Origin of the sequence: Treponema sp. UBA6852 (assembly GCA_002449305.1) — a bacterium.
In the GTDB taxonomy this organism is placed as follows: Bacteria; Spirochaetota; Spirochaetia; order Treponematales; family Treponemataceae; genus Treponema_D.
The window spans coordinates 1-42,279 of record DKDI01000031.1; the positions used below are offsets into that span (position 1 = coordinate 1).

34 protein-coding genes are annotated in these 42,279 nt (G+C 40.0%); 30 read left to right on the forward strand and 4 right to left on the reverse strand.

What is annotated here, in order from left to right; genetic code table 11:
• Positions 1-138: 138 nt before the first annotated feature.
• Genes B3209_RS05975 through B3209_RS05990 form a run of 4 tightly spaced genes read left to right on the forward strand, consistent with a single transcriptional unit; the run spans position 139 to position 4,434 of the window.
• Positions 139-1,092: an ATP-binding cassette domain-containing protein gene (locus tag B3209_RS05975; RefSeq protein WP_296664194.1), complete on the forward strand. Its 954-nt coding sequence runs from the start codon at positions 139-141 to the stop codon at positions 1,090-1,092.
• Positions 1,073-1,804, forward strand: a complete 732-nt coding sequence (locus tag B3209_RS05980; protein WP_296664193.1) for an ABC transporter permease subunit — start codon at positions 1,073-1,075, stop codon at positions 1,802-1,804. The genes B3209_RS05975 and B3209_RS05980 overlap by 20 nt, the downstream gene beginning before the upstream one ends.
• A gap of 3 nt (positions 1,805-1,807) precedes the next feature.
• Positions 1,808-3,871 (forward strand): GldG family protein, encoded by a 2,064-nt coding sequence (locus tag B3209_RS05985; RefSeq protein WP_296664192.1) that lies wholly within the window; start codon positions 1,808-1,810, stop codon positions 3,869-3,871.
• Positions 3,872-3,891: 20 nt separating this feature from the next.
• Positions 3,892-4,434: a DUF4340 domain-containing protein gene (locus B3209_RS05990; RefSeq protein ID WP_296664191.1), complete on the forward strand. Its 543-nt coding sequence runs from the start codon at positions 3,892-3,894 to the stop codon at positions 4,432-4,434.
• A 7-nt stretch (positions 4,435-4,441) separates the two neighbouring features.
• On the opposite strand, the gene B3209_RS05995 is transcribed toward B3209_RS05990, so the two are convergent.
• Positions 4,442-5,209: a pseudouridine synthase gene (locus B3209_RS05995; RefSeq protein ID WP_296664190.1), complete on the reverse strand. Its 768-nt coding sequence runs from the start codon at positions 5,207-5,209 to the stop codon at positions 4,442-4,444.
• A 417-nt stretch (positions 5,210-5,626) separates the two neighbouring features.
• Here B3209_RS05995 and polA point away from each other — a divergent pair, with 417 nt between their 5' ends.
• The 20 genes from polA to B3209_RS06095 all read left to right on the forward strand — a co-directional run bounded on the left by polA (position 5,627) and on the right by B3209_RS06095 (position 26,207).
• A complete protein-coding gene (gene polA / locus B3209_RS06000) occupies positions 5,627-8,419 on the forward strand; it encodes a DNA polymerase I (protein WP_296664189.1) in 2,793 nt (930 codons plus the stop codon).
• Positions 8,419-9,018, forward strand: coding sequence for a dephospho-CoA kinase (gene coaE, locus B3209_RS06005; protein WP_296664188.1), 600 nt, complete (start codon positions 8,419-8,421; stop codon positions 9,016-9,018). The genes polA and coaE overlap by 1 nt, the downstream gene beginning before the upstream one ends.
• 110 nt (positions 9,019-9,128) lie before the next feature.
• Positions 9,129-10,067 carry an SPOR domain-containing protein gene (locus tag B3209_RS06010; RefSeq protein WP_296664187.1) on the forward strand — a complete coding sequence of 313 codons (939 nt, stop codon included), beginning with the start codon at positions 9,129-9,131 and terminating at the stop codon, positions 10,065-10,067.
• Positions 10,068-10,072: 5 nt separating this feature from the next.
• Positions 10,073-10,555, forward strand: coding sequence for a Cys-tRNA(Pro) deacylase (gene ybaK, locus B3209_RS06015; RefSeq protein WP_296664186.1), 483 nt, complete (start codon positions 10,073-10,075; stop codon positions 10,553-10,555).
• A gap of 99 nt (positions 10,556-10,654) precedes the next feature.
• A complete protein-coding gene (gene rsxC / locus B3209_RS06020) occupies positions 10,655-12,004 on the forward strand; it encodes an electron transport complex subunit RsxC (protein WP_296664185.1) in 1,350 nt (449 codons plus the stop codon).
• Positions 12,001-13,032 (forward strand): RnfABCDGE type electron transport complex subunit D, encoded by a 1,032-nt coding sequence (locus B3209_RS06025; protein WP_296690165.1) that lies wholly within the window; start codon positions 12,001-12,003, stop codon positions 13,030-13,032. Before rsxC ends, B3209_RS06025 begins: the two co-directional genes overlap by 4 nt.
• The gene (locus B3209_RS06030; RefSeq protein ID WP_296664184.1) at positions 13,029-13,631 is read left to right on the forward strand and encodes an FMN-binding protein; all 603 of its coding nucleotides are present in this window, start codon (positions 13,029-13,031) and stop codon (positions 13,629-13,631) included. The genes B3209_RS06025 and B3209_RS06030 overlap by 4 nt, the downstream gene beginning before the upstream one ends.
• 1 nt (position 13,632) lies before the next feature.
• Positions 13,633-14,250 (forward strand): electron transport complex subunit RsxE, encoded by a 618-nt coding sequence (rsxE, locus tag B3209_RS06035; protein ID WP_296664183.1) that lies wholly within the window; start codon positions 13,633-13,635, stop codon positions 14,248-14,250.
• Positions 14,247-14,825, forward strand: coding sequence for an electron transport complex protein RnfA (locus B3209_RS06040; protein ID WP_295796228.1), 579 nt, complete (start codon positions 14,247-14,249; stop codon positions 14,823-14,825). Before rsxE ends, B3209_RS06040 begins: the two co-directional genes overlap by 4 nt.
• A 17-nt stretch (positions 14,826-14,842) precedes the next feature.
• On the forward strand, positions 14,843-15,664 hold the full coding sequence (locus tag B3209_RS06045; protein ID WP_295796230.1) for an RnfABCDGE type electron transport complex subunit B: 822 nt from the start codon (positions 14,843-14,845) through the stop codon (positions 15,662-15,664).
• A gap of 27 nt (positions 15,665-15,691) precedes the next feature.
• Positions 15,692-15,856, forward strand: a complete 165-nt coding sequence (locus B3209_RS06050) for a hypothetical protein (RefSeq protein ID WP_273352940.1) — start codon at positions 15,692-15,694, stop codon at positions 15,854-15,856.
• Positions 15,853-17,346: a Na+/H+ antiporter NhaC family protein gene (locus B3209_RS06055; RefSeq protein WP_296664182.1), complete on the forward strand. Its 1,494-nt coding sequence runs from the start codon at positions 15,853-15,855 to the stop codon at positions 17,344-17,346. Before B3209_RS06050 ends, B3209_RS06055 begins: the two co-directional genes overlap by 4 nt.
• A 14-nt stretch (positions 17,347-17,360) precedes the next feature.
• The gene (locus B3209_RS06060; RefSeq protein ID WP_295796242.1) at positions 17,361-18,656 is read left to right on the forward strand and encodes a uracil-xanthine permease family protein; all 1,296 of its coding nucleotides are present in this window, start codon (positions 17,361-17,363) and stop codon (positions 18,654-18,656) included.
• 3 nt (positions 18,657-18,659) lie between these two features.
• Entirely contained in the window at positions 18,660-19,295 is a 636-nt protein-coding gene (gene upp, locus B3209_RS06065) for a uracil phosphoribosyltransferase (RefSeq protein WP_295796245.1), read from the forward strand.
• A 98-nt stretch (positions 19,296-19,393) separates the two neighbouring features.
• Entirely contained in the window at positions 19,394-21,211 is a 1,818-nt protein-coding gene (locus B3209_RS06070) for an alanine--tRNA ligase (protein WP_296664181.1), read from the forward strand.
• 62 nt (positions 21,212-21,273) lie between these two features.
• A complete protein-coding gene (locus B3209_RS06075) occupies positions 21,274-22,353 on the forward strand; it encodes a SurA N-terminal domain-containing protein (RefSeq protein WP_295796253.1) in 1,080 nt (359 codons plus the stop codon).
• 9 nt (positions 22,354-22,362) lie between these two features.
• Positions 22,363-22,848 carry a transcription antitermination factor NusB gene (nusB, locus tag B3209_RS06080; protein ID WP_296664180.1) on the forward strand — a complete coding sequence of 162 codons (486 nt, stop codon included), beginning with the start codon at positions 22,363-22,365 and terminating at the stop codon, positions 22,846-22,848.
• Positions 22,845-24,707 (forward strand): tetratricopeptide repeat protein, encoded by a 1,863-nt coding sequence (locus B3209_RS06085; RefSeq protein ID WP_296664179.1) that lies wholly within the window; start codon positions 22,845-22,847, stop codon positions 24,705-24,707. Before nusB ends, B3209_RS06085 begins: the two co-directional genes overlap by 4 nt.
• Before the next feature lie 133 nt (positions 24,708-24,840).
• Positions 24,841-25,113, forward strand: coding sequence for a co-chaperone GroES (locus tag B3209_RS06090; protein WP_013700724.1), 273 nt, complete (start codon positions 24,841-24,843; stop codon positions 25,111-25,113).
• 242 nt (positions 25,114-25,355) lie between these two features.
• Complete coding sequence (locus B3209_RS06095) at positions 25,356-26,207, forward strand: sigma-70 family RNA polymerase sigma factor (RefSeq protein WP_296664178.1); 852 nt, start codon at positions 25,356-25,358, stop codon at positions 26,205-26,207.
• On the opposite strand, the gene recG is transcribed toward B3209_RS06095, so the two are convergent.
• The 3 genes from recG to dnaE are packed head-to-tail and all read right to left on the reverse strand — an operon-like array spanning position 26,188 to position 32,620.
• Positions 26,188-28,374 carry an ATP-dependent DNA helicase RecG gene (recG, locus tag B3209_RS06100; RefSeq protein ID WP_296690168.1) on the reverse strand — a complete coding sequence of 729 codons (2,187 nt, stop codon included), beginning with the start codon at positions 28,372-28,374 and terminating at the stop codon, positions 26,188-26,190. The two genes, B3209_RS06095 and recG, sit on opposite strands and share 20 nt — an antisense overlap.
• Positions 28,375-28,956: a YggT family protein gene (locus B3209_RS06105; RefSeq protein ID WP_296664176.1), complete on the reverse strand. Its 582-nt coding sequence runs from the start codon at positions 28,954-28,956 to the stop codon at positions 28,375-28,377.
• 22 nt (positions 28,957-28,978) lie between these two features.
• Positions 28,979-32,620 carry a DNA polymerase III subunit alpha gene (gene dnaE, locus B3209_RS06110; protein WP_296690170.1) on the reverse strand — a complete coding sequence of 1,214 codons (3,642 nt, stop codon included), beginning with the start codon at positions 32,618-32,620 and terminating at the stop codon, positions 28,979-28,981.
• A 433-nt stretch (positions 32,621-33,053) separates the two neighbouring features.
• Here dnaE and B3209_RS06115 point away from each other — a divergent pair, with 433 nt between their 5' ends.
• The 6 genes from B3209_RS06115 to B3209_RS06140 form a co-directional block, all read left to right on the forward strand.
• On the forward strand, positions 33,054-34,214 hold the full coding sequence (locus tag B3209_RS06115) for a formylglycine-generating enzyme family protein (RefSeq protein ID WP_296690174.1): 1,161 nt from the start codon (positions 33,054-33,056) through the stop codon (positions 34,212-34,214).
• A gap of 55 nt (positions 34,215-34,269) precedes the next feature.
• A complete protein-coding gene (locus B3209_RS06120) occupies positions 34,270-36,216 on the forward strand; it encodes an S-layer homology domain-containing protein (RefSeq protein ID WP_296690176.1) in 1,947 nt (648 codons plus the stop codon).
• Between the two features lie 63 nt (positions 36,217-36,279).
• Positions 36,280-37,986: a Mur ligase family protein gene (locus tag B3209_RS06125; protein ID WP_296663572.1), complete on the forward strand. Its 1,707-nt coding sequence runs from the start codon at positions 36,280-36,282 to the stop codon at positions 37,984-37,986.
• On the forward strand, positions 37,983-39,113 hold the full coding sequence (locus tag B3209_RS06130) for a D-alanine--D-alanine ligase family protein (protein ID WP_296663575.1): 1,131 nt from the start codon (positions 37,983-37,985) through the stop codon (positions 39,111-39,113). Before B3209_RS06125 ends, B3209_RS06130 begins: the two co-directional genes overlap by 4 nt.
• 24 nt (positions 39,114-39,137) lie before the next feature.
• Positions 39,138-40,739, forward strand: a complete 1,602-nt coding sequence (gene murD, locus B3209_RS06135; protein ID WP_296663578.1) for a UDP-N-acetylmuramoyl-L-alanine--D-glutamate ligase — start codon at positions 39,138-39,140, stop codon at positions 40,737-40,739.
• A 478-nt stretch (positions 40,740-41,217) separates the two neighbouring features.
• Positions 41,218-42,279, forward strand: a 1,062-nt coding sequence (locus B3209_RS06140) for an IS110 family transposase (RefSeq protein WP_296690178.1), incomplete at its 3' end; no start/stop codon positions are given.

Genomic DNA, 42,279 nt, shown 5'->3' on the forward strand with positions numbered 1-42,279 from the left:
TCAAAACTCGACATTCGGGCTAATTATATACCAATTTTTCATTATTTCAAATTTATTTTTTACTTTGACTGGCGGCGGAATATAACCTTGTGAAGTTTAGTTTGTTTTATTATATTAGTAAAAATTAATGAGGTGGTTATGATTGAAGTTGAAAATGTGTCGAAACTGTTCGGAAATTTTCGGGCGGTGGACGGCATAAGTTTTTCTATTCAGACTGGAGAAATTGTAGGACTGCTTGGTCCGAACGGAGCTGGAAAAACAACAACGATGCGAATGATTTCTGGTTTTCTTGAGCCTGATTCTGGAACTGTAAAGATTGACGGACTTGATGTTCTAAAAAATCCGGTTGAGACAAAAAGAAAAATTGGATATATGCCGGAAAGTGCGCCGATGTATTCCGACATGATTGTTGCCGACTATTTAAAATATATTGCTGAAATTGAAAATCAGAATCCTGAGGAAAAATGCCGGGAACTTGCCGAAATCTGCGGACTAAAAGAAGTCATGCACAAAAATATTGGAGAGCTTAGCCGCGGAAACAGACAGCGCGTTGGTCTTGCTCATGCTCTTATGGGAAATCCTGAAATTCTTATTCTTGATGAGCCGACAAGCGGACTTGATCCAAATCAGGTTTTAGAAGTGCGCAGTTTGATTAAGCAGATTGGAAAAACTCATACTGTAATTATTTCGACTCATATTCTTAGCGAAGTTGAAATGCTTTGCGGCAGAGTTATTATTATTTCAGGCGGAAAAAAAGTTGCCGACAGTCCTACAGAAGAACTTCGCGAGCATTTTGGAAATTCATCTGAAGTTCAGATTTGTGTTTCTGGGGCTTCCGCAGAAGATGCTGAAAAAATATTCCGCGGCATAAATGGTGTTTCAAAAATTCATTCAAGTTTCCATGATGGAAAAATTGAATTTAGAATTTCCGTTGAAAAAAATATTGAAACCAGACCGGAACTTGCAAAGGCTTGTGTTCAAAACGGCTTGGAACTTTTTGAAATGCAGCAGAAAAAGAACAGTCTTGAAGATGTGTTTAGAAGTTTGACTTCTGCACACGATGGAGTAGAAAATGAAAATGAAGAAAAATAAATCTTGGGCAGTCATTATGAAACGGGAACTTTGTTCATATTTTACAAGTCCTGTTGCTTATATTGTTGGCTCTCTGTTTCTTTTGTTCAGTGGATTTTTATTTTTTTCCACTTTCTTTTTAGTGAACCGTCCTGAACTTAGAAATTTCTTTGAGCTGCTTCCTATGTTGTTCAGTTTTTTTATTCCGGCGATGACGATGAGAATTTTCAGCGAGGAAAAAAAGAGCGGAACAATGGAAACTTTGGTTACTCTTCCTGTTACAAATTTTGATATTGTTGCAGGAAAATATCTTGCAAGTTTTGTGTCTAGCATTGCGCTTTTGATTCCGACTTTTTTTTATGCTATATCTTGCGCAATTTTTGCTTCTTCCAGAATTGATTTTGGTCCTGTTGTTGGCGGATATTTGGGAGCTGTGCTTTTAGCTTCGGCTTTTTGTGCGATTGGAATTTTTGCGTCGTCTGTTACAAAAAATCAAATTATCGCATTTTTCCTTGCGTTTGCAATTTGCATTTTCCTCACGATGATTACAGTTTTTTCTGTTTTGCTTCCGGGAATTTTTGTTGGATTCGCTTCATTCATTTCTTCCACGAACCACTTTATGTCGATTTCGAGAGGCATAATTGATTCGCGCGATATTTTGTATTTTGTTTCTTTGACATCAGTTTTTGTTTCTCTGACAGTCTGCGTAATTTCAAATCAAAGGAAAGGTTGAAAAATGAAAAAGGAAAATAAATTTGTTTCATGGATAAAAAATCCTTCCGCGGACATCTGGCTTTTTATAGTTGCCGTTGTTCTTTTAAATCTTGTTGCTTCTCGCGCTTTTTTTAGAATCGACTTGACGGAATCAAAATCGTATTCACTTTCATCTTCGAGCAAGGAAGTTGTAAAAAATCTTGAGGAACCGCTGAACGTAAAAGTTTTCTTTTCAGCAAACCTTCCGGCTCCTTATTCAAATGTTGAGCAGTATGTAAAAGATATTCTGGCCGAATACGGAAATTCCGCGAATAAAAATTTCAGCTGTGAATTTTTTGATATGGAAGATTACGATAATCAGAGAATTGCAAGAGGCTACGGGCTGAATCAAATTCAAATCCGCGAGCTAAAGAATAATGAAGTCGGTTTAAAAAATGCGTTCATGGGAATTGTTCTTTCTTATGCGGATCAAATTGAAAAGATTGACGGCATTTCTTCAAGCGATGGATTGGAATATAAAATCACTTCTGCGATTGGAAAAATTATTTCTAGCACAAATATTCTTGCGGGACTTTCTGACAATGTAAAAATTTCGCTTTATAAATCTGAATCGCTTGAGCAGTTTAATATTGCTGACTTTGAAAAAATTGATGATGAAGTTGACAAAGCTTTTTCTGCGGCGAACAAAAAATTTAAAGGACGGCTTGATTTTAATTCTGAAAATCCTGATTCTGAAGCTTCCCTTGCGCTCGGAAAAAAATATGGAATTCAGTCAGTGTCTTGGAAAAATTCAGATGGAAAAATTGAATATGGAACAATTGGCCTTGTTGTTGAATATGGTCCGAAAGTTCAGCTTGTTCCGCTTAGACTTACGAACGCGATTTTTCAGTATGTAGTTTCGGGGCTTGATGAGTTGGAAGAAAATATTGAAGAGTGCGTGAAAACTGTTGTTTCAAAAACTGATGTGATTGCTTATGTTACGGGACACGGTGAACATTCTCTTGAGGATAAAAATGACTCAATGTATTTGAAAACTCTTCTTGCCGATACTTATGATTTGCAAGAAGTAAATCTTTTGGAAAATGAAATTCCGATTTCTGCGCAGTCGGTGATTGTAAACGGTCCGAAAGAAAAATTTTCAGATGCGGAACTTTATAAAATTGATCAGTTTGTTTTGCGCGGTGGAAATGTGATTTTCTTTGTTGATTCAATTGACGAGACTATGCCTTATGGCGAGATGGCTTATTACAGTCAGCCTGAATATGTTCCAGTTGAAAACGGACTTGAAAAACTTTTTGATAACTACGGAATAAAAATTGGCAAAGAATATGTTATGGATGAAAAATGTTTTTCACAGCTCACACAGCAGTATGGAAAACTTGATTTTTATTATACGCCGCTGATTCAGAAAAACTGCCTTGATCAAAAAAATCTTATATCAAAAAATCTTGGCAACGTTTTCTTTCCGCAGACTTTTGAAATTGATGTTTCCAATGTAAAAGAAAACAAGGACGCAAAAGTTTCTGTCATTGCAAGGACTTCTGAAAAATCCTGGACGGTTCCTGTTGCAGAAAATTTTGTTTTAAGCCCTATGTCAATTTTTCCGCCTAAAGAAGAAGACAAGTTCAGTTCTAAAAACGTTGCAGTTTTAATTGAAGGAAAATTTAAAAGCGCATTTGAAAAGTCTCCTTTTGAAAGCGACTCTGAAAATGTTCTGGAAGCAAAAAGCCATTTGGATTCAAGTATTCAGAATTCAAAAATTTTCATTGCTTCCACATCTTGTATTGCAACTGCGAAATTCGGACTGCTTCAGGAAGATTCACAAACTGCGAACTCTTGTTTTGTCCGCAATGCAGTTGACTACATGAACGGCAAAGAAGACTTCTGCTCAATGCGCACAAAAAATCTTTCGCTTAACACACTTAAAATGTCTTCTGGAAAATTTGCGCTTGCAGTGAAATATTTTAATCAGGTTGGGCTTGCAGTTCTTGTTGCTTTAGGCGGACTTTGCGTGTTTATTCTGCGCCGCCATCACCGGGAAAAAATTCGAATGGCTTATGACCCGGAAGATCCTAGGCAAAAATAATATTTTAAATGGAGCTAGAAATGAAAAATATTTATACAAGAAAAATAGTTCTTCTTTCATCGATTGCAGTTCTTCTTGTGATTTACATTCTACAGATTTCTTTTTTGGGCAGATCGAAAGTAAAGACTGTTTACACAAAAGAAGAAATTGATTCTGTTGAAGTAACAAAAAACGGAGAGCATATTCTTTCACTTAAAAAGGAAAATGAAAAATGGCTCGTTGAAAATTTTCCTGCCATGGAAAACCGCGCTAACAGAATTGTAAATTCGGTCAATGAAATAAAAATACTTTCGACTGTATCTTATGACTTAGATGACTTGGAACGCTACGGCTTGTCTAGCGAGAACGCTGTAAAAGTTGTGGCTTGTTCCGGCAGAAAAGTTGAGCGCACTTTGTATGTAGGAAAAGATTCTGTTGCTGGAAGCCAGTGCTATGTGCGCCTTGATGACGAAAATAAAATCTGTCTTGCGCAAGGTTCGCTTAAATCTACATTTGAAGTTTCCGCAGATGAAATAAAGGAAAAGCCCAAGACTGAAAATTCACAGAACACAGAGGCTGAATAAAATTTTGTCATTTGAACAGCAGGGAAAGTTCTTCGCTTGAAAGTTCTCTGCTGTCTCCCGCTTCAAGTTTTTCATCTAGCGCAAGGCTTCCGATTGAAATTCTTTTTAAGAAGACAACTCTGTTTCCTTGCGCGCAGAACATCCGCTTTACCTGATGAAATTTTCCTTCTGTTATTGTGAGGCGACAGGAACTTGCTCTGTTCCATTCAAGAATTGCCGGCCTTGAAATAAATTCCTTTTCGTTTTTTTCAGCCGGAATAAAAAATCCTTCGCTGAATTTTTCTTTAAGAAGTTTTCTTTTCTCTTCTGATTCACTTTTTTCAAGTTCAACGTAGTAAGTTTTTTTTACATGGAAAAGCGGATTTGCGAGGCTATGCGAAAAATCTCCATTTGTTGTAAAAATCAAAAGTCCTTCCGTGTCTGTGTCCAGCCGTCCAACTGTATGAATCTTTTGCAATGAATTTTCATTTGTATAGTCAAAATACTTTTGCGGAATAAAACTGTAGACCGTTTTGTAAAGTCCGTCATCTTTTGTGGAGCAGATAGTGCCCGCCTTTTTGTTCATCATAATATATATGTCTGGCGCAAGATTTTTTTTGATTCCATCTATAGAAATTGCATCTGATGCAAGGTTCACCCTAAATCCGCTTTCAAGAATCCTTGAGCCGTTTACGCATACATTGTGCTTCTGCAAAAGTCTTCGGACTCTTCTGTGTGTGCTGATTCCCCGGCGGATAAAAACAGTGTCCAGCCGCTCTTTAAAAATGCCTTCCATTTGAAAAAGTATATATGCGTGCTTCCAAAAAATCAATTTTGCATTTTTATAAAAATCAAAAAACATTTTTGCTTATGAAATTTCTGCATTGCCTGGTAAAACGTGTTTTTCTGTTATGAAATAATTTCACGGTTTGCCCAAGTCATTTTCTGTTCGTGCAAAAATTTCACGAACCGTCCAATGCATTTTTTTGTTTATGAAATTTCTGCATTGTTTGACAAAACACATTTTCTTTGAATGAAATAATTTCATATCTTGCCCAGTGCGTTTTCTTAGAACGAAATGATTTCACAAGCTGGAAAAATTCGTTTTCTTAAAACGCAAGGATTTCATTCTTTGCCCAAGCCATTTCCGATTTAATTTTAAAGCTATGCCGACTCTCTTTTTTTTAGTTTCAAGCTGTGGTAAAATCATTTCATGGCAGAACAAAAAACTGAAGATAAGACTGTATATATTCTTGATTCCTACGGTTTGATTTACAGGGCGTACTTTGCTCTTTTGAATCATCCTCTTACAAATCCCGGCGGAGACAATATAAGTGCGCTGGTTATTTTCTTTAAGAATCTTAAGGCGCTCATTTCAAAATACAATCCGTGCTATCTTGCGGCGGCGTTTGATTCGCGTGTCAAGACATTCCGGCATGAACTTTATGCTGACTACAAGGCTAACCGGGTCAAGACTCCAGAAGATTTGCATGCGCAGGTTCCCTGGATAGAAGAAATTCTTGAGGCGTTGGAAATTCCTGTTCTTCGCTACGACGGATTTGAAGCTGACGATATTATTGCGACTGTTGCAAAAAAATGCGCTCAGGAAAAACGTCCGTGCAGAATTCTTAGCGGTGACAAGGACTTGCTTCAGCTTGTTACGGATTCTTGCTTGGAAATGCAGCCGGACCGAGCCAATGGCGGCTGGGAAGTTATTGGCGTGCATGAAGTTCTTGAAAAGTGGGGGATTCCACCTGAAAAAATTCTGGACTACCTTTCGCTTGTGGGCGATGCTTCTGACAATGTTCCTGGTGTAAAGGGCGTTGGCGACAAGACTGCGGTAAAACTTTTGAGCCAGTATGGAACTCTCGATGAAATTTATGCTCACGCTTCTGAAATAAAAGGCGCGCTTGGAGAAAAAATCAGGAACGACAAAGATAACGCTTATTTTTCAAAGCAACTTATAACTTTAAGGTGCGATGTTCCTGTTGAAATTAATTTTGAATCTTTCTGCACAAAAAATATAAATTTTAAATCCGGCGCGGAAGTTCTTGAAAAATACGGAGCTTATGCGATTGCAAAAAGTTTTGCTTCGGAAACTGCGGCGGAAATTCAGTCTGAAGAAAAATCAGTTTTGCCTGAAAAAGAAGTGGAAGAGAAAATTGCGTTGCCTGTAAAACAAAACGAAGGCGACTACAAGCCTTGTACAAACCTTGCTGAACTGAAAAATTTTGTGCAAAACATTTTAGATTCCGCAGAAAAAGTTGTGGCGTTCGATACAGAAACTGACAGCTTGAACACACATGAGGCGAATCTTGTAGGCTTTAGTTTGAGTTTTGAAAAAGGGAAAGGAATTTATGTTCCTGTTATTTTGAGCGGCGGAATGTTTGCTCCGGAAACGATTTCTAAAAAAGATTGCATTGATGTTCTTGAAAAACTTTTTGCAGAAAAAGAACTCACTCTTGTAATGCACAACGGAAAATTTGATCTTGAAGTTCTTTATGCAAATGGAATGCACTCAAAAACTGAATGTAAGATTTTTGACACGATGATTGCCGCCTGGCTTTTGAATCCTGCTGCTTCTGGAAAATCTCCTTACGGCCTTGAATATCTTGCGGAAAGAAAACTGGGGCTTAAAGGAATTGAGTTCAAGGACATTGTTCAGAAAAACCAGACTTTTGCAGATGTTCCTTTGGAGAAGGCTTTTAAATACGGCGCGGAAGATTCTGATTTTACATTGCAGCTTTATTATCTTTTAAAAGATGAAATTAAAAAATCAAATCTTGAAAAACTTTTTTATGAAATGGAAATGAAAGTTCTTCCGATTCTTGTTTCCATGGAAATTCAAGGAATTCATTTGGACAAGAAAAAACTGAACGAGTATAAAGATGAACTTGCAGTTTTGATTTCAGAAAAAGAAAAAGAAATTTACAAAGAGGCAGACTGCGAATTTAACATTGCGTCTCCAAAACAGCTTCAGGAAATTTTGTTTGAAAAACGCAATCTTCCTCATGGCAAAAAAACAAAAACTGGTTACAGTACAGACACTGCTGTTCTTGAAGAACTTGTGTTTTCTACAAACGACCCTCTTCCAAAAATGATTCTTGATTACAGGTCGTACACAAAACTTCAAAGCACTTATGTGGAGGCACTGCCTTTGCTTGCAGATAAGAATGGAAGAATCCATACTTCTTTTTTGCAGACGGGAACTGCCACAGGCCGCCTTTCAAGTCGAGATCCAAATTTGCAGAACATTCCTGTGCGTGATGAATCTGGAAGAAGAATTCGTTCTGCGTTTACTGCTGTACCGGGAACAGTTCTTATTTCTGCAGACTACTCTCAAATTGAACTTGTTGTGCTTGCGCATTTGAGCGGCGATAAAAATCTTTGCTCTGCCTTTATAAATGGAATTGATGTTCATAAATCCACAGCCGCTTTGATTTACGGAATTTCTCCAGAGCAGGTGAAGCCAGAACAGCGTCGCTTTGCAAAGACTGTGAACTTTGGAGTTATGTACGGAATGAGCGCGTTTCGACTTGCAAATGAATTGAACATAAGCCGGACAGAAGCAAAAAATTTTATTGACCAATATTTTTCAACGTATTCCGATGTTAAAAAATTTCTTGATGAAACAAAACGTATGGCAAGAGAAACCGGTTATGTTGAAACAATTACTGGACGCAGACGTTATATTCCAGAAATAAAAAGCTCAAGCAAGATTGTGCTTCAGGGCGCTGAAAGAATTGCAATAAACACTCCGATTCAAGGTAGCGCGGCTGATATTGTAAAAACTGCGATGATAAAAGTTCAGTCTGCCTTGGAAAAATCCAGTACAGGCGCAAAGATGCTTTTGCAGGTTCATGACGAATTGATTTTTGAATGCCCGGAAGACAATGCGGAAAATGCAATTTCAATTATTCAGCGCGAAATGGAAAATGCTGTTCAATTGAAAATTCCTCTGCGGGTGAGTATTGAGCGCGGAAAAAACTGGGGAGAGTTCCACTGATGGTTTTGTGTGTTACAGGTCCGATGGCGGCAGGAAAAAATGCGGCAAGTTCAATTCTTGAAAAAATGGGATTTGTTTCGATTGACGCAGATTTAATCGGCCATGACGCAGTTGAAAATTGCAAGGAAAAAATTCTTGAGGAATTTTCTTCTTTGGCGCAGAAAAATAAAATTCATCTTTTAAGTCAAGATGGAAAAATCAACAGGAAAAATCTTGGTCAGCTTATATTTAAAGACAAAGCGCTTGTGAAAAAACAGGAGGATATTGTTTTTCCGTATATAAATTCAGTTTTGGAAAATTTCATAGATGAAAATTCTAAAAAAAATGTTGTGGTCAATGCGACAGTTTTGTACAAAGTGAATGCAATGAAAAAAGTTGAAAAAATTTTTTTTATTGATTGTCCTGCTTTTATCAGATTTTTTCGTGCCAAAAAACGAGACAGGCTGAAGTCGCTTCAGATTATTGAAAGATTTTTTTCTCAAAGATTTTTGTTCAGCCAATATAAAAAAACTGGAATTGAAATTTTTAGAATCGTAAACTGCGGAAATATTTCTTCACTCCAAAAAAAAATTGAACGTGTGATTTTTAAGTGTCAGTAGGCTTTTTAAACTTAAATTTTCTTCTAAATATCTTTTTTTTAATGCCGATATTCTTTGTATGGAATACCGGCTTTTTGTTTTATTTTTGAAAGCTGGCAGGGGATAAAATTATGGAACAGAAAAGAACTATTTGGATTGTACTTGCGGCTGGAATTTTTTTATCAGTTGTGCTTGGTGCCGCTGTAATTCTTTATGCGTCTGAAGCTAAAAAAAATACAACTGCTCTTTATCAGCGTTCTGCGGGCTCAGTTTGGATGTCTCCAGAAACTGCACAGCAAAAACACGCTGAATCGTTTTCAAATGAAATTGATTTTCCGAGCGAGCCTCCTGCTATAGAAAGCAGTATAAATCCTGCGGAAGTAAATAACTCTTCTGTAACTTCAAATATTGAAACTCCTGCGGAAGGAAAAACTTCCATTGAAAATTCTGATTCAAAAATTGCGCAGACAGACAATGTTACTGTTATTTCTACAGGCAACACAAGCGTTTACAATGTTGGAGATTCTTCAACTACAACAATTGACTTGAATGCATTGAAGAACACTGCTTCTGCATCTAGCAATGTTACAGCCCAGAATAAGGCTGCTGAAACTGCAATTAGAGAAACAAATGCTGTTCACCGCAATGTTGAAAAAACTTCTCCTGTAGTTGAAAAGCAAGTTTCTTCAACAAAAGCTTCTGCATCTAGCAATAAAAAATCAGCTTCTTCAAAAAGTTCTTCGCAAGTTTCTTCAGCTCCAAAAAAATCAGCTCAAGTTTCTGCTTCAAAATCTGCTTTGGCAAAAAAAGTTTCAGACAGATTTTGGGTTCAGGCTGGTTCTTACACGACAACAAAAAATGCTGATGAAGCCAGAGGAATTCTTGAGTCAAATAAAATTCCATGCGAAGTGTTCACTTTTACAGATGCAAAAGGCGTTCTTCATTACCGTGTAAGAGTCGGACCTTATACAACAAAAAGTGAAGCTGAATATTGGAAGCAAAGAATCGATACAATTTCTTTGTTTGCAAAAAACGGAACTTATGTAACAAATACTAGCGCGCCAAAATAACTAAAATGAAAAAAACAAATGCAATGCGCATTTTGGACAGTTTAAAAATTCCTTATGAAACAAAAGAGTACGACGATGACGGAGAACATTTGCTTCATAAGGGAGCGGCCATGGAACTTTCTGAAAAACTCGGAATAAATCCTGAATGCGTTTTTAAAACAATAGTCATGCGCACTGATTCAAAAGAGACTGTTGTTTTTTGCCAGAGCGCGGTTTATGAAATCAATTTAAAAAAAGCCAGAGCAGCTTGTGGCGCAAAAGAAGTTCATCCTGTTAAGCCGGAGGAACTTTTGTCGCTTACAGGATATATCCGTGGCGGATGTTCTCCTATTGGAATGAAACGAAAATACAGAACTTTTATTGACGAAACTGTTTTGCTTTATGACAAAGTTTATGTGAGCGCAGGAATCCGAGGACTTCAGCTTGCGCTTTCTCCTTCAGACTTAATAAAAGCCAGTGATGCTCAGACTGTTGATTTGATTCTTTAGCTAAAATTTTTGCTGTATAGATTTTCAGCGGATTTCAAAATTGGAATTCGTTGTTTGAAATTATCGACTTTTTGCGATTTCTATAGTAAAATTGTTTCCATGAAAACACACACTTTTAAAGGCGGAATCTTTCCGTTGGAAATGAAGGAGCTTACAAATAAATGTCCGATAAAAGAGGCGTTTCCTTCTTCTAAAACGGTTACGATTCCAATCACCATGGGCGGCGCTCCAAACACTCCGCTCGTAAAAGTTGGAGATTCTGTTGCAAAAGGACAGAAAATTGCTTCGGGTGAAAAATTCATGTCAGTGCCCGTTCATTCTTCTATTTCAGGAAAAGTAAAGAAGATTCAGAATTTTACTGTTACTGGCGGAATGACTGCGCCTTGCATTGTTATCGAGGCTGACGGTTCGGATAATGTTGAATTTATGGATCCGCTAGATCCGTTTACATGCGGAAAAGAAAAAGTTCTTGAGCGGATAAAAGAAGCCGGAATTGTAGGAATGGGCGGCGCGTCTTTTCCTGCGCACGTAAAACTAAATCCTCCGGAAGACAAAGAAATTGATTATGTTTTGGTCAACGCTGCAGAATGCGAGCCTTATCTTACTTGCGATGAGCGGACGATGATTGAAACTCCGGAAAAACTTATAGATGGACTTGCGATAATTTTGAATCTTGTTGGCGCGGCGGGAATAATTGCGCTTGAAGACAACAAGGCTTACATAAAACCTTCCCTTGAAAAAATTATAGTTGAAAAAGGCTACGCTGACGATATTTGTGTTATGCTTGTCAAAACGAAATATCCGCAGGGTTCTGAAAAATTTATAGTTTCTTCTTGCCTTGGCGTTGAAATTCCTTCTGGAAAACTCCCTGCCGATGCTGGCGTGATTATTTCAAATGTTGGAACTGTCTGCGCGATAAGCGATGCTTTCAGGCTTGGAAAACCTTTGATTGAACGCAGCCTTACAATTTCCGGCGGCGCAGTAGAAAATCCATGCAACTTAAAAGTTCCAGTTGGAACAGTGATTTCAGATTTGTCTCCTGAATATTTTTCTTTAAAAGAAAATTCGGCTGTAAAAATTATTTCCGGCGGTCCGATGATGGGCTTTGCTATGCCTGATATGAATTTTCCAGTTGCAAAAGGAACAAGCGGAATTACTTTCCTCACAAAAGATGAAACTTATCTTGTTGATGAAGAGCAGTGCATTGGATGCGGAATGTGTGTGTCTGTCTGCGCAATGCATTTAAGCCCGGTTCTTATGGTTCGTGAACTTAAGGCTGAAAATATTTCAAATGCTAAAAAACTTGGCCTTATGGACTGCATTGAATGCGGATGTTGCGCTTATGCTTGTCCTGCAAATGTCAGACTTGTTCAGCGTTTCAGAATTGGAAAGTCCATTGTAAGAGAACAGATTGCGGCGGCAAAAGCAAAGGAGGCTGTAAAAAAATGAACTCTGAAAATAAAATGTTTCTTTCTTCTAGTCCGCATTTCACAGCCGGACTTTCAACTCAAAAAATAATGCTTGCGGTTTTGATTTCGCTGCTTCCTGAATGTGTTTATGGCGTTATTGTTTTTGGACTTCCTGCTTTGGCGACAATTCTTGTTTCTGTTGCTTCTTGTTTTGTTTTTGAATTTTTGTTTCAGAAAATTACACGTCAAAAAATTGTTGTTTCAAATTTGTCTTGCTGCGTAACGGGAGTTTTGCTTGCTCTTGTAATTCCGTCTACAACGCCTTTGTGGATGACAGTTCTTGGCGCGTTGGTTGCCATTGTTATTGCGAAAGGACTTTTTGGAGGAATCGGAAGCAACGTTTTTAACCCGGCTCTTACTGGACGAGCTTTTATGTTCATAAGTTTTCCAGTTGCTTTGGGTGCGTCTTGGTTTAATCCGGCAACAGATGCAATTTCAAGCGCGACAATTTTGAGTCAAGTTAAGGCTGGTTCATTCGTTGCAGACAGTTCTGTTTATCTTCAATACTTTTTTGGAAACCGGGCTGGCTGTATTGGCGAAACTTCAATTCTTTTGATTTTGCTTTCATTTGCTTTCCTTGCTTTTACAAAAATAATCGACTGGAGAGCTCCTGTTGCTATGATTGGAACTGTTGCTGTCTGCACATTTGTTTCCGGAGGAGATGTTCTTTTTGCGCTTTTGAGTGGAGGACTTTTGTTCGGAGCGACTTTTATGGTTACGGATTATTCAACTGCTCCTGTTACAAAAAAAGGCCGGCTTGTATTTGGCTTTGGCTGCGGACTTATAACTTTCTTGATAAGAAAATTTGGTGGATACCCAGAAGGTGTAATGTTTAGCATTTTGATTATGAATGCTGTTGCGCCTTTCTTGAATAATCTTTCTGCAAGAAAATATGGCTACGGAAAAAAGGGAAACAGAAAGTCTGCTCCAAAAAAAATAATACAGGACTTTGATATTTCAAATGCAGTTCCTTTAGAACAGAAAAAAAACGCGGAGGCTGAAAAATGAGCCAGAAAAATTCAGTCTTGGAAATGCTTGGACTTGGAATTGTCCTTGCGGTTTATGCAATGGCGGCTTGCACAGTTCTTGCCATTGTAAATAATTTTACTTACGGGCGGATTGCGCAGAATAAACTTAACAAAGCGAATGCCGCAATGAAAGCTGTTGTAAAAGATGCTGATTCTTTTGAAGCCGTTGATTCATTTCCTCCAGCTTCAAATTCTTCTATTACAATACAAAATATTTTTATTGCAAAACAAGGTGAAAATGTAATTGGCGGAGTTGCCCAAGTTACAGGTCCGACTTATGACAAAGGCACAATCATGGTTGGAATGAAATCCGACGGAACTGTTACAGGCTTGCAGTTTTTGGAACTTACGGATTCTCCTGGATTCGGCTTAAAGGCAAATGATTCGACTTTTACGCTTGCAAACGGAAAAACATTTTATGGACAATTTGAAGGAAAAAATGCTAAAGACGGATTTGTTGCCGGTCAGACTTTTGATTCTATTTCTGGAGCAACAATAACTAGCGTTGGCATTGGCAATCTTATTTCCGCAGGAACAGAATGTCTTTTGAAAGTTCTTGATGGTCAGGAGTTTAATTAATATGAACAAGCAGCTTCAAATTTTTACAAACGGTTTCTTAAAGGAAAATCCGCTTTTGGTTTTAAATATTGGCTTGTGTTCTTCTCTTGGAGTTACAACAAGTATTTTTAACGGACTTGGCATGGGAATGAGCATGACGTTTGTTCTTCTTATGAGCGAACTTGTAATCAGCATTTTTAGAAAATGTATTCCTAACGCAATCCGCCTTCCAATTTTTATAATTATTATTGCGGCGTTTACAACTATTGTTCAGTTTGTGCTTCAAGCTTATGTTGAATCTTTGTACGATGCGCTGGGAGTTTTTCTTCCGCTGATTGTTGTAAACTGCATTATCATGGGACGCGTTGAATCTTTTGCTTCAAAGAACAATGTCGGAAATTCTATTCTTGATGCGCTCGGAATGGGAATTGGCTATACTTGTGTTCTTGTTGTGATTTCTCTTGTGCGTGAATTTTTTGGCGGCGGAACTTTGATGGCTGGAACTTCTGTAAAACTTGAGCTTATTCCTGAAGCATACAGAATTGGAATTTTAAACAGTGCGCCTGGCGGCTTCATTGTTTTTGGACTTCTTGGAGCGGCAGTTCAGGCTTTAAAAAATAGAAAGGAGGCTGCAAAATGACTGATATGATTCAGCTTTTTATAAAGTCAGCAATTGTTGACAACGTTGTTTTTATTCAGTATTTGGCAATCTGCCCTTTTATCGGAATGACTGCTGAAACTGGCAAGGCTTCTGGAATGGGACTTGCTACGACTTTTGTTATTATTCTTGCAACTGTTGTTACTTGGCCTTTGTATAAATTTGTGATGATTCCGCTTGGACTGGAATTTTTGCAAACGTTGTTTTTTATTCTTGTAATTGCTTCTCTTGTTCAGCTTGTTGAATTTTATCTGAAAAAATCCGCGCCTGGACTTTATTCTTCAATGGGCGTTTATCTTGCGCTGATTACAACAAACTGTGCGGTTCTTGGTGTTACAATAAACTGCATAAGCAAAGACTACAATTATTTACAGAGCATTGTTTATGCTTTTGGAACAGCCTGCGGATTTCTTTTGAGCATGGTGGTTATGTCGGGGGTAAGAAGCAGAATTAAAATTGCAAAAATTCCTGAAGCTTTCAAAGGGACTCCAATTCTTTATGTTGCTGCCGGACTTTTGAGTCTTGCGTTTTTAGGCTTTAAAGGTCTTATAAAATAATTCAGTGGAGGAACTTTATGAATACGATTATTTTAACAGTTGTTATTGCTCTGCTGATTGGTTTTATTCTTGGCACGCTTCTAGGGCTTTTTAAAAAAATATTTTCAGTTGAAGTTGATCCAAAAGTTTCCCAGGCAAGAGAAGCTCTTCCCGGCGCTAACTGCGGAGGCTGCGGATATGCTGGCTGCGATTCGTTTGCTGTTGCTGTTGTAAAAGGCGAAGCTCCTGCAAATGGATGTGTTGCAGGCGGACCGTCTGTTTCAGCGGCATTAAATAAAATTTTAGGCTTGTCAGGAGATGAATCTGATTCTGCAAAAAAGGCTGCTGTTCTTGCTTGCCATGGAACAAATGAATGCGCTGGAACAAAAGGAATTTACAATGGCGTTCAAACTTGCAAAGCCGCCCAGCTTTCTATAAATGGAACAAAGTTGTGTGCTTTTGGATGCATTGGCCTTGGAGACTGCGTTTCTTCTTGTCCGTTTGGCGCATTGTCAATGGGAAATGACGGGCTTCCTCATGTTGATTATTCAAAATGTGTTGGTTGCGGAAAATGTGCAAAGGCTTGTCCTAAAAAACTTTTCAGCATTACAAATATCGAAGTAAAAGGTCCTGTTGCGCTTTGTTCTTGTCATAACGACAATAAGCCTCAGATTAGAAAAGACTGTTCTGCCGGATGCTTTAAATGCGGAATCTGCGCAAAAAAATGTCCTGAGCAGTGCATTGATCTTTCCTCTGGAATTCCTGCGATTGATTATTCAAAATGTACAAGTTGTGGAACCTGCGTTTCCTCTTGCCCTGATAAAGTTTTGAAATTCATGCAGGAACTTACTGCTGTATAAAATTTGTTTTATAGATAGGAGGTTTCTATGACAAATGTTCAGGTAATAAAAGAACTGACAAATTTAAAAACTTATTGTTCTGCAACTTCTTTGGATGTAGTTGAGTATGCAATAAAAGTTTTTCAGAAACTTGAAAACTGCGGAATTTCAGAACCGCTTGAAACTGAATTTAAGAAAGAGGAAGAAAAATGATAGGAACATTTTGGTCTTTAGTTCCGCCAGTCGTGGCAATTTGTCTGGCGCTTATAACAAAGGAAGTTTATTCTTCTTTATTCATCGGAATTTTAATTGGCGGTCTTTTTTATTCAGGATTCAGTTTTGCAGGAACAATAAATCACGTTTTTAAAGACGGATTCGTAGGTTCTCTGTCTGATTCTTATAATGTTGGAATTTTGATTTTCCTTGTTATTCTTGGAATAATGGTTGCGCTTATGAACAAGGCAGGCGGTTCTGCTGCTTTTGGTGAATGGGCAAAAAAACGCATAAAGTCAAAAAAGAATGCGCAGATTGCAACTATTTTTCTTGGGATAATTGTTTTCATTGACGACTATTTTAACTGCCTCACAGTTGGAAGCGTAATGCGCCCGATTACAGATAGATACAAAGTTTCAAAAGAAAAACTTGCTTATCTTATTGATTCAACTGCGGCTCCGGTTTGTATTATTGCGCCTATCAGTTCTTGGGCTGCGGCAGTAACAGGATTTGTTGAAGGCGAGGACGGATTTCAGCTTTTTATAAAAGCGATTCCTTATAATTTTTACGCGCTTCTTACAATCTTTGCTCTTTTTGCAATTGTTATTTCCGGAGTTGACTTTGGTCCTATGAAAGGTTTTGAAGCTGCGGTATCTTCATCTTCTTCTGATGAACTTGAAGAGAAAAAACTTCCGGCTGCAAAAGGAAAAGTTTTGGATCTTGTGTTCCCGATTATTTCGCTTATCGTTTTCTGTGTAATCGGAATGATTTATACCGGCGGATTTTTTGCTTCAGGCGAAGATCACCGCGGATTTGTTGCGGCTTTTTCTGGCTGCGATGCTTCCGTTGGACTTATGTACGGTTCTTTTGGCGCGCTGATTTTGACTTTGATTGTTTTTGTTTTGCGCCGCGTTTTGAGCTTTAAAGACTGTATGTCTTGTATTCCAGACGGATTTAAAGCCATGGTTCCTGCCATTTTGATTTTGACACTTGCCTGGACTTTGAAATCCATGACAGATAGTCTTGGCTCAAAAGAATTTGTTTCATCATTTGTTCAAACTTATGCTTCTGGAATGCTGAATTTCCTTCCTGCAATTATATTTGTAATCGGAGCTTTTCTTGCCTTTGCAACTGGAACTTCCTGGGGAACATTTGGAATTCTTATTCCGATTGTAGTCGCTGTTTTCAATGGAAGTGATTACAATCTTATGATTATTTCAATTTCAGCGTGCATGGCAGGAGCTGTTTGCGGTGATCACTGCTCTCCAATTTCTGATACAACTATAATGGCAAGTGCTGGTGCGGAATGTGTTCACGTGAACCATGTTAATTCTCAGCTTCCTTACGCGCTTTCTGTTGCAAGTGTTTCTTTTGTCTGCTATTTGATTGCCGGACTTGTAAAAAATCCGATTCTTCCTATTTTGTTCGGAATGGCAGTAATTGCTGGATTTTTGTTTTTTCTTAGAAAACATAAGAAAGCAGAAGCTTAATCTCAGGAGTAAAAATGTCTAATGATAATTTAAATGCGGTTTATGATGCGCGCACTTTGGGAAAGCCTAGAATGCTTGCACTTGGTGTTCAGCACATGTTTGCAATGTTCGGCGCAACAGTTCTTGTTCCGCAGCTTACGGGGCTTAGCGTTTCTTCTACGCTTTTGTTTGCTGGAATCGGAACTCTTATATTTCACTTTTTTACAAAAGGAAAAGTTCCGGCTTTCTTAGGCTCGTCATTTGCATTCCTTGCAGGCTACATGACAATTGCCCCGAACGGTGAAAAACATCTTTTGCCTTATGCGTGTCTTGGCGTTGCTTGTTCTGCGGCTTTGTATTTTCTGCTTGCTGTTCTTGTAAAAGTTTTCGGTGTAAAAAAAGTAATGCGCTTCTTTCCGCCGGTTGTTACAGGTCCAATTATAATTTCGATTGGACTTACACTTTCACAGTCGGCAGTAGACAATTGCTCGAGGAACTGGCTTGTTGCTTTTTCAGCGGTTCTTGTAATTGTTGCTTGCGTTATCTGGGGAAAGGGAATGATAAAAATTATTCCGATTCTTCTTGCGGCTGTTGTTTCTTATGTTTTTGCAGGAATACTTGGCGAAGTTGATTTTACTTCTGTAAAAAACGCGGCTTGGATTGGACTTCCAGTTTTAAAAGAAAACACAGTTTTTGCAATTTTTGAAAATCCCGACACTTCATTAATTATAACTTCTATAGTTACGATTGTTCCGATTGCGATTGCAACTATGATGGAGCACATCGGAGACATTGCCGCAATTTCATCAACTGTAAACAGAAATTATTTTGAAAATCCCGGACTTCACAGAACACTTTTGGGGGACGGACTTGCAACTCTTGTAGCTTCACTTTTCGGCGCGCCTGCGAACACAACTTACGGCGAAAACACCGGCGTTCTTACTTTGTCAAGAGTTTACGATCCTCGTGTAATCAGAATTGCGGCAGTGATTGCAATTTTGTTTTCGTTCTCTCCAAAGTTTGCAGCGTTAATAAGCGCGATGCCAGCTGCAACTTGCGGCGGAATTTCAATTGTGCTTTACGGAATGATTTCCGCAGTCGGTGTAAGAAACATTGTTGAAAGCCAAGTTGATTTTAAAAATTCACGCAACGTAATTATCGCAGCGTTAATTCTGGTTCTTTCAATCGGAATAAAATACAGTTCCGCAGGAGCTGTGAATATTCACATCGGCGGACTAACTCTCGGACTTTCCGGCTTGGCAACTGGAGCTTTGGTTGGAATAATTTTGAATATGCTTTTGCCTGAAAAGAAGGCTTCGGAAAAAGAGTAATTTATGGAAAATAAAAATGTAGTTTTTTTAAATCATCCGCTGATTCAGCATAAAATTTCAATGCTCCGTGATGAAAAAACTGGAACAAATGAGTTCAGAAAACTTGTTGAAGAAATTGCAGTTTTAATGGGCTACGAAGCTTTGCGAGATCTTCCTGTAGAAGATGTTGAAGTAAAAACCCCAATTGAAATTTGCAAAACACCGATGCTTTCTGGAAAAAAACTTGTTGTTGTTCCGATTCTTCGCGCTGGTCTTGGAATGATGAATGGAATGCTGACTCTTGTTCCTTCCGCAAAAGTCGGACATATCGGTTTGAGCCGCAATGAAAAAACTCATCAAGCTGAAGAATATTACTGCAAAATGCCGGATTCTCTTGAGCAGCGTCAAATTGTAATTGTTGATCCAATGCTTGCAACTGGAGGTTCTGCTGTTTCCGCAGTTGATTTTATAAAAAAGCGTGGCGGAAAAAACATAAAATTTATGTGCATAATTGCAGCCCCAGAAGGTGTTGAAGTTTTAACAAAAGCGCATCCCGATGTAAAACTTTACATTGGGCATCTTGACCGTTGCCTGAACGAAAACGCATATATTTGTCCAGGTCTCGGAGATGCTGGCGACAGAATTTTTGGAACAAACTGATTCCTGTTAAAAAATGAAAAATTCATGCTTCGTTGATTTTTAGCGGAGCATGAATCCACAATTGACTATTTAAGTATTTAGTTTTACTATTGATTGCTATGACTGCAAACGAGTTACGTTCAAAATACATTGAATTTTTTAAATCAAAGAACCATGTTGAAATTTCAGGCCAGTCTTTGATTCCAGAAAATGATCCTTCCGTACTTTTTACAACTGCCGGAATGCATCCGCTTGTTCCGTATCTTTTGGGAGAAAAACATCCGGCCGGAACACGCCTTACAGATTATCAGAAATGCATCCGCACAGGTGATATAGATGAAGTTGGCGATCCAAGCCATCTTACTTGTTTTGAAATGCTTGGAAACTGGTCTTTGGGCGATTATTTTAAGAAAGAATCAATCGGATTTTCCTACGAATTTCTTACAAGTCCAGAATGGCTCGGTCTTGATCCGCGGAAAATTTCTGTTACAGTTTTTGCCGGTGATGAAAATGCTCCGCGCGACGAAGAAGCTGCAACTTACTGGAAAGAAAACGGAATGCCACAAGACAAAATCGCATATCTTCCTGCAAGCGACAACTGGTGGGCAGCAGGTCCGACAGGTCCGTGCGGTCCTGATACTGAAATTTTCTACTGGGTTGGAGAAGGACTTCCGCCTGCCGGCTCAAACAAAGGAACTGACAGCGAAAACTGGATGGAAATCTGGAACAATGTTTTTATGCAGTATAACCGCATTGACGAAAAGACTCTTGTTCCACTTCCAAAGAAAAATGTTGACACAGGAATGGGGCTTGAGCGCACAAACTGTATCTTGCAGGGAAAAACCTCTGTTTATCTTACAGAAGTTTTCCAGCCAATCATTGCAAAAATCGAGGAACTTTCTTCCTATAAATACGGCACGGATGAGGAAAAGGACAGAAGTGTCCGCATTATCGCAGACCATTCACGCTCGGCGGTTTTTATTCTTGGCGACCAGAAAGGCGTTTCTCCTTCAAATGTCGGTGCGGGCTACGTTCTTCGCCGCCTGATCCGCCGTGCAGTCCGCCACGGAATGAAGCTTGGAATCGAAAAAAATTTCCTTGCGGAAATCGCGCAGGCAGTAATCGAGAATTTCAAGTGCGCATATCCGGAGCTTGAGCAGAACAAGGAAAAAATCTTTACGGAGCTTTCCGCGGAAGAAAACAAATTCCGCGACACATTGCGCAAGGGCGAGGCGGAATTCCAGAAGCTTCTTCCGAATCTGATGAAAAATCCCAAGAAGGAAATTTCAGGTAAAATCGCATTCAGGCTTTACGACACATTCGGTTTTCCGCTTGAACTTACACAGGAACTCGGAGCTGAAAATGGATTCACCGTTGATGTAGAGGGATTCAAGGAAGCGGAGCGCAAGCATCAGGAGGCTTCAAAAACTCAGGATGCTGGAGCAGCAAAAGGCGGACTTGCCGAACAGTCGGACACAACCACAAAATATCACACGGCAACCCACCTGCTTCAGCAGGCGCTTGTCAATGTTCTTGGAGACAAAGTCGCGCAGAAAGGTTCGAACATCACGAATGAGCGTATGAGATTTGACTTCACGTTCGACCGTCCGATGACAAAAGAGGAAATCCAGAAGGTCGAGGACATTGTGAACGAGCAGATTAAAAAAGATTTGCCTGTTACAATGGAAGTTATGCCTCTTGAAAAGGCGAAGGCTGAAGGTGCGCGCGCCCTGTTTACGAACAAATATGGTGAAGATGTAAAAGTCTACACAATCGGCGAAAAGAACAACTGGTTCAGCAAGGAAGTTTGTGGCGGGCCGCACGTCCAGCACACGGCACAGATCGGCGAATTCAAAATCCAGAAGGAACAGTCATCTTCCGCAGGAGTGCGCAGAATCAGGGCTGTAATTTCCGGTGGTCTTCCGCTGGAAAAATAACTGTGTAACCGAACTGAATAATAACTGTTTATTAATAAATGAATTATAAAGGATGAATTTTCATGAAAAAATTTTCTATTGGATTATTGATTTTTTTTGCTGCATTCGGAGCTTTTGCTCAAAGTGACTTGCAGCCTCTTGCAGTTGTAAAACTTAATAAATCAGAAACAATTACTGTAAAGCAGTTAAAGACACGCGCAAGTTTCATTCAGAAGCAGTACGGAATGGAATCTCTTCCTATTGAGCAAAAGCAGGCTCTTTTGGAAAATCTTATTGCTGAAAAACTGATAACTCAGGCAGCGGCAAAAGAAGGTCTTTCTGTTACAGACAGCCAGGTTGACGATGCATTCTTGAATACATTTAGCCAGCAGCTTGGAACTCGTGTTTCAGAAGCTCAGCTTGAAGATTTGATAAAAAAACAGACTGGAAAATCTTTGGATGACTATATAAAAGAATATAGCGGAATGTCAAAGTCAGAATACAAGGCTTACTTGAAAAATCAGCTTATTATTCAGCAGTATGTATTTTCAAAAAAACAGTCTGAGATTCAAGCGGTGGCAGCAACTGATGAAGAAATCCGCAACGCTTATGAAATGAACAAGTCAACTTTTGTTTGGAACGATATGATGAAACTTTTCCTTGTTATGGTTCCAAAGGGAAGCAATGATATGGCGGCCCGTGCTTTGGCAACAGACTTAAGAAACAAATATAAAGGCGATTCAAAAAAATCTGAAGAAATTAAAAATTCAAACGAAAACGGAACTAATTATAGAGCTGGCGACATTACAGTTGCAAAAACAGCTCAGCAGGCTCAGCAGCTTGGATGGTCAATTGACAAACTTAACGAGCTTTTTGGAAAATCCGCAGGCTATCTTTCTGAAGTTACAGAAACTGCTTCCGATTTTCAGTTTTATGCAGTTCTAAAAAAGTATGATGCAAAAATGCTTTCAATTAGCGATGTTGTTCAGCCAGAAACAACTGTTACTGTCTATGATTATCTAAAGCGCAACATTACTTCTCAAAAGCAAAGCCAGTATTTTACAGAAGCCGCACAGGAAATTTCAAAATCGCTTGACATTCCTTCAAATGTTGACCGCAAAAAAACTGGCGATGCTCTTAAAAAGCTCCTTAATTGGCAATAGGAGTTTGTTGTGTCCAGAAGAAACGGTCGTATTTTTGCGGTTCAGGCTCTTTATTCCTATGATGTCGGCAAGGCATCTCTTGAAGATTTACTGAAGCTTGAATGGCTTAAAGAAGATTCTGAAAATAATTCAAGCGGAAAATTTGTTCTGCCCGAAACTTTAACGGAAAATTCTGAAACTGAAGACTTTTCTCAGTCGAGGGCGGAGTCTTATGATTTTGCCCGTTTGCTGATTTCAGGAACAATAAATCATATTCAGGAAATTGATGAAAAAATAAAGGCGCATTTGACTGCGAATTGGAATTTTGACCGCTTGAACAGAGTTACACTTTCCATTTTGCGTATCAGCGTTTTTGCATTGCTTTATCAAAAGGAATTAAAGCCCACAATAATTATTGATGAGGCTATTGCAATTTCAAAAGAATTCGGAACAGACGATTCTTTTAAATTTATAAATGCAATTCTTGATACAATCAGCAAAGAAGAGGTAGCGTGAGCAAAAAATCAATCTGCGTTGCGGCTTTGTGCTGCTTGGCTGCAGTTTTAGTTTGTTCATGCTCTTCTCATTCTGAAGGTTCATCTTTTATTTCTGTGCTGGATTCTGTTGATGCCGCTGTTTCTCAGAATTCCGCGGAAGATGCTTTAAAATCCTTAAAAAAACTTGAAAAAAAAGCCTATGCTTCCTATGAATATCTTGGAATTGTAAAGAGGTATTTTTTTCTTGGTGAAACAAAATCAGCAGAACGTGTTTTAAAAAAAAGTCTTAAAAGAAATCCTAAGAATCCTGAGCTTTCCGCCGTGTATGCGAATTTTCTTTTGAGAGAAAATCGTCTTGAGGAAGCATTTCAAATTTCACTTTGCTTAAAAGATTCCAAATATTCTTCAATTTATGCGGAATGCGTTTTAAAGAAAGCCTTGCTTGCTATAGAAAATGGCGAGCCTGTTTTAAAATCGGCATTCAATTCTGTTTCCAAAAAAAAGAAAAATAAATCTGTGGAAACAAAAAGTTCGGAAGAAATAAAAGAAATTTTTTGCAGTCCTGATTTTATTTCTGTGTATAAAAATGCTTTTGACGGTTCGGATGAAAGCTTGTGGATTTTTAATGCCGCTTCAATTTTTATGCGTGGCGGTGAATTTAAAAACGCTGTGGCTTTGTACCCAAATAAAATTTCAAGCAGCAGGGAAAGCCTTTTCTGGGGCTGCATTTTTTTTGATTCAGGACTTTATGCGGAAAGCATTGCAGCTTTGGAAGCTAGCTCAAAACTTACCTCGTTTGCAGAAAAAACTGATTTGTCCACAAAGACTGAAATTCTTTCTCTTGAATCGGACGGATTTTATATTGAAGGCGAGGAAAATTCTTCTGAGAAAATTCGACAACGTCTTATTCAGAACTTCACTGAAATTCCGCCGCAAATATACATGAACAGCGCGATGTTTGCTAAGCGTAAAAGCGACTTTGAAAGTGAGCAAAAGCTTCTTGATTTTCTTTCTGTTAATTTTCCTGATTATTTGCCGGGGCTTGCGGCTCTTGGCGAATTTTCACTTGATCAGATAAAAAATCAGCATGAAGATTTTCTTTCGCAAAAAATCAGAAACGCCGGGCTAAAAACTTTGAGCATGGAAAAAAAAGACAAAGTTCCGGTTGTGCCGTTTGATTCCGTTCTTGAAAAACTTGATTCTCTTATTGCCTCCAAAAATTCCGAAGCCTTAGTTTTAAAGGATGCGCTCGTTACTCAAAAAAATAAGTTTGATAAAATTGAAAAGCCAGTTTCTGATATTTGGCTTATGCTTGAAAAAAATGTTTCTGCGGAAAATATTTATCCTGAATCTGTTTTGAAACATTGTGTTTTTTCTCTTTTGAATGAAAATTCTGAGCCGGATGCGGAAGCTCTTTTTGATTCGTATTACAAATCGAAGTATGATTTTTTACCTGAGGATTCACCGGAAAATCTTGAGCTTTGGGAATGTGAACTTTGCGCATGGTTTGCCTGCAAAAAGGGAAACTTTAAATCTGGAATTTCTCTTTACAATTTTATAGCGGAAAATTACGGAAACCGAATTGCCGCATTAAATTCATCTTCAAAAAATTCTTCAATTATAAATGCGTTTGTCAATCTTGGCGTTTTATATGCTAGCGTTGACCGTTTGCCAGAAGCTTTAAATTCGCTTAACATTGCTTCTGCAAAATCATCTGAAGGAAAAGAAAAATCTGAAATTTTGTTCAGGATTGCGCAACTTGAATGGAAGCAGGGAAATTTATATGGAGCTTCAAGAGCTTTAAAATACGCGCTTTCATTGGATTCTGAAAATAACAAAGTCCGTTTGCTTCAGAAAAAAATTCAGGCGGAAAAATGAAACTTATTTTCCATAGAATTTGACTTTAAGGTAAAAAATTTGTATTTTTATAGTATAAAAAAAGAGCGCAATTAATTTATGTTGACCGCTCAGAGTTTTAAAAAATTTTCAAATATAGATTTGGAGGATTTAAATGAAAGTAAAGCCATTGGCAGACAGAGTTTTGGTAAAGCAGGTTGCCGCAGAAACAAAAACAGCTGGCGGACTTATTATTCCAGACACAGCACAGGAAAAAACTCAGCAGGCTGTTGTTGAGGCTGTTGGACCTGGAACTGAAAAAGAAAAAATTACTGTAAAGCCTGGTGAAAAAATTTTGTATGATAAGTATGCTGGAACAGGAATTAAGATTGATGGTGAAGACTATCTCATTCTTAAAAACTGCGACATTATTGCTGTTGTAGAGTAATTTTTTATTTTTTATGGGTCATTTTGGCTCGTTTTGAAGAAACACTTTATGGGCTGTATCATTTTGATGCAGCCTTATTTGTTTTAAATGCCTTTTGGAAGCTAGAAAACCGCATTAAAATCAGATTTTTTTGCTATTGAAATCTAAAAACTTTTTTATTTTGTTTTTTTTCTTGTTTTTATATAACTTGGCACGTTTTATGCTATTTATTAAGTAAATAAAAGCATACTGGAGGCAAGAAAATGGCTAATGTTTCATCAAAAGATTTAGACGTTGTTAGGATTCATCTTAATGAAATAAAAGGAATTCCTCTTCTTACAAATGACGAAGAAACTCAGCTTGCTACAAAAGCTGCTGCTGGAGACAAAGCTGCAAGAGATAAACTTTTAACTTCCAATATGCGCTTTGTTATAAAAATTGCTTCACAGTATTTGAACAAAGGTCTTGAATACGAAGATTTGATAAGTGAAGGCTATCTTGGACTTATGAAGGCGCTCGATCATTTTGATGTAAGCAAAGGCTACCATTTTATATCTTATGCTGTCTGGTGGATTCGTCAGAGCATAATGAAAGCTATTGTTGATTTTGGCCGTCCGATTCGTCTTCCTGTAAATAAAGATGCTGAGCTTACTGAAATAAAAAGAGCGTGCCACAGCGTAAATCCGCATGGAAAAAAATCAGAGGAAGAAGAACTTGAAGAAGTTGCGCTCAAACTTGGAATGACAAAGCATCACATAAGAGAGATGCTTAATATTTCACAGGAAATGATAAGCTTGGATTCTCCTGTTGGAGGCGACTCTGATACTGCGCTTGTTGATACTGTTGCTGCTGGAACTTTTACGCCGGAAGATGCAGCCATCAATGCTTCTTTGAAAACAGAAATTGACAAAGCTTTCGTTGGTTTGGATAAAAAATCAGTTGAAGTTCTTAATATGCGCTATGGGCTTAATGGTCAGGGCGAAAGAACATTAAAAGAAGTCGGTGAAAAAATGAATCTTTCAAGAGAACGTGTCCGCCAGATTGAAAAACACGCGATTGCAAAAATTCGTGCAAACAAAATCTGCGATATTTCTCTTAAGGATTATGTTGCTTAAGCTGGCATAAAGCGTCGTATCGTGCGGTCTTAAGAATTTCTTTATCACGGCTTAAGTCAGCTATGTTCAATGCAAAATATCCTGACTGGGCTGTTCCAAAGACTTCTCCAGGACCGCGCAATTTTAAATCTTCTTCTGCAATGAAAAATCCATCGTTGCTTTGATGCAGTGCCTTTAACCGTGAGATTCCAGTTTCCGTGATGTTCTTGCTGTAAGTTAAAAAACAATATGACTGGAATTTTCCGCGCCCGACTCTTCCGCGCAACTGATGAAGCTCCGCAAGCCCAAAACGTTCAGCGTGTTCAATTGCGATGCAGGTTGCGTTTGGAACATCGACTCCGACTTCTACAACTGTTGTTGCAACAAGAACTTGAATGTTTCCTCTTGAAAAATTTTTTAGTATTTCGGCTTGCTGTTCATCGTCAGTTTTTCCGTGGATAAGCGCGCATTTGAAATTCGGATAAACTTCTTTTGAAAGAAAATCGAACATTTCTTCTGCGGATTTTAATGAGGCTTTGTCAGTTTGCTCTGCCTGCGGATTTTCTGCGATTCTTGGGTAAACAAAATATGCCTGATGCCCTGCGTTCAGTTCCTTTCTTATGGCTTCGTAGACGTTGCGTTCATTTCCGAAAACTGTAAGATAAGTTTTTACAGGAAGCCTTCCTTTTGGCATGGTTTTTATTACGCTTATGTCAAGGTCGCCGAATGCAGTTAGCGCCAATGTCTGCGGAATCGGTGTTGCGCTCATCATTAAAAGGTCTGGTGAATGCGCCATGTGCTTGAATGAAATTCTTCCTTTTGAAATTATCGATTCTCTTTGTGTTACTCCGAATTTATGTTGCTCGTCTATTACCGCAAGCTGAAGATTTTTATATTGTGTGTTTCTGCTGAAAAGCGCGTGAGTTCCAATTACAATGTCAATGTTTCCGTCTCTAAGAGCATTTAAAAGAGGCTGCCTGCCAGAAGCTTTTAAATTTCCGGTGAGAAACGCTGTTCTTATTCCGGCTGGCTCTAAAAGTCTTGCGGCGTTTTCTGCGTGCTGGCGGGCAAGAAGTTCTGTGGGAGCAAGAATTGCGCATTGTCCGCCGTAGTCAATTGTACGTGCGCAGACAAAAAAAGACACAAGGGTTTTTCCAGAGCCCACATCTCCTTGCAAAAGCCGCTGCATGGAAAATGGAGGCTTTGAAAGTTTGTGCGGAGTGTTCAGCATTGTGTTGCATTCCGTCTGGCTTTTATCAATATCGCGGTTCATTTCTAAAATTGAATTCATCTGGTCCAATGTAAGCTCAAAATTCAGGCTGCTGAAAATTTGCTTTTGGCGCGGCGAAAGGCTTTTTTGAAATTCACCTTCTATCTGCTCAAGCCCTGTTTCTGAATCTGGCGTAGAAAAATATGGATATGCTTCTGGAATAAAATCTTGCGAAGGCAAAATTCCGCGGTGCATAAGAGCGCGTTCGAGCATTTTGTATTCAAAAAGATAAAGCTCTTCGTAAATTAAAGTTTTTCTAGCTTCCTGCACCTGAATTAAATTTTGCGGCTTGTGAACAAAAAGAATCGCTTCGCTTTTATTTAAAAGATTCCGCTCTTTTATGATTTGCTCTGGAATCTCGTTGCTTATGTTTTTTGCGTATTGCTTTAATGCCTGCGCCACGGTTTTTCTGTAGACTTTTTGAGTGAGACCTTCTGTAAGCGGATAAATTGGAATTACTGCGCTGTCTGGAACAGGAACGCTTTCAAAATCCTCTAAATTTCCGTTGAATGAAATTCTTGTCGCCTCAAAAGATGAAGACTGAAGCTCGTTGTATTTTGTTTCAAATTTTCCAGTTACGGCGATGATGCTTCCTTCTGGCAGTGATTTTGCAAGAAAGTCTCGGTTGAATGCAACAAGCCAAGCGTTTGCGCTTCCATCGGTTATTGCAATTTTCAAGGTTTTCATTTTTCCATAGCCAAACCACTGGTGAGCCGTTACTTTGCATATTGTGTGGACTTTTGGAAAATTTGCATAATCTCTTAGCTGAATCCGTTTTGTTCTGTCTTCGTAGTCGCGTGGAAAAACAGAAAGTAAATCGGCTACTGTGAAAATATTCAGATTGGCGAATTTTTTTGCCGCTGCAGGACCTACGCCGGAAAGTGTTTCTACAGCGGCTCCAAGTTCAGAAAGAATCATTTACAAAATTATTGATAAAATAAACGCAAGAAAAATTCTTAATGCAAACTGCAAAACTAAAAGAGCGATTATTGAAATTATTAATGCAGCTTTGTAAGTTATGCGCCTGCCCATCGCGAATGTTCTTGCGATTCTATAGACAATCGGCGAAATTGAACTGTCAATTTGATTTGCCATGAATCCGCTTGTGTTGTAAAAATCCTTGTTTATCATTATCAGAATGAGCCTTATTGCAAAAAGAATTATAATAAAGAAAATAAGCGATGACAGAATTGAAAAAAATATTCCAAGAATCATTGCCAATATCATCTGTAGGTTAATGTAGCCTCCGTTTGCAAGACTGGAAAAAAGCTGCGAGCCTGCGCCTAGAATGCACAACGCAAGCGCAGGGCTAAAGTCAAAACTTCCGAACTTAAGCCATTTTATTCCGCGGAAAAGATTCATGTATGGATCGCATATTTGAGCCAGAATGTCTGCCGGTTTGCTGTATGAATAGTTTGGAATCCAAGTGATTATTATGCGCAAAAGGCATAAAAGAGAATATAGCGATAAAAAAGCTGAAATTATTCTTAAAATAAACATGGCGTAAAAACCTCCTGTGCCATTATTCAGTCCAGACTTCCTGAACTCCGGAAATGTCTTTTAGGCTGTCTATATATTCCTTTGTGTTTGGAACTGTCAGCTGAGTGTTTGCCTTTACGACATAAGTTTTTCCGTCTATTTCTATATGAAAATATACTAACAAAGTTCCCGTTCCGCCAAACAAAATATCTCTAAGCTGCGCAATTTCTTTTACGGAAGAAAAACCTTGCTCAAGCTGAATGTGGACGCTTGAAATTGCCTTTTGCTGCAATGTTGCAATGTCTTCAATTGTTTCTACAAGAAAACTTGGAACTTCCCGTGAGCCGTCAACTTTACCCTTAAACGCATAAACTTTTTCGGCTTCAATCTGGCTTGAATATTTTTCCCAAACAGTAGGAAAGAATGTTACGTCAATAATTCCTTTGTAGTCGGCAAGTTTTGCAAACGCCATCTGCTTGCCTTTTTTAGTCATTATGATTTTCAAATCCTGAAGCATTCCAATTGCAATGTATGTTTTGCCGGAATTTCTTGACTGCCAAGATGATCTTCCGCTTGCTTCCAAAGACGCTTTTTCCGCCTTGTCTATTTTTGCCCAGCGTTCGATATTTTCGCTGTTGCAGGTTGCGCAGGTTTCTATTGCAGTTTTATAGTCGTCCAAAGGATGCCCGGAAACAAAGCAGCCTATGAGTTCTTTTTCCATACTAAGACGTTCCATTTTGGGAAGGTCTTCGCATTCTTCAAACTTAAAGTCTTCAAATTCTTTTATTCCGGCATCTTCAAAAAGGCTTGCCTGTCCGTATTCCTTGGAAGCATTTTTTTTGTCTTCGTATTCAATTACGCGTTCAAAGTTCATGGTAAGAGTTGCGCGGTTTTGCCCCAAGTTGTCAAATGCGCCAGTTTTTATAAGAACTTCTATGGCTTTTTTGTTTACGTCCTTGTTGCTTAGCCGTTCAATGAAATCCACAAAAGACTTGTAAGGTCCGTTTTCCTCGCGCTCTTCAACAATAGCTCTTGCAGCTCCTTCGCCCATTCCTTTTATTCCCTTGAGACCGAACACAATATGACCGTCGATAACATCAAAGATTGAGTCGGAGCGGTTTACGTCCGGCGGATCAACTGGAATTCCCATTTTGCGCGCTTCTTCAATGTATTCTGGCAGCGTGTCTGTGGAAGTGATTTCGTTGGTTAAGTTTGCCGCCATAAATTCAGCTTTTTTGTGGGTTTTAAGCCAGCCTGTTCTGTATGCAAGAACTGTGTAAGCCGCCGCATGGGACTTGTTGAATCCGTAGCCAGCAAACGGCACCATAATGTCAAAAATTTCATCGGCATGCTCTTTTGTGTAGCCTTGTTTTATTGCGCCTTCTTCAAATTCAACTTTTTTGCCCATGAGGACTTCAAGTTTCTTTTTTCCCATGGCACGTCTAAGCATATCTGCGCCGCCAAGAGAAAAGCCTGCAATCTTCTGCGCAACCTGCATAACTTGTTCCTGATAAACCATAACGCCGTAAGTTTCCTTTAGAATTCCTTCAAGGCATGGATCTGGATAGTGAACGGTTTCAGGCTTCCATTTGCCTTCAATGTATTGCGGAATGTAGTCAAGCGGACCTGGGCGGTAAAGCGCGTTCAAGGCTACAAGTTCTTCTACGCATCTTGGCTGGCACTGGCGCAATATTTTCTGCATTCCCGGGGATTCAAACTGGAAGATAGCAACAGAGTCTCCGCGGCAGAATAAGTCGAATGTCTCGGAATCTGTTTCGCTTACGTTTTCTGTCTTGAATTCCGGCTCGTCTGGCTTTTTATGCTTGTTGATTATGTTTTCGGCATAGCGGATTAAAGAAAGCGTCTTAAGTCCAAGGTAGTCGAATTTTACAAGTCCGCACGGCTCGATTATGTCCATTGTGTACTGAACCGCAACTTCGCCTGTCTTTGGATCTTTGAAAACTGGCGCCCAGTCGGGAAGGGCTGTAAGTCCGATTACCATTCCAGAAGCGTGAAGTCCTGTGTTTCTGATTAAGCCTTCAAGTTTTTTGCAAAGAGCAATCCAGCGGTCAAAAGTTTTTTTATCAAGTCCGATTGTCGCCTCTGGATTTTCGCTGACTGGAATAAGCTGTCCGCCGTCTGGAAATTTGTCTGTGGGCGGCTCAAGCGCGTTTTTCAGTTTTGCCTTTGGATTGTCTGGAATGCAGGCTTTTACTTTTGTAACAATCGAAAGCGGAATGTTCAGGATTCGTCCAACGTCAGCAAGGCAGTTTTTAGGCTTTAATGTTCCAAACGTTACAATGTGGCCGACCTGCGGCTCTCCGTAAGTTTCTCTTGTATGCTGAATGATGTTCTGCCTAAAATCGAAGTCCATGTCTATATCAAAATCCGGCATGGAAACGCGCTCTGGATTTAAGAAACGCTCAAAAATCAACTTGAACCTGAACGGATCAATGTCTGTTATAGTCATGCAGTACGCGACAAGAGAACCTGCTCCTGAACCGCGTCCCGGACCAATCGGAATGCCGTGTTCTTTTGCCCAGTTTATAAATTCCCAAACAATCAGAAAGTAGCCAGAAAATCCCATCTTAAAGATAATTCCAAGCTCGTATTCGCACCGCCGCCTAATTGCCTGAGTAATTTCCGGGTAGCGCACTCTAAGACCTTTTTCTACAAGGCATCTCACATAGTCGTCCTGATTTTCCGTGTAGTCTTCGTGCTTTTGAAATTCGATTGGAAGAGAAAACCGCGGAAGACAGCCTTTTAGTTCAGGGGTTGTGTACTGATGAATTGTAAGGTTGCACATATTGGCGATTTTTATAGTGTTCGCCATTGCTTCCGGGTAGTTCGGAAAAAGAATTGACATTTCCTGTTCTGTCTTTAAATACCATTCTTTTCTTCCGCCGCCCATTGTCTGATGTGGCTCGTCCAAAAGCTTCTTGAATCCAATGCACCTTAAAGCGTCCTGGGCTTCTGCGTCGTCCTTGTTGCAGTAATGAACATCGTTTGTAAGAACAAGCGGAATGTCTAGGTCTTTGGAAAGTTTTATGAGCTTGACAGCAACTTCTTTTTGCTCGTCTAGCCCGTGGTCTTGAATTTCTATGTAGTAGCGGTCTGGTCCGAAAAGCTCCTTGTATTTTTTTGCAACCCGGTATGCGTCTTCATCTCTTCCGTTTAAAAGAAGCTGCGGAAGTTCTCCCTGAATGCACGCGCTTAGGCAGATAAGTCCTTCGTGGTATTTTTTTAGAAGTTCAAAGTCTATTCTTGGTTTTCCGTAGTAAAGCCCTTCTGTGTATGCGATTGAAGAAAGCCATGACATATTTTTGTAGCCAGTCTGATTTTCGCACAAAAGAATAAGATGAAAGTAGTGGCTGTTTTTTCCGTTGCGCCCGAACGGAACATCATTGTGCTCTGTGTGGCTTCCCCAGGCAACATAAAATTCTTCACCTACAATCGGATTTATTCCGTTTACGTGGCAGAGCTTTTCAAAGTTGAGCGAGCCGAACATATTTCCGTGGTCAGTAAGAGCCAGCGCCGGCATATTAAGTTCTTTCGCCCTTGCAACAAGAGTGTCAATCTTGCTTGCACCGTCCAGAATTGAATAGTCTGAGTGGACGTGAAGGTGAACAAAATTGCTAACCGGAGTTCCTTCCGGGGCGTCAGGAAATTTATGATAGTCAGCCAAGCCAAGCTCCTTGCAACGAATAGTTTTTTAGATGAAGTCATTCTAATGGAAAAACCCTCTTTTTGCTAGGTGAAGTTTTGCGATGGCAAGAATATGACTGTTTGACGGAAGCGTTTTTCTGTAGTATATTGAAACAAAGGAAATGCCCGATTTCCATCGGTCGTCTCCACTAAATAGTTGCTATAAAGCCGCTGCAAGTGATTCGGACTTGGCGGCTTTACTTTTTAACTCTTCTTATATATGTAAAGTTTAAAAAGTTGGTGTCATTATCCGGCTTGATTGGATAATCTCCTGCACAGGTAATATGAAAAGTACGTTAATAGCACTGCCTTTTGATGGTCGAAAGGGATGCATATTGGAATTCAATACAGTGTGCTTCGTAAAAATGGCTTTTCATTGTGCATTTCGTTTTTAGGTGGTAAAATGATGCATTATGAAAGCAGTAATAAAACAATTAAAACTTTTTGCCGTGTTTGCGGTAATGTCGCTTGCACTCTCAAGCAATGGGCATTCACAAAACATTGGTTCTGACTTTGTGAGAATACAGGCTGTTACCCTTACAAGGGATTTCTATATGTGCGACCACGAGGTAACGCAAAAAGAATATCAAGACATAATGGGAACAAACCCAAGCAAATTCAAAACTAATCCGGACAAAGGCGAAATTCAGGAAAATCGCCCTGTAGAGCGGGTAAGCTGGTTTGACGCAATTGAATACTGCAACAAGCGTTCTATAAAAGAAGGACTTACGCCTTGCTACAAAGCCAACGACAGCACAGACACAAGCAAATGGGGCATAGAGCCTACAGCAGACACGAGTAAATGGGGTATAAAACCCACAATGACAATCAGAAAAGAAGGTTACATTTTTAACCAATCAACCTGGTTTGAAGTTGAGTGCGACTGGAACGCGAACGGATACCGCCTGCCAACGAATCTGGAGTGGGAATATGCCGCAAGTGCAGGAAACAGTTTAGATAAAGATGTTTACAGCGGAACAGATGATGAGTCAAAACTTGGTGATTACGCCTGGTACATCCGCAACAGCCGCAACAAGACTCACGAAGTAAAAAAGAAGAAGCCGAATGCTTTTGGTCTTTATGACATGAGTGGCAATGTGGAGGAATGGTGCTGGGGAAACGAGGGTGGTGATTATGTTAGCGGCCTTCATGGCGGGTACTGGGGCGTTAAGAATGGAAGATACTGGCATGTTGGGAATGGAAAGGACGGTATTATAACTTGGCAAAGCACGAATCCTAGCTGGACAGTTCCTGAACAGTTTTATGTTCTATCTGTAGACTATTGCTTGCCATATAAATACGCGACCGCCTGCTTTGGCTTCCGTGTAGTGCGTACAGACACAACAACTGTTACAGAGGCGCATAAGAGGCAGGTGGCAAATCAAAAAGAAGCAGAGAAAAAAGTTCACGAGGAAGAACAGATGCCGCAATCTAGGACAGTTTCTATGGACGAAATAAGATTGAATACGGCAAAAAGTTATCTCTTAAACGGAATTCCTCCGAAAAAAGTCGCAAAGATAATGGGGATGGAGCTTTCTCAAGTTAAAGAGCTTCAAAAATCTATTAAAAAATAGCTGCTTAATTGTCATTCCCGTGCTGCGACACGGAAATCTATACAAGGAGATTTCGATGAAAAAGACTTTTAAAATTGCCGCTCTCTCAACTTTGATTATGGGCTTTTTTGCGAGCCGGTTGCCGGCAAAAGATATTAGTACATATATAAATAACGCATATAAAGAGATTGTAGAAAATCAGATTTACACTGAAAAGCAGGCGGATTCCTTATGGTGGAAAACGAACCAGAGGGAAATGATTTTGATTCCTATCGAGGAATACGATGATCTTGGCGACAGCTTTTATGAATCAAAACTGTGGAAAGATGATTCCCTTTATATTACAAGATTGCTTGTTGATTATCCTTCAGCCACTGCTAGCTATCTGCATCAAATACATATGCGGAGAGATGAGTGCCTTAGAAATGTCAGGGAGGTTTGGCTTAGTCCACAAGTTGACGCTTGGGCTTTTATAGATGAATTGCAGGACGAATTCGTTGAAGAGGAATATAAAGCAGGAAATAAGGACGACTTTATAAAATACAAAGATAAATTATGGTTTAGCGGTGGCATGATGAATGGTTCCTGCACTATCTACGTGCCTGAAAGCGAATTGCCTAAAGGTCTTTTAAGCTACAGTTCAAAGCCTTTGTCGCCTGTATATTTTGTGAAAGTCTATTCCGGCGATGTGTACGAGGCGTTCAAGAAAGGGGATTCCGTCGCAAGGGAGTGGTGTCCCGGTCACGTCTACACTGGAAAAGCATATACAGCAAGCCGCATGAAGCAACACATGACATGCCAGCAGAAAAACGAGTGGTATTACTCGTGCAAATGGTGCGGAAAGTGCGAGTATAATCCAAACCACACATTCTCGGACGGCGTTGGTAAGTCTCCTGTGCACGACTTTGCACGGTTTGACATTTCAGACAAGAACTTTGCAGGCACAAACAAGCAGGGAGAAAAAGTCTACTATCTTTCATGCAGATGGTGCGGCATTAACAAGCGCGATTCTGACCTGTCTGATTTTACATACGAGTATTTTCGCTATAATACAGGCCACAAGGATACCCCGGAAGCTAGAGCGGCATATAATATGTACATGGAACAGAAGAAGAAAGACTGGAAGAAAGGCGGCACGAGCTACGAACAGGCACTGGATGTTTCAACAAAAGTCAATTTAAATCCGTGGTCTTTTGCAGTTCCAAAAAGCAATGATGTAAAGGCAAAGATAAGCGAAAATGCTCAAGACGGAGTTTACTGGGCAGCCCGAAACGGCTTGGTGGACGAATCTGTTTTAGGCGATGACTTTACAAAGCCACTTACACGTTTGCAGGCCAGCGCAATTGCGGTAGCTCTTGCAGAAAAACTTTCGGGAAAATCAGTTTCATCTGCAAAGTCAAAGACTTATTCCGACACAAAAAGCAAATACGCGCTCAAGGCGGCAGGGGCTGGAATTTACGGCGGAGCTTTGGAAGGCAAATTTAACCCGGACGGCACAGTTGACCGAGAGCAGCTTGCAACTTTTTTTTATCAGGCTTTAATGTACGCAAAGAAAAATAAAAATGTCCGATACTCGCCTTATGAGTCAAGGCTCTCCCGCTATTCCGACAGCGAAAGCATTTCAGACTGGGCAAAAGAAGCAGTGGCGTTTATGGACGCTTTTGGACTTATTGAAGGTGAAACAAGCACAAAATTCTTACCGGAAGAAACTTTGACAATTGAGCAGGCGTTGGCAATAGCAAACAATAGCCTTGACGCTCCGAATATCGGCTGGTATCAGAGCGGCCCGTCAGATACTGACAAGCTTGAACTTAAACATTCTACAAATGACTTTCAAGTGCAAAACTGCGGGGTGGCAACCCAGCTTGAATACCGCTATTATGAACGCTTTTGGCGGCCATATGCCATACCAGAACTTCCGGCTGCGGCTTCAGTATTGGAAAGATTTGCTGTCTTAGACCCTTATACGAACGAGCGGCTCTATGTGCGGAAAATGAACTTTTTTGCAGTCAAGGCGGAATAGTTTTGCATCCTAATGATAGGGTTTCATTGTGCATTTCTTTTTAAAGTGGTAGAATGGCGCATTATGGAAAAGAATTTGTGCGTGCTTTTGAAGTCGCTTGGCTCTAAAGAAACTGATTATAAGATTGTGGCGGAAGACGGAATTTCTTCCCCAAATAATACTGATGCTTGTATAGAAGGTCTTGCTTTTGACAGCCGGGATGTAAAAGAAAACTATTTGTTTTTCGCTTTGCCTGGAACTCATACAACCGGAAATAAATTTATAGCACAGGCGGTGTCTTGCGGGGCTAGCGCAGTTATTTTTCAGGATGAAATTACGCAGGAAGAGCAGTCGCAAATAAAGGCGGCTTTGGCTTCCTCTTCAAAAAATGTTGTGTTTGTAAAAGTTCCTTCAGCAAGGTTTGCAATGTCGCCTGTAAGCTCGTGTTTTTATGACAATCCTTCTTCAAAGCTTGTTGTCTACGGAGTTACAGGAACGGAAGGAAAGTCTTCCACTGTTTCGTTTATATGGCAACTTTTGCGTCTGAACGGAATCAAGGCGGGTTTTATTTCCACAGTGCAATATTCACTTGGAGGAGACGCTATAGACAATCCACAGCACCAGACAACGCCGGAAGCTCCCATTGTGCAGCGTGAGCTTTATGAGATGGTTTGCAACGGATGTACTCACGCCGTTGTGGAATCTTCAAGCCACGGATTGAGCAAAAAACTTAACAGGCTTGGCGATGTTCTTTTTGACTGCGCTGTTTTTATGAATGTTACGCTTGAGCATTTGGAATTCCACGGAACCTACGAGCAGTACAAAAGCGACAAGGCTAACTTATTCCGTTCATTGGATTTGCATAATCACGAAAAAACAATCGCCGGCGTTGCAACAAAAGTTCCTGCGTTTGGAGTTGTTAATTTGGAAGATCCTGCGGCGTCTTATTTTGCTTCCTGCACCAAGCACAAAACCATAGGATTCACTACGGAAGGAAAGGCAGGCAAGCAGGCGGCTTTGGGACTTTCATCTCCTCCGCTTCCAGAAATTCCAAAAGACATGCCTTATTTTTCGTGCAGGAATATAGCTTCGGCAAGATTCGGGCTTGCATTCAGCATTCACCGTTTTGAAACCCACGATTCACTCAACAATGAAAATTCTGTTGTCCATGTAAAGGCTTCTGTTCCAGGAGCGTTCAATGCGTACAATATAACGGCTGCGATTTTAGCTGTGCATGGAACAACTGGAATTTCAATAGAAAAACTTGCTTTGTGCGCGCAAAAGCTTACGAGCGTAAAAGGCCGCATGACTGTAATTGACGAAGGTCAGCCTTTTGAAGTGATTGTGGATTATGCCCACACGCCTTCTAGTTTTGAGACAATTTTTCCGCCTGTAAAGAACCGAGCTATGGGCAAGATGATTTGCGTGTTTGGCTCTGGCGGTGAACGCGACACAACAAAACGTCCTCTTCAAGGTGAAATTGCCGCACGTTTCTGCGACATTGTGATTCTTACAGATGAAGATCCGCGCAAAGAAGACAGAATGAAAATTATTGAACAGATTGCTTTGGGGGCAAGAAAAGAAGGCAAAAAAGACAATGTGGATTTGTTCCTTGTTCCAGACCGTCCGCAGGCAATCAGAAAAGCATTCGGCATGGCAAAGGAAAACGACATTGTTCTTCTGCTTGGAAAAAGCCATGAAAATTCTATAATTTACGCCGACAATGCTATAAAATACGATGAAATTTCAGAAGCAAAAAAAGCTTTAAAAGAAATGGGGTTTGCAAAATGAATGTAGTTTTAATATACGGTGGAAAATCTGGCGAGCATGAAATTTCGCTTTTGTCATGCGCCTCGGTAATTAGAAACATCAGCGCAAATCACAACGTTTCTCTCATTTCAATTTCCAAAGGCGGAAAATGGTATCTTGAAGATAATTCAGTTTTTGAGGAAGTAAGAGGCAACCCGGAAGCTGCTCTTTGTGTGCACGAAGATGACAGCCGCGAAGTTAAAGTTTCGTTTGGGCGCGGAAAAGACAACGTGTTTTTTGCCTGCGGAAACTACATTCCGTGCGATATTGTGTTCCCGATTCTGCATGGAACTTATGGCGAGGACGGAACTGTTCAAGGCGTATTTGAAATGGCTGGCGTTCCGTTTGTTGGCTGCGGAGTTTTGGCTTCAAGCGCGGCAATGGACAAGGAAACTACAAAAATTCTTTTGAAGAACGAAGGAATTCCCGTTGTTCCGTATATGTGCCTTTCAAGAAGCCAGATAAATTCAAGCTCCCTTTATGACAAGCTGATTGAAGAGGCGATTGAAAAACTTGAGTTTCCGCTTTTTGTAAAGCCATGCGCCGCAGGTTCAAGTGACGGAGCAAGCCTTGCCCGGAACAAAAAAGAGCTTTCGTTTGCGCTCATGGAAGCGTTCAGCTGGGACAACAAAGTTCTTATTGAAAAAGCGATTGACGCTCGCGAAGTTGAATGCTCTGTAACTGGAAATTCTGTAACGGCAACTTCAGAATCTGACTGCACGCTTTTAAAAGCTTACGGCCCGGGAGAAATTGTTCCAAAGCATGATTTTTATGACTACGATGCAAAATACAACGACCCGGACGGAGCTGAACTAAAAATTCCAGCTCTTCTTTCAGATGACAAGCTTGAGTTCATAAGGGAAACCGCAAAAAAAGCGTATTCCGCAATAAACGCTTCGGGCTTGAGCCGCGTGGATTTTTTTGTGGACCGCAAGACTGGCGAAATTTACCTGAACGAAATAAACACAATTCCGGGCTTTACAAAAATCAGTATGTTCCCCAAAATGTGCGCCGCAGATGGTTTGGAATATTCTGAGCTTATTGATTATCTTCTTAAAGAAGGAATTGAAAATTTCAAGGCAAAACAGAACCTTTGCACTTCAAGATAGAAACGTAAAATTGGGAGGAGAAAAATGCCACATATTTATCCGCATGGATGCTATTTTAATTCGCTTGATGAAATAAAGGGCAAGAAAATTACAATAATGGGGCTTGGACTTAACGGCGGCGGAGAAGCTTGTGTCCGCTTTTTTTTAAGGCACGGAGCTTTTGTTACCGTTACTGACATGAAGACTGCCGAGCAGCTTGCGCCAACTCTTGAATCTCTTGCAAAAGACAGATTTCTTGACAAGTCCAAACTTCGCTTTGTTTTAGGCGGACACAAGATTGAAGATTTTTCAAATGCGGACTGCGTTATAAAAAATCCCGGCGTAAAAATTGAAGGCAATCAGTTCCTTGCGGCCGCAAAAGCAATTGAAACAGACATCAGCATTTTTTTGCGCTTTACAAAAGCTCCTATAATTGCAGTTACAGGAAGCAAGGGAAAATCCAGTACAGTTAGCGCGCTCTCTTATGGACTGAATCAGGCAGGCTTTAAATGCTTCTTGGGCGGAAATATCACCGTAAGCCCGCTTTCTTTCCTTGAAAAAACAGACGGAACTACTCCTGTTGTGCTTGAGCTTTCTAGCTGGCAGCTTGCGGATTTGCGCGGAAGAAAACTTTTAAAGCCGAAGATTTCTATAATTACAAAGATTGTTCCAGACCACCAGAACTGGTATGGCGACATGGACAGCTACGTGGAAGATAAAAAGCTGATTTTTGCTGACCAAGATAAGAATGACTTTGCAATTCTTGATTTTGACGAAGACAACTACCTTAAAGAAACAGCTTCCCCAAAAAGAGGCTGTCGTTGCTGGGGCGATTTATTTGCAAGCGAAACAAAAGCCAAAGTTCTTAGGTACAGCAAGGCTCTTTTGCCAAAGGGAATTTTTGGAGCTTACTTGGAAAAAAGCGGTTCTTCCTACAAAGGAGTTGCGCGTGTTCCTTGCGAATTTGTAAAACCAAGTCTAAAGGAAAAGTCGGTTCTTGAAGAAGTTGTAATGGAAAGTCTGCAAGTTCCGGGTGAGCACATGAGAGCCAATGTTCTGAATGCCAGTCTTGCGATGTACCTTATGGGAGTTGCTCCGGCTCAGATTTGCACCGTGATGGGGCAGTGGAAAGGGATTCCTCACCGTCTTGAAAAATTCTACGACTGGAAAAGCCCTTCTGACGGACGCAAGGTTGTCTTTTATAACGACAGCTGCTCAACAGTTCCAGAAGCGTGCGCGGCGGCAAGCCAGTCATTTGATCAGCGAGTTGTTCTTATTGCCGGCGGAACAGACAAAGGACTGGACTTTCTTCCGCTTGCAAGATGCCTTGACCCTGAAAACAACACAAAGTTTCCGCCTTATGAAATTTACTTGCTTTCCGGCACTGGAACAGACAAACTTGTTTCTATGCTTGATGAGCGCGGCGTAAAATACGAAGGTCCGTTTGATTCCTTGCAGATTCTTCTTGATGTTCTTAAAACCTGCCTCATGTCTGAAAACGCAAGCCGCAACTACGGTGAAGTTTTTTCTGATACCTGGCTGCCTGTTGTTTTTTCTCCGGGCGCAACCTCATTCGGAATGTTCTCCAACGAATTTGACCGCGGCGACAAGTTCAAGTCCCTTGTAAAGTCAATATTTCAAGAATAAAACTGTTAAAAACTAAAGGAATACTTCCTAAGAGCCACAGAGATACTTCCTAAGGGGCTGAGGAATACTTCCTAAGACCCTTAGGAATACTCACTTCAGGTCTTAGGGATATTCACTTAGGGCTTTAGGAATACTTACTTCAGGTCTTAGAAAGTATTGTTTCAATATTGAAATAATTCTATGAATTATAGTGAAGAAATATTATTTTATTGATTTTTTTGTAAATATAAAGGAGAAGTTGATATGATTTTAAATATACGAGAAAAGTGCGATACTCTAGATTGACGGATCTGGAGGGCCGGTGGAAGGCAGATCATTTTTGAGAACAAAATAGTTCGAGGAGAAGTTATTGTCGAAGCCAGCCACCGTATAACAAAAGGCGGCTTGGAGTCTAGCTCCAAGACCGCGCATAGGAGAACGGTGATTCAACGCACTCGTATAGCTCTCCAGTCCTCATTTTATACTAAAGGAGGACGCTATGGAAGCGGCAGGAAGATTTGTTGGAATCGATTTGGGAAAAAGGACATATGAAATGTGCCTTGTTGACCGGAAAGGAAAGATTACAAGGACGAACGGCAAAACGGATTTCAAGGGGCTCGACAAGCTTTGCGAGAAATTAAGCGCCGAAGATCTGGTTGCCATAGAAGCCTGTAATCTTGCCATGAGAATCGAACGGCAGATACGGCAGACAGTAGGATGCAAGGTGCTCGTGCTGAATCCTGGGAAACTTGCAATCATTTATATGAGCACAAGGAAAACTGACAAGGAAGATTCCCTGAAGCTTGCGAAACTTTTGAAGAATCATGACGAGGACGAGCTTCCTATAGTGACGCCGCCTACAGATGAGGAATGGGAGAGAAGAAAGCTTCTGAGCGAGTACAAGTCGCTTAAAGGAATGAGGACGAAAGAGATAAACAAACTTCATGCAATATTTGAGCATGCAGGATACACTCAGTTCAAGCGGAAAGATATGTGCTGCGAGAAGAACAGGGCCAATATTCTTCCGTTGCTCAAAGGTTATGAAAAAGAAGAGGCTGAAAGACTTGTCGAAAGGTTGACGCTTCTTGAAAGACAGATAGGGCTGCTTGTGCAGAAAATAAATGCAGAGGTTGAGAGTGATGAAAAAGCGCAGCTTGCAATGACAGTGCCGGGCATTGGTCCGATAACTGCCCTTGCATATGTAGCTTACATGGGTGATTTGAGCAGATTTGACAATCCGCATCAGGTAAGCAATTTTATAGGCTTCGTACCTAAAGTTGATAATTCCTGTACGATTAGACATTCTGGTCGGACCACAAAGAATGGAAATGCTCTTTTAAGGTCGATGCTGGTTCAGGCAGCCTGGGGTGCAGTCAGGTCAAAGGACGGTGGGGCTTTAAGAGACAAATATAAATATATGTCGCAGACAAAAGGAATAGGCAAAGGCAAATCCATTGTCACGACGGCAAGAAAACTTGGTGAACTGCTTTATATGCTTTTGAAAACGAACACGGAATATAAACCGCAGAAGTTTATTCTTCCAGAAGTTCAGATTTCAAAA

Excerpts from the sequence above, each read along its gene's own strand:
- B3209_RS05975 (WP_296664194.1), top strand. The coding sequence starts at position 139 with ATGATTGAAGTTGAAAATGTGTCGAAACTGTTCGGAAATTTTCGGGCG.
- B3209_RS05980 (WP_296664193.1), top strand. The coding sequence starts at position 1,073 with ATGAAAATGAAGAAAAATAAATCTTGGGCAGTCATTATGAAACGGGAA.
- B3209_RS05985 (WP_296664192.1), top strand. The coding sequence starts at position 1,808 with ATGAAAAAGGAAAATAAATTTGTTTCATGGATAAAAAATCCTTCCGCG.
- B3209_RS05990 (WP_296664191.1), top strand. The coding sequence starts at position 3,892 with ATGAAAAATATTTATACAAGAAAAATAGTTCTTCTTTCATCGATTGCA.
- B3209_RS05995 (WP_296664190.1), bottom strand. The coding sequence starts at position 5,209 with ATGGAAGGCATTTTTAAAGAGCGGCTGGACACTGTTTTTATCCGCCGG.
- polA (WP_296664189.1), top strand. The coding sequence starts at position 5,627 with ATGGCAGAACAAAAAACTGAAGATAAGACTGTATATATTCTTGATTCC.
- coaE (WP_296664188.1), top strand. The coding sequence starts at position 8,419 with ATGGTTTTGTGTGTTACAGGTCCGATGGCGGCAGGAAAAAATGCGGCA.
- B3209_RS06010 (WP_296664187.1), top strand. The coding sequence starts at position 9,129 with ATGGAACAGAAAAGAACTATTTGGATTGTACTTGCGGCTGGAATTTTT.
- ybaK (WP_296664186.1), top strand. The coding sequence starts at position 10,073 with ATGAAAAAAACAAATGCAATGCGCATTTTGGACAGTTTAAAAATTCCT.
- rsxC (WP_296664185.1), top strand. The coding sequence starts at position 10,655 with ATGAAAACACACACTTTTAAAGGCGGAATCTTTCCGTTGGAAATGAAG.
- B3209_RS06025 (WP_296690165.1), top strand. The coding sequence starts at position 12,001 with ATGAACTCTGAAAATAAAATGTTTCTTTCTTCTAGTCCGCATTTCACA.
- B3209_RS06030 (WP_296664184.1), top strand. The coding sequence starts at position 13,029 with ATGAGCCAGAAAAATTCAGTCTTGGAAATGCTTGGACTTGGAATTGTC.
- rsxE (WP_296664183.1), top strand. The coding sequence starts at position 13,633 with ATGAACAAGCAGCTTCAAATTTTTACAAACGGTTTCTTAAAGGAAAAT.
- B3209_RS06040 (WP_295796228.1), top strand. The coding sequence starts at position 14,247 with ATGACTGATATGATTCAGCTTTTTATAAAGTCAGCAATTGTTGACAAC.
- B3209_RS06045 (WP_295796230.1), top strand. The coding sequence starts at position 14,843 with ATGAATACGATTATTTTAACAGTTGTTATTGCTCTGCTGATTGGTTTT.
- B3209_RS06050 (WP_273352940.1), top strand. The coding sequence starts at position 15,692 with ATGACAAATGTTCAGGTAATAAAAGAACTGACAAATTTAAAAACTTAT.
- B3209_RS06055 (WP_296664182.1), top strand. The coding sequence starts at position 15,853 with ATGATAGGAACATTTTGGTCTTTAGTTCCGCCAGTCGTGGCAATTTGT.
- B3209_RS06060 (WP_295796242.1), top strand. The coding sequence starts at position 17,361 with ATGTCTAATGATAATTTAAATGCGGTTTATGATGCGCGCACTTTGGGA.
- upp (WP_295796245.1), top strand. The coding sequence starts at position 18,660 with ATGGAAAATAAAAATGTAGTTTTTTTAAATCATCCGCTGATTCAGCAT.
- B3209_RS06070 (WP_296664181.1), top strand. The coding sequence starts at position 19,394 with ATGACTGCAAACGAGTTACGTTCAAAATACATTGAATTTTTTAAATCA.
- B3209_RS06075 (WP_295796253.1), top strand. The coding sequence starts at position 21,274 with ATGAAAAAATTTTCTATTGGATTATTGATTTTTTTTGCTGCATTCGGA.
- B3209_RS06090 (WP_013700724.1), top strand. The coding sequence starts at position 24,841 with ATGAAAGTAAAGCCATTGGCAGACAGAGTTTTGGTAAAGCAGGTTGCC.
- B3209_RS06095 (WP_296664178.1), top strand. The coding sequence starts at position 25,356 with ATGGCTAATGTTTCATCAAAAGATTTAGACGTTGTTAGGATTCATCTT.
- recG (WP_296690168.1), bottom strand. The coding sequence starts at position 28,374 with ATGATTCTTTCTGAACTTGGAGCCGCTGTAGAAACACTTTCCGGCGTA.
- B3209_RS06105 (WP_296664176.1), bottom strand. The coding sequence starts at position 28,956 with ATGTTTATTTTAAGAATAATTTCAGCTTTTTTATCGCTATATTCTCTT.
- B3209_RS06115 (WP_296690174.1), top strand. The coding sequence starts at position 33,054 with ATGAAAGCAGTAATAAAACAATTAAAACTTTTTGCCGTGTTTGCGGTA.
- B3209_RS06120 (WP_296690176.1), top strand. The coding sequence starts at position 34,270 with ATGAAAAAGACTTTTAAAATTGCCGCTCTCTCAACTTTGATTATGGGC.
- B3209_RS06125 (WP_296663572.1), top strand. The coding sequence starts at position 36,280 with ATGGAAAAGAATTTGTGCGTGCTTTTGAAGTCGCTTGGCTCTAAAGAA.
- B3209_RS06130 (WP_296663575.1), top strand. The coding sequence starts at position 37,983 with ATGAATGTAGTTTTAATATACGGTGGAAAATCTGGCGAGCATGAAATT.
- murD (WP_296663578.1), top strand. The coding sequence starts at position 39,138 with ATGCCACATATTTATCCGCATGGATGCTATTTTAATTCGCTTGATGAA.